This is a genomic window from Faecalimonas sp. LCP19S3_D12, from assembly GCF_052121495.1.
Classification (GTDB): Bacteria; Bacillota; Clostridia; order Lachnospirales; family Lachnospiraceae; genus Faecalimonas.
On sequence record NZ_JBQKED010000020.1, the window covers coordinates 1 to 57,671 of the forward strand.

Below are 57,671 nucleotides of genomic sequence, written 5' to 3' on the forward strand. Positions count from 1 at the left end.
GGTATAGAAGGTTTTTATATCTTCTAACGAGCGTCATCTTGTTCTCATGCCCGACTTTGTGCGGGCTATTTTCATTCATTGTTCCAACAAAAATCGGAATTTCCTATTATACAAAAAAGGCAACTACCGTATCTTGATAATTGCCTGTTAATAAAAATCTGTATAGAAAAAGCAGTCAATCCTAAGACCAACTGCTTATGAGTATGAATATGAAATTATTTACCTTTATTGTAAGCTCTCATAAATCAGAAATACCCCCAATAAACACGTCAAAAGAGTTACGATTTCTATACGAAAATCAAAACACTTGAAAACCTCTTTTCCATACTTTTCATTCTTAAATACAAATATTTCTTTCCCGATTTTTCTTTTTCCCAGTGATAACAGGATACAACCGTGTGCCGTATAATATTTTTTATTCTTAATCTTTATAATGTAGGCGTGTTTTTTTACAAAAGCTCCACCAACAACATACCCAGCGTTTTGGTCTACAATACCTATTATTTTTCCTTTGCATTTTTCGCCAGTAAAAACAACCCTATATTTTAGATACAACAGGTATAAGCTGACAATAACAACAATAATTCCTAAAATTAACATTCAAATTTTCCTTTCATGCAATCTCTATATTTTTTCATATCAGAACAACAATATTTAAGCCAGTGATTTTTAATTACAATAATGTTTTCAATCCCATTAAGAAAAGTATAATAGCAATATATAAACTCCACTTATTCCAATTATAAGTGTCATAATAAAATTGAAAGCAATACAAACTTTCTTCTGATTTAAAGAAAAATGCTCAAATTTTTTAAGGTTGTATTGACGAATATAACCTTTCGTAACTATGGAATAAATTGAATACCCAACGGCAATGATACTTGAAATAATAGCAATAATATCAGTCATTTCACAATCCATATCTTTCCTCCATAAAAGCTTACACATTGTTACCACAAAAATTAAATTATTGTAATATTTAATTAGATAGTGTTTTCCTTTGTGAAATAGGTAATTTTTATATCACACCTTATAAAATGCACTTTTACCTTGTAAATACAACGTTTTCCGTTTGTAAATGTCTCTTGTCTCTTGTTTTTTCTACCCCCCTTGTTAGATAACGGGGGCTTAATCTTCGCTCGCCACGGCTCGCTCACAGACGAAGTGAACCAGCCACTTGCAAGACATGGCAGAAAAATCTGAGAGATTTTCCTGCCACCGTGTCTGGATCACTCCGTCTTTAAAGTGGTAATATTATTAAACTAATTCTAAAAAATTTCCTTATTATTTTTCTTTGCGTTTATATTCTAAAGGAATTTTTCTTTTTCTCATTTGATTTTCAAACAAAGAAAATTCTAAACTATCATAAAATGTAAAAATTCTTTTCCCTTCAATATATATTTTTAAAGAACCTTTCTTAGTATAAACTCCTTTGGTAATATCATTAAAATTATATGTCCTAGTAATCCCATAAAATGAACGGTATTTGATTATATCACCATCTACAATTACTCTCCAGATTACACTATCTAATGTTAAAATAGCAAAAAATATGACAAAGGCAGAAACTGATATTACTTCTGATATATCAAATTCAGTAAAAAACACCGTATAAAAAAGGCAAAATGAAAATAAAAACATACCTAACGAAAAAAGGGGAAAGAATATATTATCATTTTGTATAACATATCTTTTTTCATCTTTATTTCCGTCTTCATTTTTCCGTTTTCTCTTTTCTAAGATACATAGTATTCCCCAGACAAATATCCATGGCAGTATCATGAGTAATAATGTGTTTTCTAATATCTTTTCCATATATCTCTCCACGTTTTCCAAAATTGATAAATATATTATAGCACTTACCTCATTTCAGTTCATTACTTTTCTGCTATCTGTCAGAATATTTTTTATCCCATGCCTTATCAAGAGTGCAAGCATTGCTTACGCAACAAGCTCTTGACAATTCATGCTCTAAAAAATGATAGATAATCAAGCAGAAAAAGAACAAATTATGCTATGTTACATCAACAAAAAGACATCTCATATCTTGTATGAAATGCCTTTTTTATGCAATTTTTCTTTGTCGCATCAAGGTTCTTTCAATCGTAGTAAATTAGTGATAAATTTCTTTTGTATTTTCATTCACATTGCTTAATGTCCCTGTGTTCATGCGGATAATCAGATTTTTAATCTTTTTTTCCAGTTAAAAAAGCAGGAGACCTTTTCAGATTTCCTGCTCAGTAGAGTTGTGAAGATGTTATTGTTGTTATTTAATTTCAATGTTCGTCATAGTTACTAACCCAAGACGAACTAAAATAGTTTGTACGATACGACACCCAAAAATACCTAGAATCAGGAGTAAAGCATATAAAATAATTGACGCTTGTAAATATTGTCTGCCAAAGTGAATAAGAATAATCAGTGGAGACATTAATATTACAAAGAATATAATGCTTGTAATTATTTTTTTTATGTTTTTTGTATCTGCCAAATCAAATTCAGCTCCACAAGAACATTCGTTAGGTATTCCTCCTTTTATTTCAGCACCACAGTTCATGCAATATAGTTTCTTCATTCTAATCACCTCTACAACCTGGAATTGTTCTATTATTATCTTTCAATTTCTATACTTAAAGATTTTCCAGATTTATCGCTTTGAAAATTTTCATAATACCAAAAATAGAAAGGCTTTTCACAAAGTTCAAAATAAATAATTTCATCGGGTTTTTTATTTTCTATTTTTGTATTGTAAATATCTTCATCATGTACAAATCCATATAAAAAACGACTATTGTCTGGACTGATATTTAAGTCTTGCAAGCTATCACTTAATGCTAACTGTGATTTTAGTAGCGACATCGTATCTTTGTCATACGGGCGGTCTTTCTTTATAACCTCATGTACACTTGTAATATAAGCATATCTCTTTTTACCATCTACTTCCTTAATTTTAAATTTTGAAAATGTCAGACTTGACTCTATATCGTTTTTTTCTGATATATACAAAACACTTTTATAGTTTTCGTTTTCAAACTCCTTTATAATCTTATCAATATGTGCTTTATATTCTTCGCCTTGTTCAAATTCAATAGAGGCACTTAACAAAGCATCCTGTATCGAGTTTGCATAATTTTTATCAGAAAGTAAATTTTCTTTTGAGTTTAAATTTTCTATTGGATAATATTTTGTTATTTCTTCCGGAACATATTTATCGTTCATTTCTGTCCTTTGGATTAAACTATTTCCACCTGTTATTTGACCTAAATATCCAAGCCCTAAAAAAACACTAAACACAAAAATAATTATTCCCAATATTACCCAAATTACCTTCTTTGGTTTACTCATAAGATTAAGCCCTTTCAATTTATTGATTGTTAAATACAAACTCCAATTTATATGTTTCTCTGTATTTACATTATACCATTTTCCACTACCTGCTACAATGTTTCAAAATCTTAAGATTACTATTTTTTCTGATTTTGAAAAGCTACTTATCCGTCCATAATTTGTAAAGGGTGCTAAGCATTGCTTACGCAACAAGCCCTTGACAAATCATATCCCGATAAGTTTAGAGTAATCAAGCAAAAATGAAATAGTCTGTTGTTTCAAGCCAATGAAAAAGAGATACCAGCACATTTATGCAGTATCGCTAACTTAATAGCATTATTCTTTTATTCGCAAGCAGGTAAACACAGGTTATTCCTTAATATCCTTTTGTTTGGGAAACTCCATTCTCCCACTTATTCACCGCAGGTGCTGTCACGCCGAGATAAGATGCCATCTCTTCCTGTGTCATATTCTTTTCTTTTCGATACTTTCTGATTACCGTTCCAATTTGCATAAATCCTCATCCTCCATTTTTTATTTGCAAGGGCCTTTGCTTATTTATATCATAGCAAACAGAATCGCTATGCACAATTGAAGGTCGGTTAACTTATCAGAATATTTATTAACCAGCGAGAAAGAATCCCTTAGGATTTTCTTTAGAAATTTCATAATTCTTTTCTTCTTTCGACATATTTTACTCACAAATATCCCTTATAATAAATTTATCAAATCAAAGAAGACAACGGTTGTATTTAAAACCTTATTTATGGCTGTTGGACTTCGCCTAACAATTACGTTTTAAAACGTTTACATATATTTTTCTCCTTTCTCAGGCTGGCACATTGGTGCCGGTCTTTTTATATACCCGAAATTCATCAAAGAGGGAGTGGCTCGAAATCAGCCACTCCCTCTCTACATAAAAACGCTTTATTTCCCTTACCGTTTCACAAAATATTCCTCATACCATACAAGGAAAGTATAAATTGTCCACACTTTTCTCCAATTGTCAGAGTTTCCATTTACATACTCATCAAAAATTGCGTTAATCTCGTCCACATTGAAGAATTTCTCTGCCATCTCACTGTGAAACTTCGCACGCACATCCTGATTATAACGATCATCTGCCATCCAAATTCGAATCGGCACAATAAATCCAAGTTTCTTACGGAAAGCAATCTCCTCAGGAAGAACCTTCGCTGCTGCAGTACGAAATGCCACCTTGTTCTGTTCATCATTGACTTTATATTTAGACGGCATTCTCGATGCAATGTCAAAAATTCTCCGGTCTGTCAGCGGCATACGGATCTCCAATCCCGCCGCCTCGCTCATCTTATCGACATTGAGGTAAATATCTCCTTCCAACCAAATCTGAATATCGACATTGGACATTTTCGAAAGTGGGTCTAACCCTTCCATCTCTTCATAAATCGGAGCCGCAACTTCAATCGGCAGCACATCCGGATCATAATGCTTCAAAATCTTTTGTTTCTCATCTTCTTTCATGATATTCGTGTTTCCAACATAAAAATCCTTCAGATTCTCACCATATCGCTCTGCATTGCGATACATATTATATCCTCCAAAGAACTCATCTGCTCCTTCACCGGAGTAGCAGATCTTCGTATGCTCTGCTGTCGCTTTACATCCGATTGCAAAAACAATTGCTGACGCATCCCCAAGTGGCTGCTCCATATTGTACATGACATAAGGTACTATCTCAAAATACTCCTCCGGCGTGATAACGCGTCTGGAAAATGTTCGTCCAAGAAGGTTTGCTGTCTCTTCTGCCATCCTTGATTCGTCAAATCTCTCTTCCTCATATCCACAGCAATCTGCTACTTCCGCCTCAGACATTGCAAGCACGTAGGAAGAATCTACGCCGCCGGACAAGAACGATTCTACCGTCTCATCCTTTGCTTTCACTTCCGGCATGATTTCCTGAAGTGTCGTATGGATCTCATCTGCCCAGTCCTCCAATGATTTACTTTCATCTGGATGAAACTGCGGACTCCAGTATCGCTCAATCTTTAATACTCCATCTTTCCAGATCAAGTAACGTCCCGGCATCAATTTTTTTAATCCGCGGAAAAATGTATTCTCACCCGCAACATATGTCAGGCTCAAATACAGCTGAAGCATCTCCTCATTCAATTCTTTTTTGAATCCCGGCTGCTCCATGATCTTTCGGATTGTTGTGCCATAAAGAAGTGTTCCATCTTCTGTCTCATAATAGTAAAACGGTTTTGTTCCAAACGGGTCTCTCAGACAGAACAACTGACTGTTCTCCTCATCCCACAAGGCAAATGCAAACATGCCGTGCATGTGATCTGCCATCTCATATCCCCATGTCTCATATGCTTTCACCAAAATCTCTTCTTCCCGTTCTTTGCGCGGCAGCAAAAGAGAAATCCCAAGCCGCTCACAGAGTTCTTCCCAATTGCGGATATGTCCTCTGTATTCCTGTACTTTTATCATCTGTATCATCTCCTGTAAATGTGATTTCATCCTACTTTGATAGTACGATTATAACGCAAATCAAAAAAACCGCCAAGTGTTTGTTTCTCAAAACGGAAGGTTCTAAACTATTTCCTTATAAAATTCCATATTTCTTCTTGATGCGCTCTAATTTTCGATCCATCGGTCCCGCCAGAAAGAACAGGAACACCATTGTGGAAATCCCATGCACGATATTAAACGGCAGACCACTTGCATACATTGCCGCAAGCGCCTTCCACGAAAATCCAGTGCCAAACATAGTAATGGAAGACGTATCCATCAAAAAGCCATAGATTACAAGTGTCGCAATTCCCCCATACAGGCATAAAATCAACTTGCTTTTCTTATATTTTTCCCGTTTGCCACGGAACAATAAGCCTGCAAGAAACCCAATAATGCCAAACGCAAACATTTGCCACGGTGTCCACGGTCCCTGACCAAAAAAGAAATTAGAGACAAATCCCGCAACCGCGCCTGTCAAAAAACCTGCTTCTGCGCCGAGACTGATTCCGGTTATGATCACTATGGCTGTCACCGGCTTAAACTGTGGCAGCATGAAAAATGCCATACGCCCAACAACTGCAATCGCAGCCATAACCGCAATCAAAAGCACTTCCCTTGCCTGTGGTTTCCGATCTTCAAAAATCATGCAAAACGGTATCATTGCAAGCCCAATAATACACAAAGCAATGAAAGATGCGCTTCTGTCATTCAGGAAAAAGATTCCGAAAAAAATCAAACACGGAATCGCAAACAAAATCAAAAAAATGGAGACTTTGGTTCGCTTTCCGATTTTTTTATCCTCACGCACACTTCTCTGTATATACATAATCGCCTCATACTCAAACTGCGTATCCAAAAGCTTTCCGACTGCTGCAATCATCACTAAAGCAAGAATCAACTGTGCATATGGAAATGCTGTCAGCTGTAGATAACTGTGTATCGTCAAATTGATAAAATGACTCTCTCGTCCGATCTTTTCATTTAGAAACAGGTTCCCCTGCATGCTTGCCGCAAATGCTAGTGCCGGCAAAATTGCCGCCGCCAAAAAGGTGAGACGCATATATACTACACTTTTTTTCTTCCACTTATATGCTGCAATCGCAGCACCAATCAGGAGAACTGTCAAAATAACCGCAAAGACCTGCAAGGCAATACTCCACTGCCCAATCGTTTTTATTTCCTCCGCCGTCAACAGTTCCATGGAAAGTTTTCCTCCTCCACGGATACTTTTCTGTATATTATCCACACATTCTGACACATTCCACAACGTATATGAAGTTTGGAGTTTTGAGTATTTCAAGACCGGCATGGAAAACCACGGCAGAAACAGTTCAGCAACAACCATAAATCCACAAGAAAAAATCGGCAGCATCGCCTTTGTATCTACTCCTGTCGCCTGTTTTTGCTGCATGCTTCTATCACTTCCTTTACTGTCACTGCATCCGGATATAACTGTCTCGCCATCCGGTTTGCCGCTGTTGTATAAAAACTATTTCCGACAAAAAATGCTTTTGCACTTTGCGAAGTTATAACACTTCCATCAAAGAACATTGCACACGTATCTCCATAAGAAGCACAAAATTCAATGTCATGCGACACCATCAGAATTGTGACACCTCTCTTTTTCAGACGCTCAAAAATATCCGCAAGTTTTTGTTTGTAAAAACCATCAAGACCTTTTGTCGGCTCATCCAAAAGCAAAATCTCAGGCTCCAGGAGAAGCACCTTTGCCAGAGCCGCCCTTTGCTGCTCGCCGCCGCTTAGGTCGTACGGATGCATATCAAGCAGATGACCGATTTGTGTATCTTCAATCACATGCTCCATTTGCTTTTCATATTCCTTTTTTCGCTGGATATGAAATCCAGAAAACATTTCCCACAAGTCCTCACGGACTGTGTTTCCCACAAAAAGACTTTGCGGATTCTGCGGAAGCACCCCTATCAAACCATGAAACAATTCTTTTTCCTTTCGCTTGTGAATATCCTTTCCTTTCAGCAGGATTTTCCCTCGATAATGTCTTCGAATTCCGGATAAAAGTGATAATGTCGTACTTTTCCCAGTTCCATTTCCGCCTAACATGCAGAAAAGTTCGCCCTTTTTTACCTGCAGGGACAGATCTTTCACGACATCCGGCATCTCTTTTTCGTATCGGAACCACACTTCCTTTGCCTCGATAACAACCTCATCTTTTCCTTTTGTACTTTTTTCGTTCTCTGTCTCACAGAATCCAGATTGCTCTTTTTCAAAATGTGCCTTCAGCCAGTTTCTCCCCTCGCAGACCGTCAAAGGGCATGTTCCGACCTGTCCCGTTCCATCATAGATCTGTACCGGACTTGGCATTGCAAGAAACAGATCATTTCCGGCAAGCGCCTTTCCTACCTGCCTTGGCTCATCATACAAAATTTGTCGTCCCTCCTCCAGAACAAGCACTTTATCTGCCATCGGAAACACTTCTTCCAAACGGTGCTCGATGATGATCACCGTCGTCCCAAGTTCCAGATTAATTTTCCGTATCGTTGCAAGGAATTCACTCGCCGCAATCGGGTCAAGCTGTGAAGTCGGCTCATCAAGCACAAGCACCTTCGGCTGCATTGCCATCACAGAAGCCAGATTTAAAAGTTGTTTCTGTCCTCCCGACAGTTCCTCCACATTTTTCGCAAACCAGTTCTGAATGCCAAAAAAGCTCGCCATCTCAGCTACTCGAAGCCGAATCGTCTGTTGATCATATCCGAGATTTTCAAGTCCAAATGCCAGTTCATGCCACACTTTATCTGTCACAATCTGATTGTCCGGACTCTGAAGAACATATCCGATCTCACTTGCCTGTATTCTGACAGATACCTGTTCCAAAGCGTCCCCGCAAAATCGAATTTCTCCACTTCTTGTCCCATATGGTGTCAGTGCAGTTTTAAAATGCCGAAGCAATGTCGTCTTTCCGCAGCCGGATTTTCCACAGATGACAATAAATTCTCCCTGTTCAATTGCAACATTCACCTCCTGCAAAGCCGGTGTCTTTGCCTCTGGGTAAGTAAACGTCAGATTTCTGATTTCAAATAGTGCCATTTTATATCCTCCACAATATTAATCACCATAGGAAGCATACACATTCCTCCATAAATGACATAGATCAAAAGTGTTTCCCAGTTTAACGGATTTCCCTCCATCATTGGGAAATATAAAAAATATACTTTTTTTGTTACAATTCCGCCAAGCACAATCAGGCCTGCTGCAGCCATCACCGAAAATATCCATTTGTCTCTCGTATCAAAACGATAGATGGAAAAATTAGTTCTGCCACGCAGTCCATATCCTCTCGACTTCATCGAATCTGCTGTCTCCACTGAATTTTCCAATGCCCACGTCGTCATGATTGAAAGAATTTTCATTCCGTGTTTTGCCTTCGTAAGCGTATTCCCGTTTGTCACATCTCTTCCGATACATTTCTGCGCATCTGAAACCTTTGTAATCTGATTTTTAAACTTCGGAACAAAGCGAAGCACCATAGATAAAATCAATGACATTGCCGGAATTAGTTTCCCAAACAGATAAATGAATTTATCCGAGGTCATAATGACCTGATAGCAGGAAAACCAGTTTAATACCGACACAAGCATCACGCCGGATGCCAAACCATATGCAATGGATTCTAACGTCAGGGGATTGCCCGTTCGAAAGTAGAACAAAAGTGTCACTCCCTCATGATTAAAAAGAGGATTTACAAGTGCTGAGATCAAGAATACAGGAATCATCAGCCATAGAGCTGTTTTGAATGCTTTCTTTCCTTTGAGATAAATATAGTAAATAAAACCACTCACACAGGAAATCCCCAGAAAAACAGGGTGCCTCAAAAACATGGAGCACCCTATCAAAAATACAAAATAAACAAAATTAATTATCGGATGATACGTACCAAAGTTATCTTTCCCCATTTTGATCCATCCAGCTTGTCCCCAGATCTCTTCCCAGATCACAGGTATAATTCCACTGGATTTCATCTCCTTCCTGAACTATATATCTGCTGCAGCCATAGTTTGGATACCACCCATTGACATTGTACATCCAACCGGATTTCTGACCGCAGTCAAACTCATACAGATTATTGATCGCTTCTATGTAATTACTGTTGAACAACGGATTGAAGGAATATTCCATATGCACACGGTTATTTTTCGTCTCGCGGAGAAGGACATCAAAGACACTCTCTCCTTCATAAAATGTCACCTTTCTTGTCGCATAGATCACTCCGTCAGAAGGGATCAGTTTTTCTTTCCCTTCTGTCAGATTTTCCATATTGTCAAGAATCGTTGCACAGGAAATGGTGAGATAGCAGGTCTGTTTCTTGCTTTTGTCAATTGTGATTTCTCCTGGTTCCACCGGATTTTGCATTCCTTCCGGAACAGGATTTGTCTGATATTGATCCTGTCCACTTCCGGTCCCATCGCTGTATGTAACATTGCTGTTGCTGTTTCCACTTGCTGCTCTGGATGATTTTTTCTCCTCATATTTGGAATAGTCAACTTCCCCGTCTTGTATCTTGTCTACATCATAGTATTCTTCTTCCTTAGAAGTCTCACTTTTATCCGTATCCTTTTGACCGGAGGCATCATCCTCCATCCATGCATCTGAATCCTTCTGCTTATTTTCATTCTGCACTGTATTAGTAAGCGTTGTCTTTCCACAGCCTGTCGCTACACTGCTCATCAACACAGCGATCAAAAGCAGCCCTATGACCCTTTTCACTTTATGCTTCATCACTATCTCTGTCCCTTCTGCGTCTCTTTTTTAGAGTGAACGAATATCCAAGTCCCGATGCAACCACTGCGCATGCAATGAGCGCCCCGACAATATATGGCACAGACAAGGATTTCGTCTCTTCTTTTGTCCCCTGAAGAATAATCTCATCTGTATCGGTATCAATAAAATTGTCTTTTTCTTTTGTATCATCCTTGAGCGACTTTGTTCTCGCCCTTTTATCGATGAAATACGCTCCGCCTTTTTCAATCAAGAACTTGGTCTGCCCATCTTTCACTTCCACTTTCTGTACATATTCCGCTTTTTGTTCTTTCGGATTGTAATATAAAAGTAAGTATTCTCCGTCTTCTTTTTCCACCGGCACTTCCACCTGTATAACTCCAGGAAATGTTCCTGATTGTTCAAAATACAGCACAGCCGGATGTTCCGAGAGCTGTTTGATCTCATCATCATATGGACTTGTACGTTTCAGTTCAATATTGATCTCTTTCTCTTCCTTGATATCTTTTCCATTCAATGTGAATGTGTACGTCGTTCCATCGGTCATTTTCCCTTCCATCTGAAGGTTCTTATCCTGATCTTTGACACGGGCAAGTTCTGACTTTGCAACAACATTGTCTTTCACTTCTGCTTTTACAGTTTTACTGTCATCTTTCTTGGATGTCGCCTGTGCTTTTGCAGTCGTCTTTTTATTCGACGTCTCCTTTACCTGCTCTGCTATTTCCTGAAGATTTTTGGTTCCTGTAAACACAGGCTCGATTGTTCCTGCATTCTCCGGCTCACTTTGAATATAATAAGTCCCGCCCTCTGAAATACTGCAGGTGAGATAGCCGCCCAAGACAGTTGCAGTTCCTGCTTTAACAGACTTTCCATTCTCCTGCTTATAAAGCACATAATCTTTGCTCGTAAATCCGCTGCACTTGATACTTAGGTCGATATTTCCCGGAAGTATTCCGCTCTCCTCAGTTGTAAAAAAGTATTTCCCATCTTTCTTTTCGCTTGTCACTCCGGCTTTCATATCCGCAGGTTCATAATTGTTCGCACCTCTCAGTGTGAGTGTATAATTCCAGGTCTCATATACATAATCGATACTAGAGTCTTTCACATTTGTAAAAATCTCTTTTGCCAAAATCCCATTCTGCAATTTTTTTACGATTGTATCTGCCTGCAGCAAATCCTCTCTGTGTTCTACATACTCAAGATTCTCTTTTGGGATACTCTCGTATATTTTCAGTAGTTCTGCAATTTTTTCAGCATCTTTTAATGTAACTGCCAGTGGATTGATTTCATTCCATATCTGTTCATCGAGACTCTCTACTACCTTTATCTGCTCCGAGATTTCCTCTAGTTTCTCTTGCAATCGACCGCGAAATTCCTCTTTTTCTGCAAACTTTTTCATCTGATCCAATTCGCTGATCAATGCATACACTGTCTGCTGATCTTTGATTCGGATTTGTGCCGGAAGCGCCTCAAGTTTTGCCCGAAAACGTGCAATATTTTCCGCAGTCTCTTCCTCCTCGTCTCCGCCGTTTTGCACATCAGTCATATCATATAATGTATTTTTTCCGCTTACAGCCCGGTTATATGCGACAAGTGCCATCGTGCCCTGATCTGTAGACATCGCATCTGCTGTATTCTCCTGTGGAGTATGCTTGAACGCACCGTCACTTAATTGATAACTCAGGAGATAATCTAATACGGATTTACCATTTTTTACAAATGCTTCATCTGATAAAAGCTCTACATTCAATGTGGAAAGTGCGATTACAGTCTGAGCTGCACTTTCTAGATTCTCAGTTCCAAAACTTGCAAATCCGCCATTTTCGTCCTGCATCGTACTCAATGTCTGAAGCGATTTCTCCACCGCGGTTTTAACTTCACTGTTTTTCTCATAATATGGAGCAAGCGCCTGGATTGCCATCGCAGTCATATCTGCATCCGACTTCGTTCCACTTAACGCCCATCCTCCATCACTCAACTGCTTATCCAGTATCTGCTGAATCAGCTTCTCTCTTGTCGTCTGCTCCAGCCCTTTTCCCAAATCTTCTTCTGTAAGTTTTGGAATCTCATAGTTCTTCGAATCCAGCGCAAGCAACGCATAAATCGTACCGTTGACTCCCTGCCAGTTTACCTGTTTGAAGTTTGCAAGCGGATACAACATGTTATATCCGTTGACATCTGAAGGATCCACCCCGATTGCCGTAAGCGCCAGCACTACTCTCGAATATTCTGTATATTTTCGTTTGTCCAGAACGCCTTGGTTTTCCTCCAATATCCGATACAAATTTGCCAGATAATTCTTTTTTGTCTCCTCCGGCAGATTCCCATACCTTGCCATTGCAAGCACAGACCATTCTCCGCCCAAAGTGTTCACGACCGGGTTCGTCACGTGAGTCTTCAGATAATTTGCTGCTTTGTCAAGACTTGCTTGCATATCTTGGTCTGCAATTTCATTTTCTGAAACTTCCACCGTCCCTTGAAAAAGAGTCTCCTCCGACTCTTTTTCATACAGCGCCGTTGATTCTCCCCCGGTTCCTCCTAAAATAATCTCTTCTTCGATTTCAAAATCCGTTGCACGAACAGGCATTGGGTTGCCTGCTGCAATCACCGCAGCAAGCATCAACGCTATTATTCTAACATTTCTTTTTTTCATTTTTATTTTCCTTGTCTTTTCTTTTTGACTACAACAACTGCAGTAATCACAACCGCGCATGCTGCAATTAGGTATACCAGGTACTCTATTTTTACACTGTCACCGGTTTTTACAGTGCCTGTCTGGCTGTTGCCGGAGCCATCTGCTGAACTTAATTTGTCTGTTGTACTTGCTCCGTCTCCTGCCATATCCGTCACAACACCAAAATCACCTAATTGTGTCACTTTCACAGTAATATAACCATCTGTAACAGTTCCGCTAAGTTTCTTCACTTCTCCGCCGGTATATAGTAATACATCCATTGTATTTCCATTATATTTTTTACCGACCGGAAGATTCAGCTTCGCTGTATCCGATAACACAACTTCTTTTCCATCTTGACGAAGTTCTACATGATACAGTGCAAATACTCCTTTGCTTGACGGAATGGCTTTTCGAATCTCATCTACTGCCGCATCGTCTTTTGTCAATTTGGAGACAACAAGCTGCATGTCTTTTGTCAATTCTTTTCCTGTAAGACTCACTCCATACTGTGTATCTGTGAGTGTAATTTCTTCTTTTTCAGGCTCTTGTGGGTCTGGTTTTTCCGGATCTGGATTCTCTAGATCCGGATTCTGTGAATCGTCCTCGTACTTTACAGTCACCTGATATGTCACTTTTGCATCCGGTTCCACTGGTGTCGTGTAGCTTACCGGAACCGAAGTGATGTTTACAATAGTCCCTTCTTCTACCGGAATCGCTGCTCCATAACGGTATTCGTTTCCATTTGACTGAATTGTGATTTTGTCATAGCGGTTAAAGCTTTCTGGTGCAAATGACACTTGCTTTGTATCTTTCGGAATTGTCAATGTATATTCATATACATCTCTGCTGTATTGTGGAGCAAGTTCACCTGTATTAATTCCAAGTGATTTTAATTCTCCTGTAACATCCGTTGTGTCTGTCAGATCGTTTCCATAGTCGAGGGAATATTCCATTGTAACGATATCCCCATCTGCAAATTTTCCGTTTGCAACCGTAAAGTTACCTGCCCCATCATCTGTGAACCATCCGTTTAATGTTACAAACCAGCCACTCTTTTCACCACGCTCAAGCTGTTCCAAGCCATCAATTCCGGTCACATATGTTTTGCTCAAATCAAATGAAATTTCGATATTATTTTCCACACATGCACGCTCGATCGCATCAAGCATTGTATCGTCTTCATAAATAGATACTTTTACATTGTCTAAAATCACACCTTTTGCTTCCGGCCAGTCTTTTCCTTCCGGAGTCGGAACCATGTCCTGAACACTTACTGTCACAGTCCCAACCGGTGTTTTTTCCGGCTCTTCTAAAGATTTTACCGTAATTGTATATGTAACTCCATCTTTCAGCCCCAGCAAGCTCATAAAACTCGTCGGTGTTGATATGATTTTAATTTGAGTTCCCTCTGATACCGGAATGGCGTCTCCATAGCGGTATGATTTGTCCCCCACACGAATCGCAACGTTATTATATCTGTTAAAGCTCTCCGGTCGGAACGAAACCTCCGTTGTATCCTTCGGAACTGTCAAAGTATATTTGTATACATCCCGCTTATATTCCGGCGATAAATCCCCTGCGTTGTTTCCAAGTGATTTTAGTTCCCCAGTTACATCTGTTGTATCTGTCAAATCACTTCCATAGTTCGTTGTATATTCCAACGTAATGACATCTCCATCTGCAAATGTCCCGTCTGCCACTGTAAATGATGCAAACCCTTTGTCTGTAAACCAACCGTTTAAAGTTCCCATCCAGCCGCTTGCCGCTCCGCGGTCAAACTCCTCCAGGCCATCCACAGCCGTAATGTATGTCTTTGACGCATTCAAAGAAATCTTGATTCCATTTTCTTCGCACGCACGCACGATCGCATCCATCATCGAATCATCTTCATAGATAGACACATTTGTATTTTTCAAAATCACACCTTTTGCTTCCGGCCAGTCTTCCCCATCCGGTGTCGGAATCATATCCTGAATGCTTACTGTCACAGTTCCAACCGGTGTTTTTTCCGGCTGTTCACTCTTTTCTTTCACTGTCACTTCACAAGTTGCTGTCTTTTCCCCCGCTTTTGCTGTGATAACAGCTTTTCCTGCGCTCACTGCATTTAGCACGCCATCTTGATCTACTGTGACAACATCTGTATGATCACTGCTCCACTCCACTGTCTGATTTGTTGCATCCGCCGGTGTCACAGTAGCCTGCAGAGATGATACATCTCCAACCTGCAGCTCTAATGTTTCCTGATCTAACGTAATGTTTTCAACCGGAACATCTTTTTTAACCGACACAGTAAAGCTTGGCAGTGTCGAAAACCAGTCTTTCAATACAGGTGCATTTAAGTTTGGTTCCCCTGAGCCATTTGCAGTAATATCTGCTCCGAGGGGACTTCCCCACCATTCAGAAAAAATTCCGTTTTGACTTGTGAATGTATACTCTCCTGCTTCCTCGAAGGTTACATCAAAATCATTGTTCGTGGCAAGATCCCACTGTTGACACTGACCTTTAAACTCGCCTAATGTCTCATTGCTGTAAGAAAGATATGTTGCATCGGATTTTCCCCATGCACTGTTCGATGTCCAGACCGGATTATAAATCGTAGCCAGCTTATACACTGGCATTGTCACACCGCGGAAACTGATATTTGCTGTGTCACCAGGCTCCAATGACGCATCTGGATTCGTCTTATTCTCTACATTGATCTCAATAAATCTTGCATCAACGACACGATACAGCGATTTTACATTACCATCCGCATCTGTCGCTTCAATCCCGATGATATTACTCCGGTTTTCTAAGTTTGCAGTATATGTATTTCCATCTCCTTGGATTTCCAAGCCATTCAATGTCACTTTTAAAGATTCTGCGCCGTCTGCCGATGCCTCAAAAGTAAACGGAACCGTATCGCCTTCATTATAATAAATGGTATCATAATGACGCCAATTCTGCAGCTTTTCACTGCAGTTAATCGTAGCTGTCCCTGTCTCTCCCACTGTAAACACCGCATATGCTGTGTTCACAGGCGAGATTGCTCCCCATGTTTTTCCACCATATCCAACTGCATCATAGGTTACCTTCACTACTGACGTCCCTGGTTTTTTCGCTGTCACAACTGCTTTTTCAGTGGAACTTTCTGTATCCAGCGAAATGCTGTCGCCTTTGATGATCTCAAAATGAAATACCGGTCGCTGAACGTCATTTGCAACTGCATTGGAGATAATCTGTTCTACTCTCCAAGGCCGTAAATTTGTGGTATCTCCAACCTGCATTTCTTTTTGCTGATATTGCAGCCAGATGTCATTCTCGAAATCATCATAGACCTTTGCCTCTGTCTGAACACCTAAATATTCTTCACTGCCTGTCTGCACATTCTCTGCAATACTGTTCAACGGATATTGAACAACTACAGAGACAACCATCAGCATCGCAAGCATAATGCTCACGACTTTATTGTGCCATTTTTTTCTGTTTCTTATCATTTTCCATTCTCCTATCTCTTTTTTTCAGATGAATGTTTTCTTCTTTCTGCCCTCCTTTTCTTTTTGTCTCGTCCCTTCTTTGTACATAAAAGCAGCCTTTCTGTTCTGAAAGACTGCTTTTTTACTCACATACAGTGATTCCAAATCTGCACATAATTATGCCTATGCAATCACCAAAAGAAACATTCTTTCCAACCTAAAAACATTCTTTCCTATATACGGCAGGTCTCCTGGCTTCGCATCTTTCTTTGAAAACACCTTCTCAACATTATTCTGTCAATGGCCTATTGTCTCATCGTCCGCGTTACAGTAGAGGTGACTGCTCCGGTTTTTCACCGGATTCCCTTTTCATGCTTTTGTATCATTCAAAAGCAACCGCATACATTTTCACTCTTTTTATTCATTTTTATTGTATACGACTCTTCCTCATACTGCTAGTAATTTTTTCAATTTCTAAAAACTTTTTTAAATTCTTCCACCTTTTCCTCCTCTTTTCTTAATTTTAATGCAAAAAATGTTGTTCATATTTTCTGCGAATTTCTAGTGCTTTATCTGGATAATTCGTGATCACTGCCTCCAATTCATGCCGGATAAACAAATGCATATCCTGTATATCATCTACGGTCCACACTCGCACTTTACAACTACTATCCTTATATTTTTCCATAAAACCAGCCATTTTGAGATGATACACAGCTGGATGCAATCCACAGACACCGGTTCTTTTTGCATAGTTTTCCACATCTAATATCACATCACTGTACAAGTAGGCACTCTCTGCCTTCGAATCCAGCTGTCGAATTTTCTGTACACTGTAATGATTAAATGACGAATAGATCACCCGTTCCTCCATCCCACAGTTTTTTACAATTTCCATCACCTTTTCTTCCAAAGTCGGATACCAGTAAATTCCCGTTTTCAATTCAATATTGACATCCATCTTACTTGGTCTCACCAACTCCAATACCTCTTTTAGGGTAGGAATGGAAACATGCCCATAGCCTTCCATATGATTATCAAATGAAAACTCTCGCAATTGCGCCAGCGTATAATCTTTAACCCTTCCCTTGCCGTCACTTACACGGTTAATCGTCTCATCATGGATTACGACAACTTCACCATCTTTTGTCATCTGTACATCCAACTCGATTCCATCTGCGCCTATGTCCATTGCAAGGGCAAATGCTTCCAGCGTGTTTTCTGGTGCGTAGCCACTCGCCCCTCTATGTGCAAATATTTTTGTCATAACAGTTCCACTCCCACATACATTTTTCTTTTAGTATAAGCAATCCTGATCTCCATTTCAAAAAACAACTTCACTGCAAAAAAACTTTCTTAATTTATTAGTCCCACAAATCTTGTTTTTCTTCTGCCCACTCTAAAAATGTTCCAGAACTGGCATCTATTTCAAAATCATATTCGAAGCCTTCATAACGTAATTCTCCTTCATATTTGCTGATGCCGTCATCATAATCTAAGTTGATTCTAAGCTGATCACTCGTCGCTCCCGGAACTTTATCAAGCACCATTTGAGTTGCGGATTCTATACTTACCTGAACCGTCTGCCGACCATTTATATTTGTTTGAGCTGTTTGCTGCTCATTCATGTTTGCTTGTTCCTGTGTCCCTTGCTGTCCTTGTTGTAAATTCCCTGTTCTGTTTTGAACGAATTCTACCTGTTCTACTTCTTTGCTCAAAATTTTTCCGTTTGAAGCTGCAATTTCATAATCGTGCTGATATGTACTTTCTACAAATCCAATTTCATATACGTATCTTCCGTCATCTCGATCTTTTAAAATGTGTACTCTATCCACATCCTTTTCCGAAATCCCTGCATCTTTGTATGCAATTTGTTTTGCCTGCTCTTCTCCGATATCTCTCTGATTCCATATTGCATATGCTGATACGCCTCCAATCAACACAACTGCTACCGCTGCTCCACCTGTTATCATTCCAATGTATCTTTTCTTCATAATTTATATCTCCTTCTTTTTTGTTTTTATGTGGTTAGTATACCCACTGAAGATTAAAGAAAGATTAAAAACTATAACTTTTTTAATTTTGCGGAAATACATAGGTAAATGTGCTTCCCTCTCCCGGCATACTCTCCACTTCTATTTTTCCACCGTGTATTTCCACAATCCATTTTACCATAGACAGTCCAAGCCCAGAATGATTCCCTCCTGTGCGCGACACATCTATGCGGTAGAACCGCTCCCAAATATGCGCGAGATGTTCCCCGGAAATTCCGATACCATCATCTGTCACCTTGCCGCACAACCCCTCTTTTTCTTCTTTCAGAGTTACCTCTATGATTCCACCTTCTCTTCCGTATGCAATTGCATTCGAAAACAGATTATCCATCATTCGGATATAAAGTGTCTCATCTAATTCTGCATATAGACCAGGTTCAATCCTCGCCTGAATCGTCATATCTCGTTCTTTAGCAAGTATCTGCTGCTCTTCCACAATCATCTCCAAAAGCTCACTTACATTCACATGCTCTGGATGTAGTTCCACTTTCCCCTGATCCGCCCTTGAAAGCATCAACAAATGAGATATCAACTCCGCTACTGTCCGCGCTTTTTTCTGTATCAACTCCACCTGCTTATGCTGCTGTTCATTAAAGCTCTCATCTGACAGACATTCTTCACACTGTGCCAAAATTACGCTTACAGGCGTGCGCAATTCATGCGACACATCAGATGTAAATTGTTTTTCCCTTTGAAATACTTTTTCCAATTCTTCCAACATCTCATCAAATGTCTGTGCTAAATATACGATTTCGTCCCGATTCTTTTCCCCATTTCCTTTATATAGTCCAACTCTTTTTGACAAATCCGTATCTTGGCGAATCTCCTGCACTGTCTCTGTGATTGTTTTTACTGGAAGCAATGTTCTTCTCGCCATTCGATACACTAAGATTCCGACTATTAGAACCGTCAACGGAAGCAATATCAACGCAATGCGGATCGTTATCAAAAAACTTTCTTCCGCATCAGTAACTGAGGTGATTCCACGAATATAGACACTGTTTCCTCTGAACTGAAGCTGCAGGTCATATACATACCACTCTTTCTGATGTTCTTTTATTCTTTGAACCTCATCGTTTAAAAACTCCATTGGCTGCGTAAATCCAGATGGCAGTTTTCCATACAGGAAATTAGAGTTTTGATCATACATTGCCAGATATACATTGTCTTCCACCTGATAAAAATCTGAATCAATCTCCAATTCTTTATCATCCCACTCAACCTCATCCATACTCTCCTGAACTCGGTTTTTCAGTTTCATCTGTGTGGATGCCAGCACCTCCCGATTACTGATTGAAAACAAAATTGCAAAGATAACTCCAATTATAAAAACCATACAAGCGGTATACAAAAGTGTTAATTTTACTTTTAATGATAATTTTTTCATCCACTCACCCTCAATACATATCCTGCTCCCCGAACGGTATGGATCAGTTTCGGTTCAAATCCTTCGTCAATCTTCTTGCGCAGATACCGGATATATACATCCACCACGTTAGAGCTGCCCATATAATCATAATTCCAAAGATGCTGCTCCAATTTTTCTCTGGAAAGCACGATTCCTTCATTCTGTACCATATATCTAAGCAATGCAAATTCCTTACTGGAAAGTGCAACCTCTTTTCCGTTTCGCAGTACCTGATGCGTATCCACATGTACTTCCAGACCGCCGACTTCATAGCAGGTCTTCTGCACAGCAGCGGTTTTTCGCACAAGCACACGGACTCTTGCCAATAATTCTTCAAACGCAAATGGTTTCACAAGGTAATCATTCGCCCCTGCATCTAACCCTTTTACCCGATCTTCCACACTGTCTTTTGCCGTCAAAAGCAAAACCGGTGTATTTTCATTTCGGTTTCGCATCTTTCTTAGGACTGACAGTCCGTCTAACTTTGGCATCATAATATCCAATATCACTACATCATAAGGCGCTGCGGCAAGATAGTCGAGCGCCTCCTCTCCGTCAAAGCACGAATCTACACTGTAGTGCTCTTTTTTCAGACGTTCTGTGATAATTTGATTCAAATTTCTCTCATCTTCTGCGATTAAAATACGCATAAAATCCACCTTCCTTTCTTCACATCTTACTCAGATATGCCAGAGTATACTCGCTCGATATGCATCGCAAGATATCCCACTTCCATCTTCTCCAATCGAATCGCACACTCTTTTTCAATATCCTGACAGACTAATGTGCCCAGACGAAATGCTTCCGGATGATTCTCTTGCATATAATCATTCATATCCAATTTGATGCTCTCTTTCTTGATTGCCCGTATGAACATGTATTTTACATGGTTCATCAACCTATTATAGGAAAGCGAGCTCACATCAATATTCTTTCCGGTCTCCTGCTCCAATATTTTCACACATTCTCGAACTGCCCTTGCCATCTGCATTGCCATCGACACATTCTCATCTTCAATCGCAGAATGGATATGGAGCGCTACGTAGCCGATCTCATGTGCATCAATCTCCACGGAAACCCGTTCTTTCAGAATCTCTTTTAACTTGGATGCAACCTGATATTCACTGCCAAACAGCGCCCGGATATCTTCTGTCAACGGATTGCTGATCTGCTCTCCATGTCTGATTCGCTCTACCGCAAAAGAAATGTGATCTGCCAATGGAAACAGAATTCTTCTGTCGATACGTCCGAACTTTTCTTCTGCTTCTACAAGAATCGCATTGGCAATTTCCAAATATTCCGGAACGATACTTTTTGCCAATTCCTTCGCGCTGCCCCGCTCCGTATTCTCCCGCAGAGAATATCTCGCACATCCTTCTGGCGCTTCGAACCTCTCACTGATCTTCTTTCCAAAGCCAATCCCTTTTCCCAACAGTACATATTCTATATTTTCTTCCATATTAATTGCTATCACACCATTATTATTTAAGACTTTGCTCACCCTGTACATGATATTCCCCCAGATTTTTTCTTCTGATACTAGGGTAACAAAATCCATGAAAAAAGTAAAGCGGACCTTTCCGGTCCGCTCCAAACTTTTTATTTCTCGTAACAATCCACTGCAAACAATGGTTCCCCTGCTTTCACCTCGCCTTTAGCAAGCAGTCTCACTTTTTGGTTTTCTTTCAAATCTGTACAAAGAACCGGTGAGCACAGAGACGGCGCATGTTCTGTCAGATATGAGATATCTATTTTCATCAACAGTTCTCCCTTTTTCACACTCTGACCATTTTCTACAAACACTTCAAATCCCTGTCCATTCAGTGCAACTGTGTCGATTCCGATATGCAAAAGCATCTCAAGACCTGAGTCCGTCTGGAATCCAAGTGCATGTTTTGTTTCAAATACAAATGCAACCACACCATCTTCCGGTGCCACGATTTCTGCCTCTGTTGGTGTCACACCTGCACCGTCTCCCATCATCTTTCCTGCAAATCCTTCATCCGGTATCTTTGCTACTTCCATCGCTTTCCCAGTAATCGGACTTGATATGATGATTGTCTCTGTCACTTTTCCTTCGTCTTTGACTGTTTTCTCTGTCACAGCGTTCTCCTCTGAAGAAGGACTCCCAATCACCTCTTCTGTCTGTTCAAAACTATCCTCTGCTGTTTCCAAATAGTCTTCCAGATTCGCCTTGATCACGGTTACCTGTGGTCCATAGATAATCTGCACTCCCTGACCTTTTTTTACGATTCCTCTGGAACCACTCTGCTTTAAAACATCCTCATTTACTTTTCCTGCGTCCTTAACTGTAATACGAAGTCTTGTTGCACAGCAGTCCACATCTCTGATATTTGCCTTTCCACCAAGTCCTTTGGTAATCAATGCGCTCACTGGATCTGCCTGCGCCTGATTCCCTGTCACTTGGTTTCCTTTTTTTCTTGCATTTACATCTGCTTTTGTGTACAGTTTTGTCTCTGAATCGTCATCCTCACGTCCTGGTGTCTTAAAGTTGAACTTCTTGATCATAAATGTGAAAATCGCATAGTATAAAATAAAGTAAATAATTCCAACCGGAATGACTCTCATCCAGCTTGTCTTTTCATTTCCCTGTAAAATTCCAAACAGGAAGAAATCAAGGAATCCTCCTGAAAATGTAAGTCCTACCGCGATATTCAGAATATGCGCCACCATGTACGCAGAACCTGCTAAGATTACCTGAACGACAAACAATGCCGGCGCCACGAATAAGAATGAAAATTCCAATGGCTCTGTAATACCGGTCAGCATACATGTCAAAGCTGCTGAGAGCAGTAATCCACCTGCTGCTTTTCTTTTTTCCGGTTTTGCACAGCGGTACATCGCAAGTGCTGCACCCGGAAGTCCAAAGATCATAAAAATAAATTCACCGGAAAAATATCTGGTAGCATCTGCACTGAAGTGTGCGATATTCGCCGAATCCGCCAATTGGGCAAAGAAGATATTCTGACCTCCCTGCACAACCTGTCCAGCCACTTCCATACTTCCGCCGACACCTGTCTGCCAAAACGGCATGTAAAATACATGATGCAGTCCGAACGGAATCAAGGCACGCTTAATAATACCAAAAATCAAAGTTCCTGCATATCCGCTTCCGGTAACTAATCCTCCAAGCGCATAGATGCCGTTCTGAACCGGCGGCCACACAAAATACATGCCAATTCCCACAAACATATACACAATTGTAGAGATAATCGGAACGAATCTGGAACCTCCAAAAAATGACAATGCATTCGGAAGTACAATTTTGTGGAAACGGTTATGGAGCGCCGCAACACCAAGTCCGACAATGATACCTCCAAATACCCCCATCTGAAGAGACTGGATTCCACATACAGATGCAATCGTTCCTTCCAGCACATCTTTGGCTATCTGCCCATCCGCTGTAATTTCCCCTGTTACTACCAGCATACCATTGATTGCTACATTCATGACAAAATATGCAATCAATGCAGATAATGCCGCAACCTCTTTTTCTTTTTTTGCCATCCCAATTGCAACACCAACCGCAAAAATCAACGGCAGATTATCAAACACCGCACTTCCGACCTTATTCATGATCGTAAGCAGTGCATGGAGCACCGTTCCATCTCCTAATATTTTCTGAAGTCCGTATGTGGCAATTGTTGTCTCATTTGTAAACGAACTTCCAATTCCAAGCAGCAGACCTGCCACTGGAAGAATTGCGATCGGAAGCATAAAAGATCTTCCGATTCTCTGTAAAACACCAAAAATCTTGTCTTTCACCTTTCTTTTCCCCTTTCTTGTTGACTTGTTTGGCTCTTATGAAGATACTTTGGAGTTTTAGATATATTTATACAATAAAAAAGCATTAACCTACAAAAACATCCAAAATAACGTTCATGTAAGGTTAATGCCTGCCGTACAGTTACACACCTAATATGTTTGTATTATAAGTGCTTCATCCGTAAATGTCAATTTATTTTTTCTCCCTGTTCCCACTCTGCCCTATAAACATTAGCTCGCTTTCTAAAAATTTAATATTTCAAATCCAACACAAAAGGCATATTTCGATTTATACTAGCATACAGGAGGGATTTTTATTATGGAAAAGAAACACTTATTTTCACTCAGAAACTTACCAATCGGAAAGATTTTACTTCTCTTTTTACTAATTTATATTGCACTGCTTGCCATCCCATATATTCAGCACAAGAAGGTCTCTGCATCTTATCAGAACGAGTTCGCAAGACGGTCATTTTACAGTGATACTGCCGGTACGGAACGGGTTGCATATATCAATGACAACACAGATGCCTTATTGTATCGGTTACATATGCTTGATGAGGCAAAAGACGAAATTATCCTTTCTACTTTTGATTTTAATGCGGACAAATCTGGGCAGGATATGATGGCATCTCTGCTGCACGCTGCTGACCGTGGCGTCTCAGTTCGCATTCTCGTTGACGGGATCAGCGGATTTTTAGATGTAAAACGAAATCCCTGGTTTCAGGCACTTGCCTCGCACGAAAACGTATCCATTCGTATCTACAATCCTATAAATCTTTTAAAACCTTGGAACCTACAGGCAAGGATGCATGACAAATACGTCATTGTCGACCGGAAAATGTATCTGCTCGGCGGAAGAAATACGACAAATTTATTTCTCGGCGACTACTCCAAGTCCAAGAATATTGATCGTGAATTATTTGTCTATGAGACGGCTGAAAACGACTCTTCTTCCATCCTCCAGCTCACTGACTATTTTGAATCTGTCTGGTCTCTTTCTGACAGCAAAGAATATAGGTGCAAAAAAATGACCAAAAAGATTCAAGACTGCAAAACAAAACTAGAAAATCGATACGCTTCTCTGAAAGAAAAATATCCGGATGCTTACAGTACATGGGACTATGAAACACTTACACTGCAGACAAATAAAGTCTCTTTGCTCTCCAATCCAATCGAGTCCGCGAACAAAGAACCTTGGATGTGGTATTCTATCCATCAGCTCATGATGCAAGGCGAACAGGTGCATATCTACACCCCTTATATTATTTGCGGAAAAGAGATGTATCAGGATTTGACAGCACTTCACGAAAAGAAGATTCCGGTGGAAATCATCACAAATGATGTGGCAAGCGGTGCAAATCCTTGGGGATGCACAGATTATCTAAACCAGAAAAAGAACATCTGGGAGACAGGCGCCCGTGTCTATGAATTTATGGGAGAACATTCCTGTCACACAAAAGCTGTTTTGATTGATGACCGCATGAGCATTGTAGGGTCTTATAATATGGATATGCGAAGCACTTATCAAGACACCGAACTGATGCTTGCAGTAGACTGCCCAGAATTAAATTCCATCATCAAAGATGAGATGAAACGTGACAAAACATACAGCAAAACAATGGGAAGTGACGGAGAATATGATTACGGTGAAAACTATCACTCCAAAGATTTAAGTTTCGGGAAACAGGTCTTCTATGCCGTACTGCGTGTAATAACCATTCCTCTTCGAAGATTCTTATAATACGCAATGCTTTGTTTTGTCTATATTGCATAGTTTTATTTGTTAAAACATAGACAAACAATTCCTTTTTTTGTATATATTTCCGATTTTTTACAAGTCCCCCTCATATACTTGACCATTTAAATCCAGTATTATATAGTAAATACAACCCGAACAAGAAAAAACTAAATTACTCAAGAGGTATGATTTTATGCTGTTTACGAAAGAATGCGATTACGCAATTCGAATTATACGTGCACTCTCAAGCGGAGAGCTTGTCAGCGTCTCAAATATCTGTGCAGCGGAACAGCTTCCTTCTGCAATGACATACAAGATTACAAGAAAGCTGGAAAAACAGGGGATTTTAAAAAGCTGTCGCGGCACAAATGGCGGATATTGCCTAAACCGAGCATTGTCTGAGATTTCTCTCTATGACATCTGTGCTTCCGTAGATCCTGATATTCTGCTTTTGGAGTGTATGAAGAAAGGCTACCACTGTTCTATGAACAGTCAGCAAAAACCATGTCTGGTACATCGGGAATTCTGCCGCCTGCAATCCATGCTTTTGCAGGAGATGCGTCAGAAATCTTTATCCGAATTATTTTTCGGATAATTTGTATATTCGAAAAATGTGCCAGGCATATTTTTCGGTTTTAATCTTTACTATTTTAGTCAAGTTTTAAAAAGGAGGATTTTACAATGAATCAATGTTATGGATGTACAACTTGCAGCAGTGCAGATAAACCTTTAGAAGGATTTATCCGCTCTCTTCCAATGGAGACTTCTCATCACCGCGTAGACGGACAGAGCACCAAATGCGGCTTTGGTCTTCAAGGTGTCTGTTGCCGTCTCTGCTCCAACGGACCTTGCCGTATTACACCGGAATCTCCAAGAGGAATCTGTGGCGCCAACGCAGACACAATTGTCACAAGAAACTTTTTAAGAGCAGTCGCTTCTGGCAGTGGATGTTATATACATATTGTAGAAAATACTGCATTGAATTTGAAAAAAACTGCTCAGATCCGTGGTGAATTAAAAGGATTGGAATCATTGGAGCATCTTGCTGAATTATTCGGTATTACAGATGATGATATCTATGTAAAAGCCGAAAAAGTTGCCGATGCTGTTCTTGCGGACTTATACAAACCAGAATATATATCCGCTGAGTTGATTGAAAAGATTGCATATGCTCCACGCATCAAGCGCTGGAAAGAGCTTGGTATCATGCCGGGCGGCGCAAAGGCAGAGGTATTCAAAGGCGTGGTTAAATGTTCCACAAACTTAAACTCTGATCCTGTCGATATGCTGACTGACTGTCTAAAACTTGGAATTTCAACCGGCGTATACGGACTGACACTGACCAATCTTCTCAATGACGTCCTTCTTGGGCAGCCAGAACTTCGCCTTGCTCCGGTCGGACTTCGTGTCATTGATCCTGATTACATCAATATCATGATCACCGGACATCAACACACGATTTTTGTTGATCTGCAGGAAAAACTCATCTCTGAAGAGGTGAAAAAGAAAGCTTTGGCAGCTGGTGCAAAAGGATTCAAGTTAGTTGGATGTACCTGTGTCGGACAGGATTTACAACTCCGCGGCGCTCATTATACAGAAGTATTCGACGGACATGCAGGCAACAACTACACAAGCGAGGCGATTCTCGCAACGGGAGCAATTGATGTAGTTTTATCCGAATTCAACTGTACACTTCCGGGTATCGAGCCAATCTGTGACGAGCTGAAGATCAAACAAATCTGTCTGGATGATGTGGCGAAAAAAGCAAATGCAGAATTGATGCCATTTGAATTTGAACATCGCGCAGAACAAAGTGATCTCATCATCGATAAAATTGTGGAAGCTTACAAAGAAAGACGAGGATGCGTTCCGCTCAATCTGATGGAAGATCATGGAAATGACCATACGTTAACCGGCGTAAGCGAAGGCTCTTTAAAATCCTTCCTCGGCGGGAAATGGACTCCTCTCATCGAACTGCTCGCAGCAGGTGAAATCAAGGGAATTGCCGGTGTCGTAGGCTGCTCCAACTTAACAGCCGGCGGACACGATGTCTTAAGTGTGGAACTTACAAAAGAATTGATCTCGCGTGACATTCTTGTGCTGACAGCCGGATGTTCCTCAGGAGGAATCGAAAACTGTGGTCTGATGACACCGGAGGCTGCTGAATTAGCCGGACCTCGTCTTCGTGCAGTCTGTCAGAAACTGAATATTCCGCCTGTTTTGAATTTTGGTCCTTGCCTTGCAATCGGGCGTCTTGAAATTGTTGCGACAGAGATTGCCGCAGAACTTGGTGTTGACCTTCCTCAACTTCCGCTCGTTCTGTCTGCCGCTCAATGGCTGGAAGAGCAGGCACTTGCTGACGGATGTTTCGGATTGGCTCTCGGTCTTCCGCTTCACCTTGGACTTCCTCCATTTGTAACCGGAAGCAAGACTGCCGTGAAGGTTCTGACAGAGGATATGAAAGAACTGACTGGAGGACAGGTGATCATCAACGATGACGCAAAAGCCTCTGCCGATATTTTGGAACAGATCATTTTAGAAAAACGTCAGGGCTTACAGATATAGGAGGTGCTGCTATGAGAAGAATTATGATCAATGCCTCTCTCTGTGACGGCTGTAAAAACTGCACCGTCGCATGCATGCAGGCACACCGGGGTACCCCTGGAACCGTCTATGACTTAGACCTTACGGATATTCACAATGAATCTCGAAATCACATTGAGAAAATGCCGGACGGCAGTTACCGCCCGATTTTCTGCAGACACTGTGATCTACCGGAGTGTGTCATGTCCTGCATGAGCGGCGCCCTCTCCAAAGATCCGAAAACGGGAATTGTCTCTTACGACGAAAAAAAATGCGGCTCTTGCTTTATGTGTGTCATGAACTGTCCTTACGGCGTTTTAAAAGCAGATACTGCAACCCACACAAAAGTCATCAAATGTGATTTTTGTATGGAGGACGGCACAGAACCAAACTGTGTGAAATCCTGTCCAAAGAAAGCAATCTATGTTGAGGAGGTGTCTTTATGATTCATGTAATTATCGGAGTCGGCGTTGCTGGTATTACCGCCGCAAAAACAATCCGTGAAAATGACCCAGATGCAGATATTACGATGATTTCAACGGATGAGCATGTACATTCCCGCTGTATGCTCCATCGCTATCTGAGCCACGAACGGAATGAGGATACGTTGTCCTTTGTAGAACCGGACTTTTTTGAGACTTATCGGATTCAGTGGAGAAATAGTGCATCTGTCCGCACCATCGATGTGGCAGAACAAGCAGTTATTCTCGAAGATGACACACGCTGTTCATTTGACCGTCTGCTGATCGCAACCGGAGCAAACAGCTTTATTCCTCCAGTCGGACAGTTTCGGGAAGCTAACAATGTCTTTGGCCTTCGTCACCTGTCTGATGCACAGGCAATCCGACCTCTTGCTGATCAGGCGAACCGCATCCTTGTAGTTGGTTCCGGATTGGTCGGCATGGACGCTGCATATGCATTTTTAGAACAGGGGAAAGATGTCACCGTGGTAGAAATGGCAGATCGCATTCTTCCGATTCAGTTGAATGAGACCGCCGGCAATGCGTACAGAACTTTATTCGAATCACATGGCTGCAAATTCCTTCTCGGCAAAAAAGCATCAGAGACACATATAAACGAATCCGGCGCAATTGATTTTGTTCTCCTTGATGACGGAACGAAAATTGACTGTGATCTGGTGATCGTTGCAGCCGGTGTGCGCCCTGCCGTTGAATGCGCCCTTGATACTCCAATCCATGTAGACCGTTTTATTCAGGTTTCTGACACCATGGAAACAAACTGCCCAAATATTTTTGCAGCAGGAGATGTAACCGGTCTTTCCGGAATCTGGCCGAATGCAATGAAGCAGGGACAGGTTGCTGCGCTCAATATGTGCGGAATACAGGCGGAATACACAGACCGCTACGCCATGAAAAACACAATGAACTTCTACGGACTTGTCACACTCTCCCTCGGTCGCGGTGTTGCTGAGGAAGGCGATATCGTGCTTGAGGAGGAAGATGCTCACAATTACAGACGTGCCATCATCAGAGATGGGAAGCTTGACAGCATCTTACTACAGGGAAAAATTGACTATTCCGGTATTTATCAGTATTTAATCAAAAATCAGATTGATTTATCCGGAAAAGAACAAGATATTTTCCATCTTTCCTTTGCCGATTTTTATGGAGTCAAAGAAAATGGAGCGTATTGCTATCAGATATAACGAATAATGAAAGCGGCTGTGAGTTTGCCTCATAGCCGCTTTTACATATTATGATTCTATTTTTCGTCTTTTTCTCATCACATACAACAATACTGCCACTCCCACAATTCCTGCGATTGGAACAGCAACGGCTGTAGTGTCTCCCGTTTTTACACTCTCCTTTTTGTGAGATGTATCAGAAGTTCCCTGTTGTTCGGAATCTCCCGAAACGCCCGGATTCGGATCCTTTTTATCTTCTTCTCCGCTATCTTTATCCTTGTATGTAAATTCAAATTTGTTCAGCTTTTCTAAGATTTCAGATACCTCTCTCGGTGTTGCATTTGGATTGTCCAATACATTTTTCGCCTGTTCTCTAAGTCCTGTAAATTCTTCCCATGACGCATCTGTCGCCTGACCTTGTGTCATATCTTTAATCTTATCATACTTTTCTTGAAGCGCCGTCTTATCCGCACGCAGTCCACTGATTCGCTGTTTCAAAATGGCTGCCTTTTCATTTACCTCATCCTGTGTATATGTGCCATTTAACAATGCCTCTGCTTCTCTGATACCCTGCTTCAGTGCCTCAAAACTTTCTTTTGTGTATCCCTCCGAAGAAATTGCTTTCGCTGTCTCAATGACCTCTTTCAGTTCCGATATATCTACCGTCACTTTCTGGAGATTTGCTCTTGCCGCTTCTACTTCCGCTGCTTTATCGTTCATCTCAGATGTACAGGTCTCTTCATCTGGTTTTGCCAAAAGTTCTGTTGCACTTTTTACAACTTCTTGAAGTGCAGTCCAGCTTTCTGTTGTATACTCTTTTTCATTCAGACCTTCGCAAATCTTCAATTCTTCTTCAAGCCTGCTTCTATCTACAGTTTCTTTCTTTTCTTTCCGAATTGTCAGTGCACCAACCTCAACCCATCCTTTGGTATTCGGCGCCTGTGAACTCTTTCCGACACGTTCAAACTGAATCGTGTATGTACCTTCTGAAAATTCTGCCTGCATCAGCTCTACACCCTCTGCTCGTTCTGCCGCATATGTATCAATTTCTTCTCGGTAGACTTGCTTGCCGGATTGCTCCTGAATCGTCACTCGGATGACTCCGTGGTCATTTCCTTTTACAGTCGGGACCTGTATAGAGTGTCCGCTAAATTCATAGGTCAATGCTCCTGCATTATCATCTGCTGTCGCCTTAAAATTACCTGCCTGAATCCATTTCCCAGAGCCTTGTAACTCGCTAGCAGGAACCTGTATCTCTTCAAATCCATCCTGTTCTAAATTACCTAATGCCTTTTGCAGTTTCTCTGTCATCTGATCGACTGTAGGCTGCTTTACACTCTCATCAGCCAAGACTTCTTTTGCTTCTGCAAGCACTTTCTTTAACTGGTACAAAGACTCATTCGTATACTCGCCTTTCAGCGCTTCTTCCGCCCGAGCAATCAGTGCTTCCAACGACGATTTATCCGTCTCTCCAAATCCAAGACGATCATATCTGTTTGATAAAAATTCAGTTCTGGAATCTATCACATCCTGTGACGCTTTCGACATTTCTTTTCCATCTGAAATGCTTTCTTCAAATGCATCTTTTAATGTCTGCTGTGCATTCACATAATATTCAGAGGTTCTGTCTGCCGCCTCTGCCAATTTAAGCATTCTATCTAATTCTGTGGCATCACCTGCCCCATCTGCCCCCACGCCAACATTAAGCGGTGTCACCTCATATAGAGACGGTTCTCCTACAAATCCTGCCTTCAAGATGACTTTTACAGAATCAGTCGTCACTTCTGGGAATTCAGCCAAATAATAAGCGTGATAGCCGCCACTTGAACCATCTACATCGCCTACCTTGTCATTGATATCCCCCATCTTTGTACCTTCGTACACTGTCTGGTAGGTTCCATCTACAAGCGCTTGAATTTCAAAAGCACCAATACCATTTTTATCAGATACAAACAAATCGAATTTCATCTGGCTAATCGGTTCTTTTTTTGCCAGCTTCAATGTAATTTCCATCTGTTTAGAGTTGTCTACCGTCTTAGATGCCCATCTTGTAGATGAGTCTCCGTCAATCATCTTTTCCTTTGTATAAGTCGCACCCCAATCTGTTGTATGTGATACTGTCACATCATTTATAGCAATACCTTCTGTCATATATTTCTTCGTATATACTGGGCTGACTCTCTGCTCTTTATAGAACAATGCTGCTCTGACAACGGTGTCCTCCTGATCACTCAACTGAAGTGGTTTCTCGTAGTTTTCTGATGTCTTTCTCGGAACACTTCCATCTGTTGTATAGCGGATCTCATAATTTGCAGCCTTCTCACTCTTACTCAAGGCAAGTGTCTGATCCTCCCCAATGATTCCGGAATCTTTGCTAAATGAAATCACCCGGTTCTCCATCTGTTTTTCTAATTGTGCCGCGGTATCAGTAAGCTGACTTTCTGCCTTCTGATAGTATTCCATATCCCCTGTGTTTTCCAGCAACGTATTGCGTAATTCTCTCAACTGATTGTAAATAGTATCAATCTCATTGTAGGCAAGTCCTTCCTGATCAGTCAGATAATATACGTTCTCTGCTTCTTGCAGATATGTGCGGTATAATTGATCCATCTGTTTTGCTTTTGTCAGAATACTTCCCAGTTCTTTTAAAGAGTGGTCAATTGCTGACTGCAGTTCTTCTTTAATCTTGAGCAGATCCGGATGAAGCTGTTTTAAAAATGCTGTTGCCTGCTCTTTCAATTCCTCCACATTTGTCTCAGACATGTCAATTGTATAAGTCTTTCCTGCTTTCGCTTCAAAAGAAATACGACCTGTTTCTTCCTCTTTTGTCACTGCAATTTCTTTTCCATCGGCATATACTTTTGCAGAAGTGATATCTTGATAAGAGCCTACAAATGTACTGCTTTCTTTGTCTCCGTCATAGCATACCGTAAATGTCTCTGCCATGCCATTTGCCCATTTTTCTCCGATTGTGAAGTTGCCTCTTGCTTTTAATCCCTGTACCTCACCTTTCTCCCATGCGCTTGGAATTGCCGGAAGAAACTGTGTGTAGCCGGACTGTGACTGCACAAGCATCTCTGCCACACCGGAAGTAAGACCGAAGTTACCGTCAATCTGCCATACCGGAGTTCCATTCAACATAGTATCTCCACCGCCGGAACCATGCGAATCAAACAGATTATACTGAAGCCCAGAAGAATTTCCTCCAATCAGATGATTCAAAAGTGTATATGCCTTCTCTCCATTCTCTGTCCTTGCCCAAAGGTTAATCTTATTTGCCTTTGACCAGCCGGTAGAGTATTCTCCACGCTCTGTTAAAGACTGGATTGCCGCATTCATATACGCTTCATTCTCCTTGTTGATCAATGTTCCCGGGAACAGACCTACCAAATGAGATGCATGTCTTTGTTCTCCCAGATGTCCGATATTCCATCCGCTGTTTGGAACTTCGATTTCTGCAAGATTTCCTGCTTGTGCATAAGATTTATTATGACCGTTCTTCTGTCCGACACGTGTCTCCTCATACCACTCCTTGATTCCATTTGTATCATTAATCTCAATCGGATCCAGTTTTTGCATCTTTTCTTCCCATGATTTCAAAAGTGCTTCATCTTCTCCGACAATTTTTCCTGCCTTGATACATTCATTATACAATTCCCATACAAGTGACTGGTCATAAGTTGTACCAATTGCTGTCGGTCCCTGCTCCTCTGAAAAACTTGGTGCAACTACAAGTCTGTTCTGTCCGTTATATGGCGAGTTCTCATCGTTAATTTTCTGGTACTTCGATGTCCAGAGATACGAATCCCAAAACAGAGCTGCCTCTTTCATAATCGGATAAATCGTATTCTTCAGATATGCCTCATCCTGTGTAAACTCATAATGCCACCAAAGATTTTGGATTGCCCATGCAGCCCCTGTCGGATTCCAGCCATATTCCTGTGCATTCGTCGGCGCTGTCATACCAAACGGATTGTTCTCTGTATGTACGGTAAATCCAGTATGATTTTTCACTGCTCCTTCAATTCCGTGCACTCTTTCCGCAGTCAGACGTCCCGGCTCTCTTAACTTGTCCATATAATCTACAAATGTTGTCCCACATTCTGCAAGATTCGTCGCATAGACCGGCCAGTAATTCATCTGCACATTTACATTAAAGTGATAATCCCCCGTCCAGGCAGACTTTCCAACCGTCCACAATCCAACAAGATTGCTTGGAAGTGTTCCTCTTGAACCTGCTATTGTCAGATAACGTCCATATTGAAATGCAAGCACTTCCAGATAATGTGAATAGTTGCCTTTTCGATATTCATCTACAAGTTGGTTTGTCGGAACTGATGTGCGCTGTTCGCCCAAATCCAGACTTACTCTGTCAAACAATCCCTGATGGTCTGCAATATGCGTTTCCTTCAACTCATCATAGGATTTCTTCGTCCCATTGTTCACACGGTCAGCGACTACTTTTTCTAAATCTTTGTTCTTATCCCGATATGTCGGATAATCATTCTTATAATCTGTCTCTGCAGCCATCACGATCATCACCCGATCTGCATCCTGAATCTGATAGACTTGATTCTTTTCATCTACACTCAGTTTTCCACCTGTCAGAACGAGCTTCATCGTTGTGCAAAACTTCAGATCATTGTCCTTTACCTTCCCTTCGATCGTGCATGTCTGATTCTCTTTATCAAATGTCGTCTTTCCTTCTAGTTCATCATTATTGAGCTTCACCTTTACTTTCAGATCAAGCTTTCCCTTTTCAGATGCCGAAAGCTCTGTGACCATCACCTGATCCGGATTACTCACAAAATGTTCCCGCTTATACGTCGCATCCTTGTAGGAAAACTCTGTCGCCGCAATTCCGGTCTGGATATCTAACTCTCTCCGATAATCCTTTACATTCTTATCATTGATTCCCATCTCTGAAAAATCAAGCCAGATATCTCCAAAATCTTGATAAGTTCCTTTGTTCAGGTTATTTTCTCCCGGAAACCTGATTTTCGCTCCCATTCCATAGCCTCCAAGACTTGGGTCATCATTAAATACATTTTTAGATTTGTCATCTAATAAATTCCGATACTCCTGAATCTCTTCCTGCGTATAGGCGGTCGCCTTATTCCCGAACTGGTAATCCGGACGTTTTGGTGACGGTCCGCCTGTCCACAATGTCTTTTCGTTGAAATGAATCCTTTCCTTTGCAATCCCGCCAAAAATTAAATTCCCCAGATTTCCATTGCCCAAAGGCAGGGACTGTTGCATCCATTCGCCGCTACTTGATTCTGCCGTATTAATGTTCGCAGGCGAATTGTACCATAGTTTCAACTCTTGATTCATCGCTTTTTCTTCGGACACTGGCAATACCTGTTCCGGTTGTTTGGCAAGAACATTTTGTACGGTTCCTGTCGGCATAACCAGAACTGCACACATTCCTGCAAGAAATTTCTTCATTCCTTTTTTCACCATAATTCTCCTTTACTTCAATTCAATCTTCAATACAGTATCCAATTCATCTGGAAGCGGATAACTGAACACTGGATTTTCCCCTAAAGCTACAAATGGTGTATCTGAATACATTGCTGTATTCCACGCCTCTCCTCTCTGTACTTCTGCCCCACTTGACAAAAATGTAATTTTTTTTACTTGCTTAGGACTGATCTGATAAAGTGGCAATGCTCCGAGCGGAGTTTCATAAATATGAGCATAGACAGTCTTCCTATTCTGAGTATAACGTCCCCACTCCGGCTTGTCAAACTCAGAAATTCCGCATCCGTAAATACTTTCTCCGTTGTCCTTCATCCACTCTCCAACAGCCTCCAATACGTCCTGACTTTCCTTTGGAATTTTCCCTTTTGCGTCCGGTCCCACATTCAAAATAAAGTTGCCCCCCTTGCTGACACACTCTACCAATTTGCGGATTACCGTCTGTGGTGTTTTATATGTATGATCATGGTAACAATATCCCCAATGATTGTTCAATGTCGCACACAGTTCCCACGGAATCGGATTTCCTTTGAGATCTCTCATCCCCCCCGGCGGTATGATCATCTCTGGACTTGCAAAATCTCCGCTGTAACTGTTTGGTGTCTCCGTTACAATACTTCCATTTTTCTCTCCTGAACCTTCCAAGCGGTTATCAATGATCACATCCGGCTGATGTTTTCGAACCATCTGAATCAATTCTTCTGCTCTCCACTTGTCCGCACACATATCGTCATAGGAAAAATCAAACCATAAAATATCCAATTTTCCATAATTTGTGACAATCTCCTCTACCTGTCCATGCATATAGTCCAAATAGCGGTTAAAATCAATCTTTTCATCTTTATATGCCTCATTCTGACGCATTGGGTGGAAAGCATCGTTATATTTCGGATAATCTGGATGATGCCAGTCAATCAGTGTAAAATAAAGTCCTACCTTCAGCCCTTCTGCACGAAACGCATCTAAAAATTCCTGTACAAGATCTCGCCCTGCCTTTGTATTTGTAGCCTTATAATCTGTCAAAGCAGAATCAAACAGACAGAATCCATCATGGTGCTTTGCAGTCAGTACCGCATACTGCATACCTGCTTTTTTGGCAAGCTTCGCCCACTCTCTTGGATTATAATCCGTTGGATCAAACTGCTCAAAGTATTGTTCATAGTCTTCCACTTTCATTCTTTTCTCAGACATAATCCACTCACCAAGTGCAGGAATTGCATACAATCCCCAATGAATGAACATTCCAAATCTGTCTTTTCTAAACCATTCAGTTCGATTCCATATTTCCTTATTCATTATTTCTCACCAAATCCTTTCATTTCATATACTGCTCCCCCGTGCTCTCTGCTTTCTTCTGCCGCAAGTGCCATCAGATGACTTTCCACAGATTCCGATGCCGCACTTACACTTTTTGCTGTTCCCCCTGTTGCAACAAGATTAACAAACTCTTTCATCATTGATACATCACTTCCGCTATGTCCACCTTTTGGAACTTTTACAACAATCTTTGTTGTTTTTCCCGTTGCAAAGTCCTCCACGACAATTTCATTTTCTTCCATGTTGCCACGTATCTGGCCTTTTGTTCCCATTAGATTGATAATTCTCTCGCATTTATTTGTAAATGCACACATCGTCATGCTGACTGTTACATCATTTTCAAATTGCAAATTCACAACCTGATGATCTACCACATCATTATCACAATGATATACACATCTTCCATACGGTCCATCTTTCAATGCATTGATCACAGATTCTTTATCCGTTTTAAGGCTGACTACTTTCGCAAAGGTCCCACCTTTTTCCTCTAAGTCTTCTAGATAGAATCTTGGTGCAAAATACGGACATGCTTCACGATGTGCACATCCATCCAGACAATAAGCTGGTGCATCTTCTGGCGCATTCTCTTTTTTGAAATGTGTAAGACTTCCAAAGCTACTCAGTCTCTTACAGGAAGAACCAACAAGCCATAACAAAATGTCCATATCATGACAGCATTTTTGCAAGATCATAGGGCTGCTCAATGCCTTATTTCTCCAGTTGCCCCTTACAAAACTGTGAGCCATGTGCCAATACCCCACACTTTCAATATGCTGAATATCTATCAACTGTCCAATAGTTCCATCATCTAAAAGTCTTTTAATCTCTCTGAAAAATGGCGAATATCGAAGGACATGGCAGATACTGATGACCTTATCATACTCTTCCGCCAGCTTTTTGATCTCCTCTAATTCTGATTTAACTGGCGAAATCGGCTTTTCACACAAAATGTGATATCCCTTTTCTGCCGCCAGTTTCAACGCCTCATAATGCATCTGATCCTGTGTGCAGATCAACACACAATCTGCCATTTTCGGTCTGTTTAGCAGTTCCATATCAGACTCTACGGCATTTTCCTTTGAAATGCCGTGTAATCTTGCAAACTCTTCTCTTCTGTCTTTTCGAGGTTCCGCCACACCTACAAATTTTAATTCATTTGAATAATCCAATGCGTAAGAAGCATACGCTTCCGCTCCTCTTTGTCCTGCACCAAGCAGAATAGCTGTTACTTGTTTCATCATCTTCTCTCCTTATTATCCCTTGACTGCTCCACCGGAAAGTGCTTCTATAAAGTACTTGCTAAAGCAGCAGAATAGAATAACCGGTGGAAGTAAAATTACGACAATTGCGGAAAACATTCCATTGTAATTTGTCGAAAATGCATTCTGAAATTGTGCCAGAATTGCCGGAACGGTCTTTAATTCTTTTGTCGTCAGCACCATAGAAGCCCAATAGTACTCATTCCAATAATTCATAAACGCAAGCATTGCCGCTGTAAAAATACCAGGTCTTGCAATCGGAAGCATAATTCTAAAAAATGTCTGTATATATCCACATCCATCAATACGTGCCGCCTCTTCAAGTTCCTTCGGAATTGTCATAAAATAATTTCGAATAACCATAAAACTGACGGCAATACCACTGCATGTATAGATCATAATGAGTCCTGCATGGCTATCATTGATATTCATACTATTGACCAAGTTGTATACCGGGAATGTCATCGCAGTAGGCGGGATAAATAATGTGGACATCAGCATCACGCTCACTACCGGTTTGAATTTAAACTGCATTCTCGCAACAACATATGCCGACATGGAAATCATGATAATACTCAATAAAACTGAAATTCCAGCCACCTTAAAACTGTTAAAAAAGTATCTCATAATATTCATATCTGCAAAGACACCAACATATCCATCAAAGCAAAGTGCCTTTGGCAGTGTAAATCCTGGTTCTGCCAATGGATCGGCTTTTAAAGACGAAATTGCAACCCAGATGATTGGAAACAGAGAAATTACTGCAACTGCAATCATCACAATATAAGAGACTATTTTTCCGCCTCTGCCCACACCGCGGACAATCTCTTTTTCTTTTTTTTGTTTTCTCATTATACTCTGCTCCTTTCTTTCCTTTCACGGAACAGCATGTTAATTATGAAGATCAGAACCAACCCTCCAAGAATCTGTATTGTACCAATCGCATTCGCTCTTGCATACTGTGCTCTCGGACTGACAACGGCAAGTTCTCGAATAAGGAAACTGATACTTTTTGTTCCAGCTGCTCCATTTGTCAAAAAGTAAACTTCATTGTATAACAGGAATCCTGCTGATACGGATAAGATGCTGATCGTCTTGATTGTATCTTTAATAAGTGGTAAGACGATACAACGATCCAACGTCCATCCCTTGGCACCATCTAGTAATGCTGCTTCTCGGACTTCTTCCGGAATTGCATTGATCTGTCCAAGTACCATGATCATATTTGTTCCGGCGAAGAAAATGTATGCACATGTCAGAGCAATCATATTTACTTTTGGAATAAATAAAATATTCTCCTCAAAATTTGGCACGAACACACTGATGATTTCATTAATAATTCCATATTTCGGATTATATAACTGCAAGAAAATCAAGCCCATTGCCGCAGATGAAATGATGTTCGGAATAACATAGATATTTCTTGCGAGTTTCCACCCCTTACATTTCTTCGAGATAATCAATGCAACTCCTGTTGCAATTGGAACCTGTATAATTAATCCACACAGCGCCCAAATGCAGGAGTTTCTTAATCCCTCCCAGAAATACGGGTACTTTTCAAAAACATATTTATAGTTATCAAACAGATGTGAAAATGAGTACATCTGCATATTATTCAAATTTGTATAATCCCATTTTGAAAATGAACTAATAATCACAGTCAAAATCGGATATAAATAAAATACACAAAAACAAACTAGTGTTGGTAATAAAAAAACAAAGATAAACAGATTTTTTCTTAATTTTTGTTTTGTTCCAATCGTTTCCATGCTGTACCTCCTCTGTTAAATCGTACAAAAGAAAACTGCTTTGAGACAAAGCATATTCTCAAAGCAGCTTTCTCAATGATCTTATCCAATCAATCCAAGCAGTTCTGTCTTTAACTCTTCAAATTTTGCATTTATATCTGCACCTGATACTGTTGACTCAATTAATTTGTTTCCAATCGCATTTGCGATATCAGTTCCCCACTGTGCATCTAATGTTGCCACAATGTGTTCCGCACCATTCGCCTGTGCACATGCTTCTGCTAAAAGAATTGTCTTCTCATCCGATCCCTCTGCAAGTTTATTCAAATCTAATGTTGTTGTACATGGGTTTGCCCCTACTTCTTTAAAAATTCTTGTCTGTACTTCGTCACTTGTCATGTATTTTACAAATTCTAATGCTAATTCTTTCTTCTCATCGCTCATATCACTTGAAATTGTAATTCCGCCACTTGCTGCTGAAAGTGCTACATTTCCAGGGAAAATTGCCGGTTTAAAGTTTGCTGTATCTTCAAATCCACCTGCTGCCCATACACCATTAAAGAATACTGCTGATTTTCCTTTGTTGAAATCTGCCGCCCAATCATTTGCTCCGTCAGCGGAGTTACTGCTGGCATTTGCAGAACCATTCTGTTGGTCCATGCCTGCTACCTGTTTGAATGCCTCTTCAAATTCTTTGGAATTAATTGTATCTTCAGTCAAAGGTCCTTCTAACATTTTTCTTCCACTTTCTGACATACCAAGAATTGCATTAAAACATCTTGCAGAACCTTGTCCAGCCCCATATGCATATACATCCTGTCCCGATGAACGAACCTGTTCCATAGCTGTCTCAAATGCTGCCCAGTCGTTCCATGTATCTGGTGCTGACACGCCTGCATCTGCAAGAACTTTATCATTGTACCAGTATCCCAGTGTCAAAAGTTGATCATGTACGGTGTAAATTTTTCCATCTACATCATTTTGTGTGTAATTGATTCCAACATTATCTTTGATTCCCTCTTCGTCTATGTATGGTTTCATATCTAGCAGAAGGTCCTGAGAGATTGCTGAAAGTGATACCGAACGTCCTGCAAGATCGATCATGTCTGGGTATCCGCCACCCGCTACCTTATTCTCTACTACACTGTCAATATCTTCTGTCGGAATTGGTTTGAACTCTACATCTCCATCAGCATGTTCCTTTGCGAATTCATCATAGATTTCACGCATTACCTGTGCAGGTGCCCATTCTGACTCGTCCTGATAGTATCCATGATAAAATTCCAAAACGTTGTCACTTGATTTTTTGCCTTCATCTTTTTTGTCCTCCGATTTTCCACATCCTGCCAAAGCCATAGATGAAACCATTGCAGTAGCTAAAATCAGACTGATAATTTTTTTCTTTTTCATTTCTTATATCCTCCTTGAGATTTGTTATATTTAGATTACCATACTGTCTTTTTTCACTCTATGGAGGTTGTTTACTCTTTTTTGCATTATTTCTATCTTTTTACTTTTCTTTCTACATTTTCTGTATTTTATTTATCTTTTCTGTATTTTCTTGTAATTTATTGACCCATAAAAAAAGACAGGATACCATTAACCTGTCTCTTTACTTTCTCTTGAATTCTGCAATAAATTCTGTTTCCTCTTTCTTTCCTTCCAGTACATTTAAAATGCCATTCTGAAAGACTTCAATCTGTTCTGTCGTCCAGAGATTATTGGGCACCTCAATCTTTCTATCAGCTTGTCGCACCTCCTGTACAGACTGATATAGTCTTGGTTCCTGTTGTTTATAGTCTTCAAGATCAACTTGTGGATTGGATGGCATCTGTCCGGTCTCTAGAAGGATTCTCTCCTGCACTTCTTCACTAAGTATATATTTTAAAAACTTGACACTTGCGTCCCTTTTTTCTTTATCCGTAGTATTCCCGACAACATATCCAATACATGCCGATAAACAGGAAGATGATTTCCCCTCTCTTCCCGGAAATGCAGCATATCTTGCATTTATTTTTTCATCAATTAATTTTCCAGCCCAAACACCATTGACATAAATGGCTGTTTTTTGACTGTTGAACATACTCCCAACATCTCTGTAGCCATATTCTCTTCCCGATTCAGTATCATATTGGTTCATTCGCCTTATTGCTTCTAGCACACTGCGGTATTCATCATCTTCAACTTCTATCGAGTTAGGCATCAACTCCTTTTCTTTTGACTCTGATGCATCCAACAAAAATGCGTCTGCCAAATAAGTACTGTTCTCTTGTGTAACAATTACTGGAATCACACCACTTCCACTTTCCTCAGACCACTTTTGTATCCGATCACACACGTCAAAAAATTCTTCCCATGTCACTGGCACTTCCTCGATCCCCACCTGTTTGAAAATCTCCTCATTATACCAATATCCACCTGCTGCAAGCAGCACATCAGACAACGTATACAAATGTCCATTCTGCTCCCAATAAGAAATAATCTCCGGTGCAATATTTTGCTTGAAATCTTTATCTTTTTCCAAATAGGGCATCAGATCCAAAGCTTTTTCATTCTCCACCATAAATCGATACACGGAATCCTTTCCATAACCGCCCATAAACACCAGATCCGGGATTTCTCCAACCGAAAGCATATTCCCCACTTTCTCTACCACTTCCTCCGATGAAGTCATAGACATTAGATTCAGTTTGATATCTGGGTACTCTTTTTCAAAATCCTGATAGATTTCCCTCATTCGAATATGCTCTTCTTCCATCGTTCCCCATCCATGTATCAGTGTAATCTCCACTTTTTCTTTTTCCTTTTCCTGACATCCTGTAAGGATCAGACAGAAAAGCATAACCCCAAAAACTATTCTTCTTCTCTTCACACTATCTCCTTCCACATGTCTGCTCATATTCTTTCGGTGGACATCCAGCATACTTTTTAAACACCTTTGAAAAATATGCTGTATCCTCAAATCCTGTCATTGATGCAACCTCGTAAATCTTTTTATCCCCTTTTTCCAAAAGTGCCTTTGCTTTCTCAATCCGCAGCGAATTAATTGTATCAAATAGGTTTTTCCCAACTTTCATCTTATAGAAACGACTGAGATATCCAGAACTGACATGAACTGCCTCCGCAATATCCTCCAATGTAATTCGCTCTGCATAATGGTTCTGTATATAATTCTGCACACGGTTCAAAAGGTTTCCAACATCTTCCGACTCCAGAATCTGCTCTTTTTCCAAAAGTACAATCTGTTCCTCATGTTTCTTTTTCTTTGCATACTCCTGCATCTGTTCATATAAAAGTAACGTATCCTCCATCTTGCGATACGATGCACTACATATGATCTTTGGCTCCTCGCCCAGAAAGTTTTCACAAAACCCTCGCATCTTTTCACACCCTTGAATAATCTCTTCTATCTGATTTCCATTTTTCTCCGTGACCATGATTCCTTCTTCATGATCCCCAAGCGTAAGAATCTGATATTCAATGGAATGAAATGCATGTATAAAAAATTTTCTCACTTTTTCTCTTTGTCTGACCGGAGTGATCATGATCATACGATATGATCTCACGATCTCACTCTCTTTCTTCTTTCGAATCCGCTCAATTGCCGCAGGAATTTCCTCTAGCGCAGATGTTTTTATAATATAGTCACTCACTTTATATTGTATTGCTTTTTGTGCATATTGAAAATCAGCATACGCAGTCAGGAATATAACAACTGTCGGAATATTATTCTTATAGATGAACTCAGCAACCTCCATGCCGCTCATCACAGGCATTTTAATGTCTATGACAGCTACATCCGGCGAACATTTTTGAATCTCTTCTAAAAGCTCCTGTCCGTTTTCAGCACTATATACCAGCTCACAACCAATCACACTCCAGTCAATCAGTTTTTCCAATCCTTCTCGAATATATGGTTCATCATCTGCAATCATTACTCTCCACATAGCGGCACCTCCTTTTCAAGCGGCAGACAAATCGTAACACACGTTCCGGCATCTATTTCACTTTGAATTTCCATCGTTGCCTCTTCCCCATAAACTGTCCGAAGCATTTGCTGTGTATTTACCAAACCGATATGTGTATGCTTTTTATCTGCCTTCTGCTCCTTTTTCTCTAGTTCCTTCACGTCAAATCCAACTCCATTATCCTTTACTTGAACCCAAAGCTTTCCATTCTGCTCTTTTGCCACCACTGTTATATATCCTTTTTCCTGTTTTGGTTCTAAGCCATGTGCCACCGCATTTTCTACAAGAGGCTCAATCATCAACCTTGGTATTCTAGCCGTTTTTACATCCTCATCACAGCAGATTTCATACACGATCTTTCCTGAAAATCGTTCACTCTGCAGCAAAAGATAAAACTCAATCAACTCAATTTCCTCTGAAAACGGAATCTGTATTTCTCCTTTGCGAAAAATCTTTCCCTGTATTAGCTTGGAGAATGCTCCCAAAAGCTTTTGCATCTGCTTGTCCCCACTAAGAGCAGCACGCATACTTAACATAGACAAAATATTAAACATAAAATGCGGGTTAATCTGCGACTGTAGGTATCTTACCTGTGCTTGTGTCGCCAGAAGCTGCTTCTCATACACCTCTGTAATCAGTTCTTTTATCTGCTCTGTCATCTCATTGAATAAATGGCTGATTTCTTCAAATTCTCTTGTATCAAACTCCCTCATTCTTCCATTTAATTTTCCATTTCCAAATTTTTGAATGTCCTCTCCAATCCATTTTAGTGGCTTTGTCATTTTCATAGAAGCTAAAAATACAAGAATACCTGTAATTGCAATAACAACAATAAAGATTAATGCGAATGGTCGGATCGTTGATAAAATAGAACGATTAATTGATCGCTTGCTCACCAACAGATTGCTTTTCATTCCAAAACCAGTCTTTTTTGCATGAATCATATAGGTTTCGTTTTTTACCTCCATTTCCTGATTAGAAAACTGATGATTCAGCACCAATTCTCCTGATATCTTTCTTCCTCCTTCATTCGCGAACAAAACTTCCCCACCTGCTCCTGCAACCATCCAAAGTCTATCTTCGTACAACTCTGATGCATCAAACAGCTCCTCCACAGCTTCTTTTTCAATTGACAGAATACAGCATCCTGTCTCATTCATATTTTCATCATAGATTCTTGTACATACATAGGTTCGTTCTTCTATAGATATATATCGGTACTCTTTATCACTTTTCATGAACTCTTCGCTGATTTCTTTTAAAAATTGGTTTTGTATCTCCAATTTTTCTACGACCATCGGATAAAACTGGCTATTTACCCACTTTCCTTTACTGTTAAATAAATATACACAGTCAACAAACGGATGGACCGAATTCACGACATTAGCCTCCGAAAATAGATCAGCAGCACTTATGAACTGTTCTCTCACTTCTTCTATATTGTAGTTATCTCCTTCCATGAACTGCTTTAATATTGTGTTGTTTCGAAAAGAGATAATCATATTTTCCATATTTTTAACTCTTGTATCAAACTGTCCATTTGTATTTTCCAGATAAAATTCCAAATCGGTGTGTGCCTGTTCTGAAAAATGATACACCGATAATGCCGTCTGTACAACCCCTAAAATAAAAACGGAAATAATACATGCAGAAAGGGTGAGTGCAATAACCTCATTTCTAAAACTTCGTTTCTTTTTTTTATTCTTTTGCTTTTCCATATATCAATTTTACCATCTCAGAATATTTATGAAAAGCCAAAATGGAGCATCGAACCTAAATAGATTTTCAATGCTCCATAACGGCTATCCGTTTTTGCTCTTTCCAGTTGTAAAAACTAGTGTTCTTCTCTTTTGCGGAATATCACTCCCGCTCCTAATGCCACCATCATCATAACACCGTAAACCAATAGACTACTTTCATCTCCTGTCTTTATGGCCGAATGTTTCTCCGGTTGTTGTGGCTGCTGTGGTTCTTGCGGCTGTTATGGTTCTTGTGGCTGTTGTGGTTCTTGTGGCTGGTTTTCGTTTTCTTCTGTCTCTTTTTCGATTACGTAATTCCATGAAAACGTTCCATACTCAATATTGTCCTTTCTCGCTGCTGCATTCAGAACGCAACTTGTTTCAATTGCGATCGGCTCTTCATATCTCTTTGCAGATTCTGTCAATTCATGATTTTTATTAAACGGCTGACTTCCATCTACTGTATAGTAAATTTCTGCTTCTTCACTTGCAGTTAGTGTGACATACTGAGTAGCATTGTAAGTTCCAGATGAAATATCTGCACTTACCTGAATCTCCTTCGCCGTGAATGTTGTGTTAATTGCCTCCGACTCATTCCCAAATCCGTCAACCGCCTTTACACTTACCATATAAACCTGATCAGCCTCTACCGAATCAAGTGTGAGAGCTGTCTCTGTCGTCTCTTTTGTTCCCTCAACATTTCCATCCTTACTCCATGTCACTACATATTTTGCAATTCCTGTATTATCAACTGCTGAAAGGAACGTAATTGCAGGCTCTGAAGCTTTTGGAGATACCACCTTCAAATCCGCTGGTGCTGTTGGTGCTTCTTCATCTTTCAGTTCTACTTCTCCGGTTTCCCCAAATACCTCCAACTCTACGATATGGTTTGTTTTTCCAACTGTATTCCCATTCACACTACCATTCATGTACACACGTACATACGCCGCATCAAAGCGTTCCCCTTTTTTCGGCAATGGCATATCTGTATTTGGATCTAACCAGCTCACACCTTCATCATACACCTTCATAGTCTTTCCGTTGGCTGTCTCTGCATATTCTTGATTGCTCCCCTTTGGCAATGTATGTGTCTGCCCATTTTCTCCACTTAAAGAAGCCGGCCACTTCAAATTCTCATCACGATTTCCATTCCACAATACCAGTGTCTTCGTTGGGTCAAAGGAACTGTCCGGTGATAGAAGTACTACTGTATCTTGATATTTTCTGCTATCCTTCCAGTAACGATATAAATTCACTTCTTCCACATGGTGTAATCCCCCAAGATCAACCTGCATCCAATGCGCACCACCTTCATTTCCTCCCGGATCGGAGTAGCTGTCTGCATTATCCTTTTGTCCATCTACTGCCATCGTTGCTCGGCTATTATCACTTGTTGGACTTGAAAATGTCAGTTTTTTTGACAGTGCTAAATTTGTTCTGACAGATTCTGTCTCATTATCCTCGATTTTCTGAGCATTTTCATCATATACAAATTCTAGTCCTGTAACAGAAAGTTTTACCCAACCGTTTGTCTCTATCGTAACGACTGCTTTTCCAGTCTTTTCATCAAAAGTAACTTCTGGCTCTTGATACTGTACTTTTCCATCAGTATCCGGTTTCTGTCCATCTATCACTTTTACCACTGGTTTCTTTGCAAGCTTTGTTAGCTCGAATGTCGTTGTTCGAAGTTCATTGTCTTCCGGTGAATGTTTTCCTGCTGGTGCATTTACCACATTGTACTGATCCATATAAGTATATACGGACTTCTTTCCTTCAATTACAGGTTGTCCCGGTGCAAAATTACCGGTCCAGGTCAATCCATACTTATTATCAAAGATCACTTCGTCTTTGTTGACACGATAGTTGTTCAAAGTAATGTCCACTGCAGAGCCATCTTTTTCTTCATTCATGATGATAAATGCATGCGGTTCCATCTCCACTTTCAATCTTGCACTTTTCTCTTTTCCTTCCAGCGGAAGAGTCGCACTTTGCTTTTTGTTTTCATTTACTTTGCTGTTGTACAAATACCATGTATCATTCCATTTATCTGCAAAGGCATCCCCCACATACTCAATCGGATAAAGGTTGTTAAAATACTTCTGCTTTAACTGTCCTGTCATATTGACATCAGATACATCCAATACATTCGGCGGTGTCACGCCAAGCTCAGCTGCCTCACGACGTAACTTTTCTGTCACTTTAGCTCTATTATCCCATTCCGGCACTACCGGTATCAAACCATAGCGCCCATTCTCATAAATCTGAAATCCTGTAGGAGTTCCTGACAGCCCACTGTAAAAACTTGAAGGAACATTGCCATAAAGAATCGCCTTAGTCTCTTGTAAAACCTCTTTCTTAGACGGTGCCGGATTGTTCACAATATAACGGAACATCTCACTTAACACGTGTGTATTTGCCGGACTATTCGTATCTCTTGTTCCATATACAATCTCCGGAAATTCAAACGTATAAATCACACCTCCGCCAAGATATGTATTCATCATCTGCATTCCTAGCAGTGCCTCAGGTTCCCCACAAAGCCCCTGCCAATTGTTATAATTTCCTTTTCCTTGCCAAAGCTTAGAATATTTTTTCTCCCATGCCCATGTGTCAGAGAGCATCCCCCAGCCTCCAGTATATCCTGCCAGCCAGCTTCCTTGAAAGAAACTAGTCGTCTTTAAATCATCCGGACTGCTTGAATTGGTATTTTTATAAATCAGATAAAATGAATCTCCATACTTTTCCAATGCATTTTTCATATTCTGATTGCTAATAATATTCTTAACTGTGTCACCATGATCCTGATCTGACCACACAAAAAATCCACCAAAACGTGCTGCAATTTCCAACATCTTCGCACTTCCTTCAGCAGTTCCCTGAATTCCGCCAGAAACCCAGAAATTCTCTGTATTAAATACCCCCTGCATATTCGGATACATGCGGTACATCAAATCCAACCATCCGTAATCCATATCTGCTGTGATATTGTATTGCGTTCCACCTTGTTCCGGGGTTGCCGCTGCCGTCAAACCAAGTAACATTACCGGTGCTCCTTCTTCATAAGCAATCTGTAATCCATGCTCATGGAATGCCTGCAAATACGCCTGTCCTATATGATCCGGCGCAAACTGACGAAGATTGTTTGTATGTAAAAGCAACACGTTGTTCTTTTTCAAATCATCCGGAATTGCCTTCCATCTTCCTGCCACTGTGTTCCAGCCTTGAAGCTCCGGTCCTTCTTTCTGACCTATCTTATAGACATCATTCGAGTATGCAGTTGCGATCATCATCGGGTTTTCATTGTCAATAACACGGCGCGGACCATCCTGTTTCTGTACACTTTGTGCATTCTCATAACCATAAACTCCAAGTTCCATAAACTTTACAGCTGCTTCTTTTGGATTTTCTGTATATACTCTGACATAACGTGCTGTCTTTGTCGTTCCAAGTTCTGTTGCTCCCAGCCCTTTTTCATTCTCATAATCCATATAGAACCATTGTCCACCCATCTCCTCTTGATATGCTTCTGAAATACTGTCTGGTTTTTCCACCCCACTTGGAAGTGCTGGGTCTCCTGCATAATAGACAACCTCACCATCTGACAGATTCTCCTCATTTCCAATTACAATTGCTGTATCTTCGTAAGAGATTTTCTTTCCATTTAAGCGGGTTCCCTGCCCACTTGGATTCCCATTCCCAATTGTCGATGTTCCTTCGTACACTTGTCGTTTTAAGTTGATTACTTCAATCGGATAGGATGCTCCAAGATCTATCTGCACCCACACTCCTTTGTCTTTTGCATTCGTACTCGTCACTTCTGTTCCACGTTCCTGATACGCTTCCCAGTTCTTTCCGTCTTTGTTGTCAGTATCATTGTGCTGCAGATAATACTTATCACCATCTGTTAATAACTCTTCCTCTTTTATCGTCATTCCATCACCGACTTTGATCTTGACGTCTTTTTCTTCTGCAAGATTCACAAGTGGCGGGGTTTTCTTTGCATCGGCTGCCTTCGCCTCTGTCACTCCAAGTGCCATAAGCGTCATTGCAAGACAGGACATACCGAACAGTTTTACTTTTTTGTTTTCTTTTCCGTTCCTCATGCGCTTTCTCCTCTCTCTTTCTCTACTTTATAGCTTACTATATCTATTCCCCTTTTAACATGTAATACATTTACCAAAACTTGTACTTTATTTACTAGCATTTGTATTTTCGTATACATATTTTGTAACTTTTGTATCTTTCACTCTTAACTGTTAAGGCGGACGACTTAGTGTAAGAGAAATCAACAAGGTTGTATGTTCTTTTTCTCTGCGATATAATAAAATCAAAAATTTGAGGAGGAAACATTATGAAATATATTGACAAGTCACTTTGGCCACGAGCAGAATTATTTGACTTTTTTTCTACTGTGGATCATCCATTTTACAGTACAACTTTCCGTGTGGATGTCACGCAGCTTCACAAATACACCAAAAGCCACGGTCTTTCTTTTTATTATGCACTGACCTATCTGGTTACAAAAGCAATAAATCAAGTCGAAAATTTCCGCTATACCATTCATGATGGAAAAGTTGCACTTTTAGAAGAGCGGATTCCAAGCTTTACAGACATAAAAAAAGACAGTGAACAGTTCTATATTGTCACTGTCCGCTGTCAGGATTCCATGGAAGAATTCTGCCGTGTTGCAAAAGAAAAAAGCCATACACAGACGACGTTTATTAACCAGACCGAAGAAGGCGACGAGCTGATCTATATCTCCTGTCTTCCGTGGCTTGACCTTACCGGATGTACCCATGAACGTAATCTGGATATCGATGATATGATTCCACGAATCACCTGGGGAAAGATCATCGCCCAAAACGGTCGTGAGACACTCGGAATGTCCGTGGAAGTCAATCACCGCATAATCGACGGCGTTCATATTGGCAGATTCTATGAAGGTCTTCAAAAAATGATTGATGAATTATAAGTCTCAGAATGTGTCAGGCTGTGTCACCGCACACAGCCTTTTTACATCTGTTTTCTCACAATCTGATATTCGTCTCCGAACTGATAGTACGGGCAATCCCGAAATTCTCCCCGAACAAACCGATACATCTCATCTTCATCCAGATTTTTCATACATACATAGTAATCATATTCTTCATCATACTCGTAATTCATACAACTCTCACAGTTCGTCTGCGCCATTTTTCTTCCTCCTTCCAATTCGTTCTTGCAATGTGATAACAAGATAATAACCTGCCGCTCCGGCTCCAAGTCCGACAAGCACTCCGCCTAAAATATCTGTCGGATAGTGCACATACAGATACATTCGTGAAAATGCAATCAAAACAGCAAGCACAAGCGAGACCTTCCAAAGCTTTTTCTCCCCCGCAAAATAAAGCGCCGCAACCGCCGCAAAAGATGCAGCCGTATGTCCTGACGGAAACGAAAAATCTTTCGGCGCTGTAATCAAAAGCTGTACTGCCTCATTGACATCAAACGGTCTCGTTCTGGCAAACAGATTTTTTAAAATTCCATTGCACACAATGACATCAATGCATAATGCCGCTGCCACGATCAATCCGCTCTTTCTCGTTTTCGGGATCAAAAGCAGAACAACCGCCAACACAATCCAAAAAATTCCTGCATCTCCAAGGTGCGTGATCCCAAGCATCATTTTATCAACTATTGGACTATGTAACGTCTGTAGCCAGTCTAAAAATTGTATTTCTATTCCCATCTTTTTCTCCTTATTTTCTAAAACCATTTTTTCTTTTTAAAGAACCATATCTCAATCAACACAATCAGCAGACAGATGCCGCAAATAATCGCATATCCATACCGCAATGAAAGCTCCGGCATATGGACAAAATTCATACCATACCATCCTGCAATGAGTGTCAGTGGCATAAATATGGTTGTCACGATCGTGAGAAATTTCATGATCTCATTCTGTCTGATATCCACCTGTGTCTGATGCATCTCCCGAAGCTGCATGGAGTACTCCTTCAATTCCTGAACAGTCGAATAAAACCGTCCCGCCCTTTCACATAACAAAGAAAATAATAACTCTTCCTTCTCAGCCCCCTGCTCGGCTGCATTCTGCTTTATCGTCTCTCCCATATCGGATAATTGTTCATAATAAGAACTCAGCACAGAAAGTTCTTTTCTGATAGCCAGAATCGTCCGATTAAAATCTTCCAGATTGTTATTTAACAGTTCATCCTCGAGCTCCTCCAGATTATCTTCGTATCCTTGCAAAAAAATCATATCATCTTCCAGCAGATGTTCCATAAATTTGAACAGAAACTGTAATGGAGATACCGCATCTATATTCGGATAGCCCTTCATCTCTTTCAGCATCGGCTCTATCTTTGTATCGTACTCGATAAAAATAAATCGATCCGGTAATACACAGTATCCAAATGCTGTTTTTTCTCCTCGTAAATCTTCTTTTTGCGGAATTGCAAATATTCCTTCTACTACCTGATTCCAATTCTCAGCCTTGCAGAAACGAATATAATGCAGTTTGCTTGATTCAAAACTCCTATGAAACAATTCTTCGTATCTTTCCGCAAACTTTTCAACTGACAAAATCTCCATATCCCACTTTTGGTCCATATCTACACACTCCTGTCTTCTGTCAATGCTTTGCCCTATTCTAACATACATTTCAGCATCTGAAAAGGGAGAGCATACCGCTCTCCCTCATTAGAATCCACTATTTTACTCTTTTCTTTTTGCTGATCAAGATTCCGCCCACTGCGACAACACTTGCAAGCAACCATGCCATTGGCAGACTGCTTTCTGTCGTGTCACCTGTGTGAACTTTATGCTTGTCGTCCGGATCTGGTTTCTGATCCTGCTGTGGTTTATCTGGTTTTGGTTGTTCTGGCTTAGCAGCATCTTTTTCCACAAGATTTGCTTGGGCTGTCTCAAATGTATTTCTCAGTTTCAGATATTCTTCCTGTGAAACATTGTCAAGACGATCTAATACTCCACAAAGTTTCTGATATGCATCTTTATATACCTTGTAAGATTCCTCTGTGTATTTTGAGGCATCTTTCAACTCAATACCATTGATATAAGCTTTCACTTCCTCAGCATTTGCTCTTGTCACAAGCGCTTTGATTGCTGCATCTAATTGATCAACAGCCGCTTTTACAGATTCCTCTGTACTGTCTGTTCTGTCAAATTCTGCTTTTGCAGCGTTAAGTGCTTCTGTCAATGTCTGATAGCTGTCTTTTGTATAAAGCTGTGCATCTAAACCTTCCGCTGTTTTAATCAATCCAGCCAACACTTCTTTTGATACAGGTGCTACCGGTACAAAAGTCAATCCCTCTTTTGCATCTTTCAACGCTTTCAATGCATCTTTAAATTCTGATGGATGTACCGGTGTTGTCTTGTTCTTTTCAATCAGCTGTTCCACTGCTTCTTTTGCCGCAACAAAATTATTCCAAGACTCTTCTGTATAGATAGACTTATCTGTTGCATTGATAAAGTCATTTTCTGCCTGCACTGCGAGCATACATTCTTCCATTGCAGACGGATTGTATACAAGCGCTGATTTTGCCGCCTCTAAATCTGCAAGTAATTTTTCTACCTCTGCTACTGATGTATTATCCGCATTCTTCGTTGCTGCTTCAATTGCGCTTACTGCGTTGCTGTATACACGCCATGTTCTTGCTGTGTAGTTCTCAGAATCTTTCAGCGCCTTGTCCAATGCTGCCTGCAATTTTGACCTATCGCCTTTCAACTCTTTGTCTGCCACTGCATTTTTAATTGCAAGTACTGCGCTGTCAACACTTCCTTTGCTTGCATGTTCGCTGTCATATACTTTCTGACCTGCTGTAATTGCTGCATCATATGCCTGCTTACTGTCTGTTGTCCAAGAAGAAGTATCTTCTTTGTTGTCTAACAGCTTTTTCAGTTCTGCTTTGTCCACATTCACAGAGTCTGTCTTTGCAAATACTAATTCTGTGATAGATGGTGTCACATTTTTCCACTCTAATTTCACATCTAAGAGAACAGCATCTTTTTCTAATACGAACTCATTTACTGTCTGCGCAAGCGTTCCAAGTGTAATCCATTTATCCGGATTTTTCAATGTGCGGGCTCTTACAGTCGCATTGGAAATTGCGTCTGCTCCCTGAATGATCTTAATCACATTGACATTGTTATTGTCGGAAACTGTATAGCTCAATGTTCCTGTTTCTTTCGCCGGAACAAATGCCGTAGACAGATCAGCATCTACCATGTATGCATATTTTCCGTTTCTTGTATCCAGACAGTCACTTTCAAATGTCGGGTCGTTTACTGTCGGCATATACTCACCGCCATTGATCTCAAATTCTTGGAATCTCACCCATTTATCTGAACCTACTTTTGTTCTTGTAATCTCAAACTTGATAAAACGAGCTTTCTTGTTGATATTTTCTTCCAATTTTGCATTGTAAGAAGTCTCATGTAACGGAAGTACATCATTGATATTATCTTCGTTTGAAGCTTCGCCTTCATTTTCTTTATCCTGATTACCGATTGTCATCACATCTGTCCACTTTTGACCATCTGTTGATACCGAAATTTTTGCGTGACGTGGGAAATCAATCTCACTGTCTCTACATACTACTTTCAATGTCTTCAGGTCAATTGTCTGTCCCAGATCATAGACAAATTTTGCGCCCTGATTCTGGCTTCCCTGATAGATAACCTGTGTCGTGCGGTCTCCGTCAAACAGGTTTGTTGCCGGATTGCTTGCCTCCTCACCGATTGCAAACGTTGTCTGATCAGCTACAAGTGATTTTTCATAAATCTCAAATGTCTTCAATGACAGCTTCTGAATATCGAATGTTTTCTTCACATTTGTCTTGTTGATGAGACGTACATAACGTGCATCTACATTCTTTCCAGCTGCATACTCAGTCCATTCGTATCCGTTTTTCGATACTTCTAATGTAATACCGTCTGCATCTTTTAACTGCTTCTCAATCGTTGTAATCTCATGTACACGGTCTAATTTCAGACCGATATATTGATCTTTCTCCAACGCAATGCCATTTTGTGGAGCTAATTCCGCAAAATCTCCGAATACATTTGCCCCAAAGTCTTTATATGCATCTACGTTTGTATATGCTTTCGCATTGTAAAATACTTTTGCATCTACATCAAATTCTCTGAATGAAATCCAGTTCTTTTGTTGTGCCTGATTTTCCAGACGCACATACTGTGCCTCGATGTTCTTATCTGAAAGATCTACTTGAATATGTCTTGTTTCTTTAAATGGCTCTAAACCCGGAACATCTTTCCAATCCTTTCCATTTATAGAGTACTGCAATTTTACATTTTTAAAATAGTCATCTGTGCTGTCGTCTTTACCCTGTAAAATATCAATTTTGCCTAATGTGATTGGATGTGATAATTTCACTCCAACATAATCACCTTTGATAGTCGTATCCCCCGGATTTCCGCCTTGTCTGACATTGTACCAAACAAAAGTCTGTTTATTCTCATCAATTAAATTTTTCTCTTCACCTTGACTGACCTTCCAGCCTTCCTGTGTACGGATGACTTCTTTTGTAAACTCAACTCCTGCCTCCGGTGTTGTAGATACTTTGAATTCTCTCATAGATGGCCATTTATTGTCTGAGCCTTTTTGTGTACATTCATAACGTACTGCCACAACATTCTCAATCTCGATACCGGATACATCTACACGCTCTGCATATGGACCGTATTCTTTATCTGTTAAGTCTTTCCATGTGTCTTCTCCGGATACTTTGTATTTTACTTTTGCCTTTCCAAATGTATCCTGTGCTTTTCCTTCCTTATTCGCACCATTCAGAATATGTACACCGTAGATTGTGCTCGGTTTGCTGAAGTTTACCTGATAATACTGTCCAACTTCTTCATACCCATTGTGCCATGCATGTGTTTTTTCATCACCATCGATAATATTGTTAACATTACCTTCCTGCCATGTCGTGAAACTTGACTCTGCAGTGATCACCAGCGGATTTTCTCCCTCACCGGATACATAATCATTGATTGGGCCGGATAGTTTCTTTTCTAATTTTTCTGTCAATGGAATCAAGTGTGTAGAACCTGGTGATACTACCTGTGGATTTCCATTGAGCATTGGCTTTGTAAATGTCTTTGATGTCTTAAAGCTTGAGCTTCCTGCTGTGTAGCTGTTAAACGCTGCATACATATCATCATTTTCAATTGCAATCTGCGCTTCTACAAATGAGCGGATTGATTTACATAATTCTTTCAGTGAATTTGTAAATGGCAATAACTCAGCTTTGAGCGCTTCGTTTTTGCTTTTTGCATGGAAACCATCACAAGCGTCGATGATGACATCCATTTCCTGCATCAATCTTACTCCAACTTCTTTTACAGATTCATTGTTGTCCAGTTTTGTCTTAAATTCGTTCAACAACGGCTGTAATTCTTCTGATTCCGGCAACACCAGACCGTGTCCGTTTGGCTGTGGATTCGACATATGTTTTGCCAGTGTGTGTAATTCTTCTGTCGCATCTGCTTCAATGTATTTGAAAGAGTCCTCCCAGCTCTTATCTACCTCGAATCCTTTTACATTCCATGCATAATCTGCAACTGCAAAAATCGCAACCTTAGAAGCCTCTGACTCCTGCATTGGGTTTGTCACTGCCCCGTAAATATCATTTACATTGATATCTGTGTGAAGCTGCACACCTTTTCCCATCAGCATACGTCCATGATTGATATCATTTACAGGCCAGTTTAACCAGAATAACGGTGCACGACGTTCTGTCTTGCCCTCCGGTAAATTATACCGTCTAAAGTGATCCAGTGTCTTTTGCTCGATTGGCTGACACACTGCTTCACCTGTCCAGAAAATACGAACATCTTCTGGGAAACCTTCATCTAATTCATTTAATTCAGAATAATTTCCCTGCCATGAATGGTTGTAGCCTTGCGGACAAAATACGAGATCATATACATCGCCTTTTTCATCTGCCCATTTCTGCAAGTCATTCATAACTCTAATTACAACTTTTCTAGGAAGATTTCCTGCATCATCTCCCAGCACACCAAATTGACGCACGCCGACATTGTACAACTGATTAAATTTATCTTTAATCTTTTGGATATCTGCGTCATATGTTGCCTCTGTGATACCACCGTTCATAAATGGATGGATTGTCCATACGAAACGACATTTTGATGCATTTCCAACTTCTGTCATCTCTTTGATTTCTTCCAATTTATCTGCCGGGTATGGCTCACGCCATTTTGCAGAATGATATGGGTCATCCTTTGGCGCAAAGATATAGGAAGTCATCTTGAAGTCTCCACCAAATCTCATCAAAGACATGCGGTCTTCATTAGACCATGGAATTCCATAATAGCCTTCGATAAATCCACGGATATTTACATCTGCATAATCTCTCATCTCGAAATTGCGGATTGTAGACCCGTCCATCTGATTAAAGATATGTTTTAATGATGTAATTCCGTAGAATGCTGCATCTGTATCCACACCCAAGATGACGATCTCATCATTGTTGGATGCCAGAAAATAAGAACCATAATGCTCAAACAAGCTTGCATCTACGCTGTAGTTCTCCTTCACATAGTTGTCTACATATCCATTTGAATTGTAAGTACCAATTAAAATGTTTGTCTTACCTTCTGCTTTTTCTGCTGTCACAGTGATATTCTTGTCTTTCGCTTTCAGAACTTCATTCATTCTGTTTTTCGTAGCATCGTCGATTTCCTTTTCAAATACGACGTTCACTTCCGGGCGAATAACATATTCTCCCTCTTGGTAGGACATGTCATGTGGATTCGGATAAATCTCGTATTCCACCTGAGTGTTGTCCTGTGCATAAACCTTTGGAATTGCCGGCGTTCCCATTGTTAAAACCATTGCAATCGCCAGTAATCCTGTCAACATTTGTTTTGCAATCTTTTTCATTCCTCTTTCATCCTTTCCTGAATCTGTCCTGTTAAAAAAGAAAAGACCAAGGACATTCTAAATAGTCCCCCACTTTACAGGAGCTATCTAAAACTCTTTCCCTGGTCTCGCCTAATCTAATAGTAACAATCCATATAATCGTTATTATCATATGATATTCTCTACAAGATTGCAAGTTTTTTGTCAATATTTTCCAAAAGTAAATTTTTACATAGTCACAGTTCACACATTTTGATTTTTTGCACAATACAAGCTATATGCCGACAGTGTAAAACCATCCGT

At 40.4% G+C, this 57,671-nt stretch carries 40 protein-coding genes, 1 pseudogene and 1 riboswitch (1 of these 42 running past the window's edge); of the genes and pseudogenes, 6 read left to right on the top strand and 35 right to left on the bottom strand.

All coding sequences use genetic code 11. The features are described from left to right. Positions 1 to 225 precede the first annotated feature (225 nt). The 19 genes and pseudogenes from ACTQXY_RS07700 to ACTQXY_RS07790 form a co-directional block, all read right to left on the bottom strand. The gene (locus tag ACTQXY_RS07700; protein WP_074091752.1) at positions 226 to 600 is read right to left on the bottom strand and encodes a hypothetical protein; all 375 of its coding nucleotides are present in this window, start codon (positions 598 to 600) and stop codon (positions 226 to 228) included. A gap of 96 nt (positions 601 to 696) precedes the next feature. Next, a complete protein-coding gene (locus tag ACTQXY_RS07705) occupies positions 697 to 921 on the bottom strand; it encodes a hypothetical protein (RefSeq protein WP_074091751.1) in 225 nt (74 codons plus the stop codon). A 363-nt stretch (positions 922 to 1,284) separates the two neighbouring features. After that, positions 1,285 to 1,815: a DUF6560 family protein gene (locus tag ACTQXY_RS07710; RefSeq protein WP_021391124.1), complete on the bottom strand. Its 531-nt coding sequence runs from the start codon at positions 1,813 to 1,815 to the stop codon at positions 1,285 to 1,287. 451 nt (positions 1,816 to 2,266) lie between these two features. Then, the gene (locus ACTQXY_RS07715; protein ID WP_095915225.1) at positions 2,267 to 2,575 is read right to left on the bottom strand and encodes a hypothetical protein; all 309 of its coding nucleotides are present in this window, start codon (positions 2,573 to 2,575) and stop codon (positions 2,267 to 2,269) included. 35 nt (positions 2,576 to 2,610) lie between these two features. After that, positions 2,611 to 3,345 carry a hypothetical protein gene (locus tag ACTQXY_RS07720; protein ID WP_074091749.1) on the bottom strand — a complete coding sequence of 245 codons (735 nt, stop codon included), beginning with the start codon at positions 3,343 to 3,345 and terminating at the stop codon, positions 2,611 to 2,613. 376 nt (positions 3,346 to 3,721) lie between these two features. Beyond that, positions 3,722 to 3,841: pseudogene (locus ACTQXY_RS07725) on the bottom strand (helix-turn-helix domain-containing protein); the annotation flags it as partial. A gap of 422 nt (positions 3,842 to 4,263) precedes the next feature. Next, on the bottom strand, positions 4,264 to 5,802 hold the full coding sequence (gene asnB / locus ACTQXY_RS07730; RefSeq protein ID WP_441658996.1) for an asparagine synthase (glutamine-hydrolyzing): 1,539 nt from the start codon (positions 5,800 to 5,802) through the stop codon (positions 4,264 to 4,266). 115 nt (positions 5,803 to 5,917) lie between these two features. Next, the gene (locus ACTQXY_RS07735; protein WP_441658997.1) at positions 5,918 to 7,237 is read right to left on the bottom strand and encodes an ECF transporter S component; all 1,320 of its coding nucleotides are present in this window, start codon (positions 7,235 to 7,237) and stop codon (positions 5,918 to 5,920) included. Beyond that, on the bottom strand, positions 7,210 to 8,889 hold the full coding sequence (locus ACTQXY_RS07740) for an energy-coupling factor transporter ATPase (protein WP_441658998.1): 1,680 nt from the start codon (positions 8,887 to 8,889) through the stop codon (positions 7,210 to 7,212). Before ACTQXY_RS07740 ends, ACTQXY_RS07735 begins: the two co-directional genes overlap by 28 nt. Further along, positions 8,862 to 9,641, bottom strand: coding sequence for an energy-coupling factor transporter transmembrane component T (locus ACTQXY_RS07745; protein ID WP_441658999.1), 780 nt, complete (start codon positions 9,639 to 9,641; stop codon positions 8,862 to 8,864). The genes ACTQXY_RS07740 and ACTQXY_RS07745 overlap by 28 nt, the downstream gene beginning before the upstream one ends. Before the next feature lie 100 nt (positions 9,642 to 9,741). Then, positions 9,742 to 10,578 carry a DUF4430 domain-containing protein gene (locus tag ACTQXY_RS07750; RefSeq protein WP_441659027.1) on the bottom strand — a complete coding sequence of 279 codons (837 nt, stop codon included), beginning with the start codon at positions 10,576 to 10,578 and terminating at the stop codon, positions 9,742 to 9,744. Beyond that, positions 10,568 to 13,231, bottom strand: a complete 2,664-nt coding sequence (locus ACTQXY_RS07755; RefSeq protein ID WP_441659000.1) for a prenyltransferase/squalene oxidase repeat-containing protein — start codon at positions 13,229 to 13,231, stop codon at positions 10,568 to 10,570. The genes ACTQXY_RS07750 and ACTQXY_RS07755 overlap by 11 nt, the downstream gene beginning before the upstream one ends. Positions 13,232 to 13,233: 2 nt before the next feature. After that, positions 13,234 to 16,731 carry a DUF4430 domain-containing protein gene (locus ACTQXY_RS07760; RefSeq protein ID WP_441659001.1) on the bottom strand — a complete coding sequence of 1,166 codons (3,498 nt, stop codon included), beginning with the start codon at positions 16,729 to 16,731 and terminating at the stop codon, positions 13,234 to 13,236. A gap of 203 nt (positions 16,732 to 16,934) precedes the next feature. Continuing rightward, positions 16,935 to 17,126: riboswitch (cobalamin riboswitch) on the bottom strand. Between the two features lie 107 nt (positions 17,127 to 17,233). Then, complete coding sequence (locus ACTQXY_RS07765; RefSeq protein WP_441659002.1) at positions 17,234 to 17,977, bottom strand: glycerophosphodiester phosphodiesterase family protein; 744 nt, start codon at positions 17,975 to 17,977, stop codon at positions 17,234 to 17,236. Positions 17,978 to 18,074: 97 nt separating this feature from the next. After that, entirely contained in the window at positions 18,075 to 18,704 is a 630-nt protein-coding gene (locus ACTQXY_RS07770) for a PepSY domain-containing protein (protein ID WP_441659003.1), read from the bottom strand. An 82-nt stretch (positions 18,705 to 18,786) separates the two neighbouring features. After that, positions 18,787 to 20,151: an ATP-binding protein gene (locus ACTQXY_RS07775; protein ID WP_441659004.1), complete on the bottom strand. Its 1,365-nt coding sequence runs from the start codon at positions 20,149 to 20,151 to the stop codon at positions 18,787 to 18,789. Beyond that, a complete protein-coding gene (locus ACTQXY_RS07780) occupies positions 20,148 to 20,822 on the bottom strand; it encodes a response regulator (RefSeq protein ID WP_441659005.1) in 675 nt (224 codons plus the stop codon). The genes ACTQXY_RS07775 and ACTQXY_RS07780 overlap by 4 nt, the downstream gene beginning before the upstream one ends. A gap of 26 nt (positions 20,823 to 20,848) precedes the next feature. Continuing rightward, entirely contained in the window at positions 20,849 to 21,682 is an 834-nt protein-coding gene (locus ACTQXY_RS07785; protein ID WP_441659006.1) for a PRD domain-containing protein, read from the bottom strand. A gap of 89 nt (positions 21,683 to 21,771) precedes the next feature. Beyond that, complete coding sequence (locus ACTQXY_RS07790; protein WP_441659007.1) at positions 21,772 to 23,958, bottom strand: glucose PTS transporter subunit IIA; 2,187 nt, start codon at positions 23,956 to 23,958, stop codon at positions 21,772 to 21,774. A 319-nt stretch (positions 23,959 to 24,277) separates the two neighbouring features. On the opposite strand from ACTQXY_RS07790, the gene ACTQXY_RS07795 reads away from it, so the two are divergent. The 5 genes from ACTQXY_RS07795 to ACTQXY_RS07815 all read left to right on the top strand — a co-directional run bounded on the left by ACTQXY_RS07795 (position 24,278) and on the right by ACTQXY_RS07815 (position 29,948). After that, positions 24,278 to 25,702, top strand: a complete 1,425-nt coding sequence (locus ACTQXY_RS07795; protein ID WP_441659008.1) for a phospholipase D-like domain-containing protein — start codon at positions 24,278 to 24,280, stop codon at positions 25,700 to 25,702. Between the two features lie 190 nt (positions 25,703 to 25,892). Then, positions 25,893 to 26,294, top strand: a complete 402-nt coding sequence (locus tag ACTQXY_RS07800) for an Rrf2 family transcriptional regulator (protein ID WP_441659009.1) — start codon at positions 25,893 to 25,895, stop codon at positions 26,292 to 26,294. Positions 26,295 to 26,380: 86 nt separating this feature from the next. Then, positions 26,381 to 28,264, top strand: coding sequence for an anaerobic carbon-monoxide dehydrogenase catalytic subunit (gene cooS, locus ACTQXY_RS07805; protein WP_441659010.1), 1,884 nt, complete (start codon positions 26,381 to 26,383; stop codon positions 28,262 to 28,264). 11 nt (positions 28,265 to 28,275) lie between these two features. Continuing rightward, on the top strand, positions 28,276 to 28,728 hold the full coding sequence (locus tag ACTQXY_RS07810; RefSeq protein ID WP_441659011.1) for a 4Fe-4S dicluster domain-containing protein: 453 nt from the start codon (positions 28,276 to 28,278) through the stop codon (positions 28,726 to 28,728). Next, positions 28,725 to 29,948 (top strand): FAD-dependent oxidoreductase, encoded by a 1,224-nt coding sequence (locus tag ACTQXY_RS07815; RefSeq protein WP_441659012.1) that lies wholly within the window; start codon positions 28,725 to 28,727, stop codon positions 29,946 to 29,948. The genes ACTQXY_RS07810 and ACTQXY_RS07815 overlap by 4 nt, the downstream gene beginning before the upstream one ends. Before the next feature lie 48 nt (positions 29,949 to 29,996). Here the strand turns inward: ACTQXY_RS07815 and ACTQXY_RS07820 are convergent, their stop codons facing one another. From ACTQXY_RS07820 to ACTQXY_RS07870, 11 genes are all read right to left on the bottom strand, one after another. Next, on the bottom strand, positions 29,997 to 35,390 hold the full coding sequence (locus tag ACTQXY_RS07820) for a glycosyl hydrolase family 95 catalytic domain-containing protein (protein ID WP_441659013.1): 5,394 nt from the start codon (positions 35,388 to 35,390) through the stop codon (positions 29,997 to 29,999). 9 nt (positions 35,391 to 35,399) lie between these two features. Next, the gene (locus tag ACTQXY_RS07825) at positions 35,400 to 36,704 is read right to left on the bottom strand and encodes an alpha-L-fucosidase (RefSeq protein WP_441659014.1); all 1,305 of its coding nucleotides are present in this window, start codon (positions 36,702 to 36,704) and stop codon (positions 35,400 to 35,402) included. After that, positions 36,704 to 37,966 carry a Gfo/Idh/MocA family oxidoreductase gene (locus tag ACTQXY_RS07830; protein ID WP_441659028.1) on the bottom strand — a complete coding sequence of 421 codons (1,263 nt, stop codon included), beginning with the start codon at positions 37,964 to 37,966 and terminating at the stop codon, positions 36,704 to 36,706. Before ACTQXY_RS07830 ends, ACTQXY_RS07825 begins: the two co-directional genes overlap by 1 nt. A gap of 15 nt (positions 37,967 to 37,981) precedes the next feature. Beyond that, on the bottom strand, positions 37,982 to 38,839 hold the full coding sequence (locus ACTQXY_RS07835) for a carbohydrate ABC transporter permease (RefSeq protein WP_441659015.1): 858 nt from the start codon (positions 38,837 to 38,839) through the stop codon (positions 37,982 to 37,984). Next, the gene (locus tag ACTQXY_RS07840) at positions 38,839 to 39,756 is read right to left on the bottom strand and encodes a carbohydrate ABC transporter permease (RefSeq protein WP_441659016.1); all 918 of its coding nucleotides are present in this window, start codon (positions 39,754 to 39,756) and stop codon (positions 38,839 to 38,841) included. The genes ACTQXY_RS07835 and ACTQXY_RS07840 overlap by 1 nt, the downstream gene beginning before the upstream one ends. Before the next feature lie 81 nt (positions 39,757 to 39,837). Beyond that, on the bottom strand, positions 39,838 to 41,145 hold the full coding sequence (locus tag ACTQXY_RS07845) for an extracellular solute-binding protein (protein WP_441659017.1): 1,308 nt from the start codon (positions 41,143 to 41,145) through the stop codon (positions 39,838 to 39,840). A gap of 202 nt (positions 41,146 to 41,347) precedes the next feature. Beyond that, on the bottom strand, positions 41,348 to 42,607 hold the full coding sequence (locus ACTQXY_RS07850; protein WP_441659018.1) for an extracellular solute-binding protein: 1,260 nt from the start codon (positions 42,605 to 42,607) through the stop codon (positions 41,348 to 41,350). 1 nt (position 42,608) lies between these two features. Next, entirely contained in the window at positions 42,609 to 43,682 is a 1,074-nt protein-coding gene (locus tag ACTQXY_RS07855; RefSeq protein ID WP_441659019.1) for a response regulator, read from the bottom strand. Further along, positions 43,670 to 45,421 (bottom strand): histidine kinase, encoded by a 1,752-nt coding sequence (locus tag ACTQXY_RS07860; RefSeq protein ID WP_441659020.1) that lies wholly within the window; start codon positions 45,419 to 45,421, stop codon positions 43,670 to 43,672. The genes ACTQXY_RS07855 and ACTQXY_RS07860 overlap by 13 nt, the downstream gene beginning before the upstream one ends. A 116-nt stretch (positions 45,422 to 45,537) precedes the next feature. Next, positions 45,538 to 45,636 carry an LPXTG cell wall anchor domain-containing protein gene (locus tag ACTQXY_RS07865; RefSeq protein ID WP_441659029.1) on the bottom strand — a complete coding sequence of 33 codons (99 nt, stop codon included), beginning with the start codon at positions 45,634 to 45,636 and terminating at the stop codon, positions 45,538 to 45,540. A 48-nt stretch (positions 45,637 to 45,684) separates the two neighbouring features. Beyond that, the gene (locus ACTQXY_RS07870; protein ID WP_441659021.1) at positions 45,685 to 49,545 is read right to left on the bottom strand and encodes a glycoside hydrolase family 98 domain-containing protein; all 3,861 of its coding nucleotides are present in this window, start codon (positions 49,543 to 49,545) and stop codon (positions 45,685 to 45,687) included. Between the two features lie 248 nt (positions 49,546 to 49,793). On the opposite strand from ACTQXY_RS07870, the gene ACTQXY_RS07875 reads away from it, so the two are divergent. Then, the gene (locus ACTQXY_RS07875) at positions 49,794 to 50,414 is read left to right on the top strand and encodes a CatA-like O-acetyltransferase (protein WP_441659022.1); all 621 of its coding nucleotides are present in this window, start codon (positions 49,794 to 49,796) and stop codon (positions 50,412 to 50,414) included. Positions 50,415 to 50,455: 41 nt separating this feature from the next. On the opposite strand, the gene ACTQXY_RS07880 is transcribed toward ACTQXY_RS07875, so the two are convergent. From ACTQXY_RS07880 to ACTQXY_RS07900, 5 genes are all read right to left on the bottom strand, one after another. After that, positions 50,456 to 50,635 carry a DUF6472 family protein gene (locus tag ACTQXY_RS07880; RefSeq protein ID WP_022250995.1) on the bottom strand — a complete coding sequence of 60 codons (180 nt, stop codon included), beginning with the start codon at positions 50,633 to 50,635 and terminating at the stop codon, positions 50,456 to 50,458. Continuing rightward, entirely contained in the window at positions 50,616 to 51,170 is a 555-nt protein-coding gene (locus tag ACTQXY_RS07885) for a phosphatase PAP2 family protein (RefSeq protein ID WP_441659023.1), read from the bottom strand. Before ACTQXY_RS07885 ends, ACTQXY_RS07880 begins: the two co-directional genes overlap by 20 nt. 17 nt (positions 51,171 to 51,187) lie before the next feature. Further along, positions 51,188 to 52,051 carry a magnesium transporter CorA family protein gene (locus ACTQXY_RS07890; RefSeq protein ID WP_441659024.1) on the bottom strand — a complete coding sequence of 288 codons (864 nt, stop codon included), beginning with the start codon at positions 52,049 to 52,051 and terminating at the stop codon, positions 51,188 to 51,190. Positions 52,052 to 52,151: 100 nt separating this feature from the next. Beyond that, positions 52,152 to 57,389 (bottom strand): beta-N-acetylglucosaminidase domain-containing protein, encoded by a 5,238-nt coding sequence (locus ACTQXY_RS07895; protein WP_441659025.1) that lies wholly within the window; start codon positions 57,387 to 57,389, stop codon positions 52,152 to 52,154. Positions 57,390 to 57,611: 222 nt separating this feature from the next. Further along, positions 57,612 to 57,671: part of an NUDIX domain-containing protein coding region (locus ACTQXY_RS07900; protein WP_441659026.1), annotated on the bottom strand (this coding region is incomplete at its 5' end). 712 nt of the annotated region lie beyond the right edge of the window; the window shows 60 of its 772 annotated nt.

What these genes read in the sequence shown, in the direction of transcription:
- ACTQXY_RS07875 (WP_441659022.1), top strand. Translation starts at nt 49,794, where the DNA reads ATGAAATATATTGACAAGTCACTTTGGCCACGAGCAGAATTATTTGAC.
- ACTQXY_RS07770 (WP_441659003.1), bottom strand. Translation starts at nt 18,704, where the DNA reads ATGAAGAAAAGATACATTGGAATGATAACAGGTGGAGCAGCGGTAGCA.
- ACTQXY_RS07840 (WP_441659016.1), bottom strand. Translation starts at nt 39,756, where the DNA reads ATGGAAACGATTGGAACAAAACAAAAATTAAGAAAAAATCTGTTTATC.
- ACTQXY_RS07735 (WP_441658997.1), bottom strand. Translation starts at nt 7,237, where the DNA reads ATGCAGCAAAAACAGGCGACAGGAGTAGATACAAAGGCGATGCTGCCG.
- ACTQXY_RS07845 (WP_441659017.1), bottom strand. Translation starts at nt 41,145, where the DNA reads ATGAAAAAGAAAAAAATTATCAGTCTGATTTTAGCTACTGCAATGGTT.
- ACTQXY_RS07810 (WP_441659011.1), top strand. Translation starts at nt 28,276, where the DNA reads ATGAGAAGAATTATGATCAATGCCTCTCTCTGTGACGGCTGTAAAAAC.
- ACTQXY_RS07800 (WP_441659009.1), top strand. Translation starts at nt 25,893, where the DNA reads ATGCTGTTTACGAAAGAATGCGATTACGCAATTCGAATTATACGTGCA.
- ACTQXY_RS07710 (WP_021391124.1), bottom strand. Translation starts at nt 1,815, where the DNA reads ATGGAAAAGATATTAGAAAACACATTATTACTCATGATACTGCCATGG.
- asnB (WP_441658996.1), bottom strand. Translation starts at nt 5,802, where the DNA reads ATGATAAAAGTACAGGAATACAGAGGACATATCCGCAATTGGGAAGAA.
- ACTQXY_RS07855 (WP_441659019.1), bottom strand. Translation starts at nt 43,682, where the DNA reads ATGTGGAGAGTAATGATTGCAGATGATGAACCATATATTCGAGAAGGA.
- ACTQXY_RS07820 (WP_441659013.1), bottom strand. Translation starts at nt 35,390, where the DNA reads ATGGTGAAAAAAGGAATGAAGAAATTTCTTGCAGGAATGTGTGCAGTT.
- ACTQXY_RS07750 (WP_441659027.1), bottom strand. Translation starts at nt 10,578, where the DNA reads ATGAAGCATAAAGTGAAAAGGGTCATAGGGCTGCTTTTGATCGCTGTG.
- ACTQXY_RS07895 (WP_441659025.1), bottom strand. Translation starts at nt 57,389, where the DNA reads ATGAAAAAGATTGCAAAACAAATGTTGACAGGATTACTGGCGATTGCA.
- ACTQXY_RS07880 (WP_022250995.1), bottom strand. Translation starts at nt 50,635, where the DNA reads ATGGCGCAGACGAACTGTGAGAGTTGTATGAATTACGAGTATGATGAA.
- ACTQXY_RS07780 (WP_441659005.1), bottom strand. Translation starts at nt 20,822, where the DNA reads ATGCGTATTTTAATCGCAGAAGATGAGAGAAATTTGAATCAAATTATC.
- ACTQXY_RS07870 (WP_441659021.1), bottom strand. Translation starts at nt 49,545, where the DNA reads ATGAGGAACGGAAAAGAAAACAAAAAAGTAAAACTGTTCGGTATGTCC.
- ACTQXY_RS07775 (WP_441659004.1), bottom strand. Translation starts at nt 20,151, where the DNA reads ATGAAAAAATTATCATTAAAAGTAAAATTAACACTTTTGTATACCGCT.
- ACTQXY_RS07890 (WP_441659024.1), bottom strand. Translation starts at nt 52,051, where the DNA reads ATGGACCAAAAGTGGGATATGGAGATTTTGTCAGTTGAAAAGTTTGCG.
- ACTQXY_RS07830 (WP_441659028.1), bottom strand. Translation starts at nt 37,966, where the DNA reads ATGAAACAAGTAACAGCTATTCTGCTTGGTGCAGGACAAAGAGGAGCG.
- ACTQXY_RS07700 (WP_074091752.1), bottom strand. Translation starts at nt 600, where the DNA reads ATGTTAATTTTAGGAATTATTGTTGTTATTGTCAGCTTATACCTGTTG.
- ACTQXY_RS07715 (WP_095915225.1), bottom strand. Translation starts at nt 2,575, where the DNA reads ATGAAGAAACTATATTGCATGAACTGTGGTGCTGAAATAAAAGGAGGA.
- ACTQXY_RS07755 (WP_441659000.1), bottom strand. Translation starts at nt 13,231, where the DNA reads ATGAAAAAAAGAAATGTTAGAATAATAGCGTTGATGCTTGCTGCGGTG.
- ACTQXY_RS07785 (WP_441659006.1), bottom strand. Translation starts at nt 21,682, where the DNA reads ATGTACAGGGTGAGCAAAGTCTTAAATAATAATGGTGTGATAGCAATT.
- cooS (WP_441659010.1), top strand. Translation starts at nt 26,381, where the DNA reads ATGAATCAATGTTATGGATGTACAACTTGCAGCAGTGCAGATAAACCT.
- ACTQXY_RS07795 (WP_441659008.1), top strand. Translation starts at nt 24,278, where the DNA reads ATGGAAAAGAAACACTTATTTTCACTCAGAAACTTACCAATCGGAAAG.
- ACTQXY_RS07825 (WP_441659014.1), bottom strand. Translation starts at nt 36,704, where the DNA reads ATGAATAAGGAAATATGGAATCGAACTGAATGGTTTAGAAAAGACAGA.
- ACTQXY_RS07720 (WP_074091749.1), bottom strand. Translation starts at nt 3,345, where the DNA reads ATGAGTAAACCAAAGAAGGTAATTTGGGTAATATTGGGAATAATTATT.
- ACTQXY_RS07705 (WP_074091751.1), bottom strand. Translation starts at nt 921, where the DNA reads ATGGATTGTGAAATGACTGATATTATTGCTATTATTTCAAGTATCATT.
- ACTQXY_RS07885 (WP_441659023.1), bottom strand. Translation starts at nt 51,170, where the DNA reads ATGGGAATAGAAATACAATTTTTAGACTGGCTACAGACGTTACATAGT.
- ACTQXY_RS07835 (WP_441659015.1), bottom strand. Translation starts at nt 38,839, where the DNA reads ATGAGAAAACAAAAAAAAGAAAAAGAGATTGTCCGCGGTGTGGGCAGA.
- ACTQXY_RS07765 (WP_441659002.1), bottom strand. Translation starts at nt 17,977, where the DNA reads ATGACAAAAATATTTGCACATAGAGGGGCGAGTGGCTACGCACCAGAA.
- ACTQXY_RS07815 (WP_441659012.1), top strand. Translation starts at nt 28,725, where the DNA reads ATGATTCATGTAATTATCGGAGTCGGCGTTGCTGGTATTACCGCCGCA.
- ACTQXY_RS07860 (WP_441659020.1), bottom strand. Translation starts at nt 45,421, where the DNA reads ATGGAAAAGCAAAAGAATAAAAAAAAGAAACGAAGTTTTAGAAATGAG.
- ACTQXY_RS07760 (WP_441659001.1), bottom strand. Translation starts at nt 16,731, where the DNA reads ATGATAAGAAACAGAAAAAAATGGCACAATAAAGTCGTGAGCATTATG.
- ACTQXY_RS07740 (WP_441658998.1), bottom strand. Translation starts at nt 8,889, where the DNA reads ATGGCACTATTTGAAATCAGAAATCTGACGTTTACTTACCCAGAGGCA.